This window comes from Xanthomonas sp. LMG 8993 (assembly GCF_009835065.2).
GTDB classification, from domain to species: Bacteria; Pseudomonadota; Gammaproteobacteria; order Xanthomonadales; family Xanthomonadaceae; genus Xanthomonas; species Xanthomonas arboricola.
On sequence record NZ_QVIF02000012.1, the window covers coordinates 113,939 to 168,911 of the forward strand.

Here is a 54,973-nt window from a genome sequence, read left to right on the forward strand (position 1 = left end):
TTCGATGATCTCAGGGTCCTCGCCAGACTGGCGCATCATCTCCAAGACGTTCCGGGACGTGCCGCAGGCAGGGTTGTGATAGATCGTCAGCATCGCAATGATCTCCTTGAGCTGGGCCGTGTCAGGCCGACGGGCATTAAGGCTGAGGAAGGCTCAAACGCAGGTTTCCGATGCGCAACGAGTCAGGGCCACACCACAGATCTCTGGGTTGCCCGAGCAGCAGTCCTCGGTGAGAAACGAGAGCAGCTGGCGCATGTCCTCGTAGCTCGCCGCATAAAGGACACGTCGCCCATCGCGCCAGGAGCGCAGCAGGCGAGCACGCTCCAGCGTCGCGAGGTGAAAGCTCATTCGTGTTGGGGGGATCGTAAGCCGCTCGGCAATCTCCCCTGACGGCATGCCGTCAGGGCCTGCGCGAACAAGCATTCGGAATGCGGCCAGTCGATCGGTGTGTGCGAGGGCAGAGAGGGCTGCGACAGCGGAATCGTCTTTCATCGCGCTACTCTACAAATATAGTTGCAAAGTGCAATGGTTGGTTCAGTTTGCGCCTGCACCGCGGAGGCTGGTGCCGCGCACCAACCGCCGTAGGACCAGTGCATCAGGGATTGGCCGGGGCCACCGGCTGTGGCAGGGGCTCCAGCCACAGCACTTGCGGATACGCTTGAGCACACGCGCATCGACTTCCAGCCTTGCTCGGCAGCAAGGTTGAAGCGCTGCCTACCTAGCGCGCCTGGGCATCCCACAACCCCATGAGCTGTGTGATCGCGGCATCCATCGCCTTGAAGCTCATGCCATCCCGGGCCAGCGTGGATAGCCCGAGCAGGAAACTGTCGAACACGCAGGTCAGTGCGGCGGCGTCCACGGCGGGCCCGAGTTCGCCGCCGGCGATGGCGCGGTCCACGCAGGCGCGGATGCCGGCGCGCGTGCGTGCGCGCGAGCGCGTCAGCGGTGTGCACAGTGCCGAGAGCTCCGGCGACGGCGCGCTCATCACTCCCAGCGTGACCATGCAGCCTTTCGGGTGGCCACGCTCGCACTGCATCTTGGCGGAGCAGCGCAGCGCAAGCTCCACCGCCTGCCTGGGGCCGAGCGCGGCGTCCCACAAGCAGTGGGTCACCTTGGCGTAGGTCGCCAGGTAGCGGTCCATGCATTCCTTGAAGAGCGCTTCCTTCGAGCCGAAGGCGGCATAGAAGCTGGGCGCGGTGATGCCGCCACCAATCGCGGCCTTGAGCTGGCTCAACGAGGTGGACTCGTAGCCCTGTTCCCAGAACAGGTGAAGCGCCTCTTCCACCGCGGCGTCACGGTCGAAGCTGCGTGGCCTTCCCATTTGCGCCATGGCGCCCTCCGATCTCTACATCAAGACTAATCGATACAGATATCGTTGACAACGCAGCCAACCTGTAGATATATATCGATCGATACATATGTGGGCACTCAGTGGTGCCGGCCGGCAGGTCTCAGGACGAAGACCTGCTTTTTTCGGTCTTTATGTGTATCGATCGATATATATGTAGCGGCCTAACCGGCATCCCCCTCCCCAACAAAGGACAGCGTGTGACCTCTTCAACTGCATCCACCGCCGGTGCGATCCCGCCGCCATTGCCAGTCGCCGCGCTGCTGGCGCTGGCCATGACCGGCTTCATCTGCATCGTGACCGAAACCCTTCCGGCAGGACTGCTGCCGCAGATGTCCGCAGGCCTCGGTATCAGCCCGGCACTGGCCGGGCAGACGGTGACCGCCTACGCGCTGGGGTCGGTGATTGCCGCAATTCCGCTGACCATTGCGACCCAGCAGTGGAGGCGGCGTAACGTCCTGTTGCTCACCATCGTCGGCTTCCTGCTGTTCAACTCGGTCACCGCACTGTCGACCAGTTACGCGCTGACCCTGGTGGCGCGCTTGTTTGCCGGCGCAGCGGCAGGCCTGGCGTGGAGCCTGCTTGCCGGTTACGCGCGGCGCATGGTGCAGCCGGACCAGCAGGGCAGGGCCATGGCGATTGCGATGGTGGGCACGCCGGTTGCGCTTTCCCTCGGCGTGCCGCTGGGCACCTGGATGGGCGGCATACTGGGCTGGCGCAGCGCGTTCGCCGCGATGTCCGGACTGACGCTCATTCTGATCGTGTGGGTGCTGCTGAAGGTGCCCGACTACCCCGGCCAGTCCGCAGCGCAGCGGGTGCCGCTACGCAAGGTGCTCGGCACGCCCGGCGTGCGCCCGGTGCTCGCCACCGTGATGGCGTGGATGCTGGCCCACAACATCCTGTACACCTATGTGGCGCCGTTCGCCGCACACGCGGGGCTGGCACATCGCGTGGACGTGTTGCTGTTGATCTTCGGCGTTGCGGCACTGGTCGGTATCGGCGTGGCGGCAAAGTTGGTGGAGCAGCACCTACGTGGCACGGTGTTGGTGTCGTTGGCGACGTTCCTTGCGATCTCAGTGGTGCTGGCATTGCTGCAAGACGTGCAGCCTGTGGTCTACGTCTGTGTGGCGGTGTGGGGCCTGACCTTTGGCGGCGCGGCGACCCTGCTGCAGACCGCGCTTGCCGACAGCGCAGGCGAAGGCGCCGATGTTGCGCTGTCGCTCAACGTGGTTGCCTGGAACAGCGTCATCGCCGGCGGTGGCGTGGTGGGCGGCGTGCTGCTGGACCGATGGGGCGCCCAGACCTTTCCGGTTGCCATGGCCTTGCTGCTGGCAATCGGGCTGCTGATTGCATGGCGTGCCCGGCAGCACGGCTTTGCGGCGGGCGCGCGCTCGCCGGTTGCCGGTCACTAGCGTTGCCCTACCTGATGTCTTCCCGGCTGCGTCCGCCTGGTACCCAGCGAGCGCAGCCGCAGGCAACTGCCGGCATTGCAGGTGTTTATACGTTTCATATACGATTCGTATATTCATGACACAGGAGCTTGCATGGGCATCGTCAATATCGATGACGAACTGCACGATCAGCTGCGTCGCGCGTGCACGGTGACCAGCCGGTCGATCAACGCGCAGGCCACTTTCTGGATCAAGGTCGGCATGCTGTGTGAGATGCATCCGGAATCCTCGTTCCAGGACATCGTGGCGCAGGAACTGCGCGCGGCAGGCGTGCGGCCGCAATCCCTGAAACCGGCGCGGACATGATCAAGCAGCCGGCGGAGATTGCGCTGCTGGCCAACGCCGGTGCGCTGCTGGCGCAGGTGTTCCATGCGCTGGATCAGCTGCCGCTGGCAGGCCGCAGCACGCTGGAACTCAACGACTTCGTCGAGCGGATGATTGTCGACGCGCTGGGCGCGCGGCCGGCCAGCAAGGGGCAGTACGACTTTCCCTTCGTGCTCAACGCCTCGATCGATGATGTGGTGTGCCATGGCGTGCCCGCGGCCGCGGACGTGCTGCGCAACGGGCAGATCGTCAATCTGGATATCACGCTGGAAAAGGACGGCTATATCGCCGACTCCAGCACGACGTATCTGGTGGGCGAGGTGGCGTATCCGGCGCGGCGGCTGGTGCAGGCCACCTATCAGGCGATGTGGAAGGGGATTGCGGCGGTGCGTCCGGGCGCGCGGCTGGGCGACATCGGTCATGCGATTGCGCGGCATGCGCGCGAGCAGGGCTATAGCGTGGTGAAGGAATATTGCGGGCATGGCATCGGCCGGCAGATGCATGAAGAGCCGCAGATCCTGCACTACGGGCATGCCGGCACGGGGATGCAGCTGCAGGAAGGCATGGTGTTCACCATTGAGCCGATGATCAATCAGGGCAGGGCGGCGATCCGCGCCGAGCCGGATCAATGGCCGGTGCATACGCGCGACGGCAAGTTGTCGGCGCAGTTCGAGCACACCGTGGCGGTGACGCGTACCGGTGTGCGTGTGCTGACCTTGCGCCCCGGGGAAACGCCGCTGTGTGCGCTGGGGTGAGCGCGCCGTCCCCCGGCGTGTGGCCTGCGCCCGCTGCCGCCGCTGTGTTCGTTGCTTGCACTGCCGCGGCCAGACTGCGGCAGGTCAGCCAGGTTGCTGCACACTAGGCCGCATCGCTGACGTCTCCCGTGCGCCGGCACCCTGATCCGGCGGAGCGCTGGTCTTCCATGCAGCCACTTCCTCATAACCCCACGCACGCCGTGCACCCGGCGGCAGCATCCTGGCGACGGCCGCTGGAGTGGTTGCGCCGGCAGTTGCGCGCCAACGATCTGTGGTTCATCGGGCTGGCAGCCGTGGTGGGGCTGATTGCGGCGGCACTGATGGTGGTGCAGGCCGGCATGGCGCATGCGCTGCAGGCCTGGCTGTACGCGCTTGCACCGGGCGAGCGGCTCAGTACCGCCGAATCGATCACCGCCACCCAGTTGCTGGTGTTGCCGTTGGGCGGCCTGCTGGTGGGCCTGGTGGCCTTGCTGGCGCGGCGGCGCAAGCGGCCGCTGGTGGATGCGGTGGAAGCCAATGCCCTGCACGGCGGGCGCATGTCGATGCGCGACAACCTGATCGTTGCGGTGCAGACGCTGCTGTCCAACGGTTTCGGCGCATCGGTGGGGCTGGAGGCGACCTACACGCAGATGGGCGCAGGCGCCGGTTCGCAGCTGGGCCGTGTCCTGCGGGTACGCCGGGCCGACATGCGCACGCTGGTCGGTGCCGGCGCGGCAGGCGCGATCGCCGGTGCGTTCGGGGCGCCGCTGGCCGGTGCGTTCTACGCGTTCGAGATCGTGATCGGCGCCTATACGCCGTCGGCGCTTGCGCCGGTGGCCGCAGCGGCGCTGGCCGGCGCGTTCATGGCCAATGCGCTCGGTGCCGCGCCGTATTCGTTGCCGGCGGCGGTCGCCTATCAATTGCAGCCGCGTGACTATGCGATCTACATCGCGTTGGGGCTGACCTGCGCGTTGATCGGCATCGCGGTGATGCGGCTGGTGGCCGGTATCGAACGCGCCGTGGGGCGGATCGAGCTGCCGCTCTGGGGGCGCCCGGTGGTGGGCGGGTTGCTGCTGATTCCGTTGGCGATGTATTCGCCGCAAGTGCTGTCGTCGGGACATGGCGCCCTGCATCTGGACCTGACCAGTAGCAGCACGCTGCAGGTATTGGCCGGTTTGCTGGTGCTCAAATGCGTCGCGTCGGGCATCTCGCTGGGTTTCGGCTTCCGTGGCGGCCTGTTCTTCGCTTCGCTGTTCATGGGCTCGCTGGTGGGCAGCCTGTTTGCGGTGTTCCTGAACCTGCTGGTCGGCGCCGCGGCGGTGGACATCACCAGCGCTTCGTTGGTGGGCATGGCTGCGTTGGCGGCAGCCATTGTCGGTGCGCCGATGACGATGGCCATGCTGATCCTGGAAGGCACGCACGACTTTGTGCTGGCGAGCGCGGTGATGGTGGCGGTGCTGGTGGCCAATACCGTGGTGCGCCAGGTGTTCGGCTATTCGTTCTCCACCTGGCGCCTGCATCTGCGTGGCGAGAACATCCGCAGCGCACGCGACGTGGGGTGGGTGCGCAATCTGTCGGCCGGCAAGATGATGCGCAAGGACGCCAACCACACTGCGCACGACACCACGGTGAGCGAGTTTCGCCGGCGGTTTCCATTGGGGTCCACGCAGCGCGTGGTGCTGGAAGACGCCGCCGGCCATTACGCCGGTGTGGTGCCGCTGGCAGTGCTGTATGCGGACAACGTGCAGGCCGATGCGCCGGTGAGCGACTACGCCAAGCACCGCGATGCGGCATTGCTGGCAGACACCGACATCGTGGCGGTCATGAAGGTCTTCGACGCTACGCAGGCCGACGAGCTGGCGGTGATCGATGCACAACGCAAGGTGCTGGGCGTGTTGTCGGAAGGCTTCGTGCGCAAGCGCTATGCCGAAGAACTGGAAAAGCGCGAACGCGAACTGATGGGCGAGCGTGTGCTCGGCGACGACTGAGCCACGCGCTGCCGGCAGCGGCTGAAGCGACGGGGCGCATGCTGGCCCGGTAGATCCACTGCGTGCAGAAGGTGTCTCACGCAACGCCCTGCGCCCGCGACGCATGCAGCTTGCCCTCGCCAGCGGCAGCATGCGATGCCAGCACGCAGCTTCCAGCGGCCTGTGCGTTGATGTTGCTCATGCATTGGCAGCGTTGCTCGGCTCGACGCGCGTGCGCAGCAGCGCGCCATCGGGTTGTGCAGACCGACCTCAGCGCGTTAGCATGCAGCCTCGTCCAGAGCGATTTCCTCCGACACATGACACCACCCTGACCTAAGGCATCACGCGCTCGCAGTTGCTGCGAAGGTCCAGGTGTTTGACGTTCATGTATTCGCGCCGTGTGTTTGCCGGTGCGCGGAGTCGTTTCAATGTCCAGAGTTTTCTCGTTGCGCCAGCAATGGCTCGGCAACGTGCGTGGCGATGTGCTCGCCGGCATCGTGGTCGCGCTTGCGCTGATTCCCGAAGCCATTGCCTTTTCGATCATTGCCGGCGTCGACCCCAAGGTCGGGCTGTACGCGGCGTTCTGTATTGCGGTGGTGACTTCGATCGCCGGTGGCCGGCCCGGCATGATTTCTGCCGCCACCGGCGCAATGGCGTTGTTGATGGTGGACCTGGTCAAGGACCACGGCCTGCAGTACCTGCTGGCGGCCACCGTGCTGGCCGGCGTGCTGCAGCTGATCGCCGCAGCATTGCGCCTGGGCGCATTGATGCGCTTTGTCTCGCGCTCGGTGATCACCGGCTTCGTCAATGCGTTGGCGATCCTGATCTTCCTGGCGCAGTTGCCGGAGCTGGTCGGCATGCCATGGCCGGTGCATGCGGTGTGTGCAGCGGGCCTGGCCATCATCTATCTGCTGCCGCGCTTCACCACGGCGATTCCCTCGCCGCTGGTCGCCATCGTGGTGCTGACGGCGGTGTGCGCGTACTGGCACATCGACATCCGCAACGTGGGCGATATGGGCCGTCTGCCCGACAGCCTGCCGGTGTTCCTGCTGCCGGACGTGCCGCTGACGTGGGACAGCGTGCGCATCCTGCTGCCGGTGTCGACGACGCTGGCCGTGGTGGGCCTGCTGGAGTCGTTGATGACCGCGCAGATTGTCGAAGACCTCACCGATACCCCGTCGCAGCGCAACCGCGAATGCGCAGGGCAGGGGCTGGCGAACCTGCTGGCCGGGTGCTTCGGTGGCATGGCCGGCTGCGCGATGATCGGGCAATCGGTGATCAATGTGCGCTCGGGCGGGCGCGGGCGCCTGTCGTGCCTGGTGGCCGGTGTCGTCCTGCTGCTGATGGTGGTGTATGGCGCGCCCTGGGTGCGCCAGATCCCGATGGCGGCGTTGGTGGCGGTGATGATCATGGTCAGCATCGGTACCTTCAGCTGGGGCTCGCTACGCGATCTACGCACGCACCCGGGGAGTTCGTCGGTGGTGATGCTGGGCACCGTCGTGGTCACGGTATGGACGCACGATCTGGCCCGCGGCGTGCTGGCCGGGGTGCTGCTGTCGGCGCTGTTCTTTGCGCGCAAGGTCGGGCGCATGTTGCAGGTGCAGGCCAGCGAGCGTGACGACGGAGTGCGCGTGTATGCGGTGCGCGGCCAGGTGTTCTTTGCATCGGCCGGGCAGTTCGTGGCCAGCTTCGATTTCCCGGGCACGCCGCCGAAGGTGTTGATCGATCTGAGCCACGCGCACTTCTGGGACATCAGCGCGGTGGCGGCGCTGGATCGGGTGGTGCTCAAGCTGCGCGCGCACGGCGCCGAGGTCGAGGTGATCGGCGTGAATCAGGCCAGCGACACGCTGATCGAAACCTTAGGAACCCATCGGCGCGATGGCGCGCGCCTGCAGCTGGGGCACTGAGCCCGGCTGCTCGTGCGCAGCCAGCGCGGCCGTCGGCGCCGCCGCGTGGCGTGCATGTTCGTCCAGCAACGCGGACAGGCGACGATGGCAGTCGCGGAAGGCCAGCGCGGAGGCGGGCATGTCGCAGGCATCGAAGGTTCCGGCCTCGGCCTTCCAGGCGGCGAGCAGGTCTTTCAGGTCGCAGATCAGGCTCGGCATGCGGGTGACTCCGTGGGCGTTCTCATCACTACGGCCACAGGTGCCGGCCGGATGCAGTCGCGCTCGTTCGTCCCACGCATGGCCGCGCGGTGGCGCTGCCATCGTGCAGGACACACGTGCGCGTCACATCGGCGGGAGGAGGGTGGCCGTGCGGTCTTTTACCGCTGGAGCAGACCATGAGCAACGACGAAAACGGCAACCGCGGCGTAGACGATCCGACCCCGCCCAATGGCATCAAGGCACCGGGCAGGGACAACACACCGATCCAGGAAGGGCCTGCACAGGACAGCGAGATCGATGACGACGATGGCATCGAAGACCCGGTCGAGGACGATGACGACCTGGGCGCGGAAGACGACGAAGACGAAGACGACGACCAGTAAGCGCGTGGCAGCGTTGCACGCGGCCGTGCAACGCTGAACCCGGCAGAGGGCACCGGTTGCGCGGCATGCGCTGGCTGTGGCCGGCCATGCTGCCTAGACTTGCGGATTGCCCATCCTGTGACATCCATGGACACCTCCCTGTCGCCATTGCCCAACATCGCGTTGGGCCAGTACCGCCACTTCAAGGGCGGCCGTTATGAAGTGCTCGGCGTCGTGCGTTGCAGCGAAACGCTGGCCCCGCTGGTGCTCTATCGCCCGTTGGACAGCGAGGTCGGTCTGTGGGTGCGGCCGTATGCGATGTTCGTCGAGCAGGTCGAGGTGGACGGCGTTGCGCGTCCGCGCTTTGCGCGGGTCGAGTAGGCGCGGCTTGGTCTGCACGACGTTACAGGGCCGTTTGCGAGTGCGTTGGCAATGACGGCTGCCGCCGCTGCGCCAGTCACCACGCCCGATGGCCGGTATCTGATCGTGCGTGGCCGGCTCTGGCGTACCGCCAACCCGCATCTGCGCGAAGACGTGCGTGCCGGGCTGGTCGGCGCCTTGATGGACGCGCGACGCGCGGTCAAGGCGGCCAAGCGCGATGAGGATGCCGGGGGGCTGGCTGCAGCGCGTGCGGCGGTCGATCGTGCCAAGACGGCGCTGGGAGAGCGCGGCCCGGTGTGGTGGAGCGATGGTGCCAAAGACTTCAATCGGCATCTGGTCAAGAACACGCCATACGCGGACTGGTTTGCGGCGCTTGCCGCGCCCGAGGCCTGAGGGCGCGTTGCAGCGGGCCAGGCGTGCCGCCGCCTGCAACGACAAGGCCCGGGAATCCCGGGCCTTGTCTGCTGGATCACACGCCCAGCGGTGTAGAGCGGCTGAGCAGGCTGCTGCGCTCAGCGCCAGGTGGGTACGGCTGGTGCCCGACATCGGCAAGGGCCATTCGGGCACTCCGATGCTGGACGCGCCATTCGCACCCACCTGACGACTGCTCGCAACATGGTGTCAGCTGCTCTTGATCGACGTGGCTGGAGAAGCGGACAGCCGGCCTCAGCCCAGGTCGCAATTGCTCGGCTGCGGCCAGGTGGTGGCGGGCAGCATGGCCTTGACGGCGGCCGGTGCGGTGATGCCGATGGTGCTGGCGCCGTAGAGGTCTTCCAGTTCGTCGATGCTGACGATGTAGCTGTCCAGCGAACCGAGGTTGGCGCTGTTGGGAATCAGCCAGCTGATCGCGCGGGTGCCGCCGCCCGGGTTGGCGGTGATGATCGTCTTCCAGAAGAAGTCCGGGGTGCGGATGCCGTGGCTGCTCAGGAAGTAATCGTTGGTCGTGTCGCTGTAGATCACACCGCCGTAGACCTGCACGCTGGCGATGTCGCGGTAACACTCGGCCACGTTTTCGGCGCGTACCCAGATGCCCTGGTTGAAGCTGGACACCTGCGGCACGATGTTGGACATCAGGTTGGCGCGACGGATGTAGGTCGCGTTGTAGTCCATGTGGTTGGAGGTCACCAGGTGCCCGCGATCGTAGCCGGTGCGCACGCTGGCGTAGGAGGCGGTGGAGGTCTGGCCGGCGCAGCCGCTGGGCAGTTCGGTGTCCAGATTGAAACTGGACGGGCGCGCGGCCGAGCCGGTATCGGCCTGCAGCACGTACTCATAGCGCAGCGCGGTGTGGTTGGTGCAGTCGTAGCGCAAGGTGTAGCCGCCCTTGTTGAGGGTGACGACCTGGGCGTTTGCGCTGGCACTGGCAGCGGTGAACAGCAGAACGGCGAAGAAAGTCCGGAAGCGCATGGGCAGTGAATCTCCTGGAAAATCAATCGGACGCACGACGCCTTCGCCGGCTGCCGGGGGGCAGATCGACGCTCAGCGGAACGCGCGCTGGAAGGGGGATAGTTGGCTCACATTTTTTAGCGAGCGCGACAGCTATCGCATGCAAATGTTGCTTGGTGGTGACGTAGGCGTGAGGAATGTGCAGTCGCGTCAGTTTTTCCGGCAAAAATGTGACCGGTCTCGCGCATTGGGCGGCATACGGGCTGACAGGCGATAAGCCCCTGGTTATGCCTGGAGCGTGCGGATGTGCTTCCGCGCCAGGGTTTTTGCGATGACGCATAGCTGGGCCATCAGCAGAGCGCGGTTGCTGCTGTCGGACAACCGCCCGCGTGGAGGTCGGGGTATGCCGGCACCCGTGGTCAGATGACAACCGTGGGAGTGCAGTCGCGAACACCGCAGGGCCGGTCATCGGCGCAGGATGCGCATGGCTCGGTTTTAAACGGTGCCTTGCCAGCGCCGCGTTCGCCACCGGCGGCACAAAAAACCCCCTTCTGCAGTCCATGCAGAAGAGGGCGTCAAAGACGTCGCGAGAGGATTGGCTCGGTCGACTATGCGACCTCTTTTTCCAGCTGCGGTGCGCTGGCAGGCTGCAGCTGGAACAGCGAGACCAGCTGGGTCAGGGTGCTGGACTGCTTTTCCATCGCCCGTGCCGCGGCCATGGCTTCTTCCACCAACGCCGCATTCTGCTGGGTGGTTTCGTCCATCTGGATCACCGTCTGGTTGACCTGTTCGATGCCGGCCGATTGCTCGCTGGATGCGGCGGTGATCTCACCCATGATGTCGGTGACCCGATTCACGCTGGCGACGATCTCGGTCATGGTGGTGCCGGCCTTGTGCACCAGCACCGAGCCTTCGGCCACCTTGCCCACCGAGGCGTCGATCAGCTCCTTGATCTCCTTGGCCGCAGCGGACGAACGCTGCGCAAGCGTGCGCACTTCCGAGGCCACCACCGCAAAGCCGCGGCCCTGTTCGCCGGCACGGGCGGCTTCCACCGCCGCGTTCAAGGCCAGGATATTGGTCTGGAACGCGATGCCATCGATGACGCTGATGATCTCGGCGATCTTTTTCGAGGAGGTTTCGATGCCCGACATGGTGCCGACGACCTGGCTGACCACCTCGCCGCCCTTGGAGGCTACACCGGCTGCATTGCGTGCCAGTTCGTTGGCCTGTCGCGCATGCTCGGCGTTCTGCTTGACGGTGGAGGTGAGTTCCTCCATCGATGCGGCGGTTTCTTCCAGGCTGGCCGCCTGCTGTTCGGTACGCCGCGACAGGTCCTGATTGCCGGCGGCAATTTCACCGGCCGCAGTATCGATCTCCGACGAGGAATGCTGGATGCGCCCGACGACGTCGGTCAGGCGGTCCACCGTGGTGTTGGCATCGTCGCGCATGCGCGCGAACACGCCGGCAAAGTCGCCGTGCATGCGCGTGGTCAGGTCGCCGCTCGCAATCGCCTGCAACACTTGCGACACCGCGCCCAGGCTCTGGTCCGAGCTGCTCATCAGGTGATTGAGGTCGACCACGATCTGGCGGAAATCATGCTCGAACGCGGTCTCGTCGCCACGTGCGCTGAAGTCGCCTGCCGCCGCCGCCGATGCCAGCCGCTTGATCTCGCCATTGATCGACAACAGGCTGGCCCGCACATCGTTGATCGATTGACTGATCACCGCCTTCTCGCCCGGCAACGGCTCCAGCTGCTGCGACAGGTCGCCGGCGGCATAGCGCTCGGTCAATGCGACGATCTGCATCGTCACCGCGATATGGCTGGACACCAGCGCATTGCTGGCCCGCACCATGCTGCCGAATTCGCCGGGGAATTCCTGCTCGGCGATACGGTGACTGACCATGCCGGCTTCATGCTTGTCGCCCATGTCGGTCTGCGCCTGGATCACGCGACGCAGCTGGCGCTGCATGCTGTCCATCGCCTGCAGCAGCTGGCCGACCTCGTCGTTGCGGTCGATCGAGATGCTGTTGTCCAGCTTGCCCGACGACACCGCATGCGCAATGCCCACCGCACGGTTCAGCGGCTGCGTGATGGCGCGTGCCACGATCCAGCCGAAGGCGATGCACAGCACCGCACCGACCAGGCCCAGCACCAGCCCGCCGATGCTTGCCGCCACCGAGCTGTCCACCGCTTCCTGCACGGTGCCGCGGAAGCGTGCATCGGCACGCTTCTGCATGGCGGTCAGGGTGGTGCGATAGGTTTCCAGTGCCGGTGCCATGGCGCTCATCTGCGCCGCATCGGGTTCGCGCTGTTCCACGAACGCGGCGGCCACGCCGTGCGCCAGGCTGTAGTACTGATCGAACTCCTTGCCCAGGCGTGCCAGCTCCGTCGCATTGGCAGGATCGGATTTCTGCAGTTTCACGTAGGAGGCGTGGATCTCGTCGGCCACCGGCTTGGTGGCCGCCAACATGTCGGCATCGCCGGCGGCAGCGGCGCCGTTGAGCCCGTTGATGAGCTTGTCCAGCGCAGCCACGTTGCGTGTCATGGCGTCGAGCATCGGGAAATGCACGTCGCGTACCGCTTCCAGGCGGTCGTTGTTGCGGTGAAAGACCAGCGTACTGAAGGCCACATAGCTCGATAGGCAAAGGATCGCCACCGCGGCCGGCATCAGGATTTTCCAGAACAACGGTAGCGACAGGATGCGTCTCATGACTTGAGTCTCGAGCAGGTGGCGGGTCACGGCTTCAGGACGACCTTGACGCTGGCGTCGACTGCGCTGGCACTGATGTAACCGATGGCGCCGGGCGTGGCGGCAACGGCCTTCTTGACCGCATCGTCGCCACTGACACGCTTGGGACGCTGCGCCTTGCCGGTGAACATCAGCTGCGACCAGTACGACTTCAGCTGTGCCGCGTCGCGTGAGGCCACTTTCTTGTAGAACTCATCGCGGGTGGCGACGCCTTCTTCCTGATCGATCGGCACCGCCGCGCCGCCACCGGGCAGGCTGTTGGATTTGGCCAGGAAGATCTGCGACACCTGCGCGGCGCTGAGGCTGTCCGGGCCGCCCTTGGCCGACATCACCACCACGACATCGGCATTGGCGCAGAACGCGCTCAGCGACAACGCGGCAAGCAGGGAGACTGCAAAACACTTGGAAATGGTCATGGGGGCTCTCTTAGAACACGAAGTCGACGGAGGCCGACAGCAGGTTGTAGCTGCCGCCCGGACGGAAGCCCGGCTGGATGTTGTTCAACGATCCGAACGAGCCCGCGTTGTTGTTGATGTGGCTGGCCTGCAGCTTGAACGCGACGCTTTCACGCGCGTCCCAACGCAGCGATGCGGTAAAGCTGTGACGGCCGCTTTCGGCCTGCGCCAGTGCGCGCGTCATCACGCCGACCGGATCCTGGCCGGCCGCGATGGTCGGGCCCTTGCGATCGACGTTGGCATAGGTGATCGACGGCGTCAGCGTGCCGAAGCGACCGCCGACACTGAGATAACCGGAGGTGGTCTTGCCGTTGAGCGAGGGCGAGTAATCGGCGCGGATCACTTCGCTGCGCAGGAACCAGCTGCCCGGATCATAGGCGTAACCCAGGCTGGCAAAGCTGCCGTCCACGCCATAGGTGGTCAGGCGATCGGCCAGTGCGGGATTGATGCGCTGATAGACCGAGAACAGGCGCTCCAGCGCCGGTGTATCGAAATCGGTGGTGCCCACGATGTAGGCGGCGCGGAACGTGGACGCACCCGATTCCAGGCCCAGCGCCAGGCCGCGCATGGCGTACACATCGGCCTTCTTCGAATTGATGCGGCCATAGAAACCCTGCACGCTGACCACACTCTCGCCGGCGTTGATGGTGTACACGCCTTCGACGCCGTCCATCGGCAGCAGGTAGTTGTAGACCTCGTACGGCGGACGCACCCACGGGGTGGCGTAACCGACGCGCTGGTACTCGGACAGCATGTACAGCGGCGCAGTGATGCGGCCCAGGCGCGCAGCGAACTGCGGGCCGAACTGATACTTCACATGCGCCAGCGTGACCTTGGGATCGTAATCGCCGCGTTCGGCGTACTCACTGGTCACCTGCAACACGCCGGTGAACTTGTCGGTGAAGTTGGCATTGACCTGGCCGGCGATACGCGAGTCCGGACGTGCCGAGGTGGAGTGGCTGGCACCGGCACCTTCCACGGTCTGGATGTCGGGCGTGAAGTCGGCCTGGTCCTCGGTCGAATGCACCACGCCCAGCGTGCCGAAGCCGCTGAAGGAAAACATCGAGTCCTGCTGCGCGTAGGCGCAGGTCGACGACGCCAGGGCGATGGCGCCACTGAGAAGCTTGACGGTCAATTTCATTGAGAATCTCGGCTGAGTGGGTGATGGACGCAGCGCCATGGGAGGCGCGCGGGCAGAACGGTAATGAGCGTCGCAACGCCCTGGATTGCGGTAGCGGCCGTCTGCATCATTGCTTTAGCGAGATTTTTACAACTTGGAAAAACCGGTTAAGAAACCAAAGCACCACAAGAAGTGGACGATAGTTCCGCCCTATCGAGACGCGTGATTTAGGTGTTTGAAACAGCTGGAATGAATATCTGCGGACATAATCGTCCGCATCGGGAGCCTGCCGATGAGTAGCGCAGCCGGTGAAGGGCGAGGTAAGCAAAAAACCGAATTTTTCCCGGGGGAAATCGACAAAGAGGCGTTTGCTCCGAAGTGCGCACGCAAAAAAACGCCACGCACTGGCGAGCCAGGCGTGGCGGTCTTTGAATTATTTCGCGTGGGCGCGCCAGTTACTGATCGCCAGTGCGATGCGGCCAACAAAGATTTGCTTCGGCTGCATGCAGACGCAACGAGATACAGCCGGCAAGTTACTGGAAACGTTTACTGCTGCCGTGTCGGGAGTTTCACCACGACCTTGATCTCGAACCGGAAGCCCGCCAGCCAGGTCACGCCCACTGCGGTGACGGTGGGGTAGGGCGCCGGGCCCCAGTAGCTCACCCATTTGTCCCACATGGCCTCGAACACCACGTCGGGGTCGAGCATGAACAGCGTGACGTCGACGACGTCCTGTGTGCTGCAGCCGGCTGCGGCGAGGATGGCATCGAGATTGGCGAAGGCACGGGCGATCTCTGCCTCCAGCTCCGGCTCCGGCGAGCCGTCGTCGCGGCTGCCGACCTGGCCGGCGACGAACAGCAAGCCATCGGCGCGGACTGCCGGCGAATAGCGGTGGCGCTCGTACAGCGCGTGCCGCCCCTGCGGAAAAACTGCCTCACGTGTTGCCATGGTGACCTCCATCGGGTGGCGAATCGGAACAGGCAGGCAGCGTAGGTGCTTGCCTGCGCGCGATAAATCGGCGATGGCGAGCAGCACTGTTTGTAGAATCCAAACAATCTTGGGGTCGGGAGTGGCGATGGACCGGTTCGACGCGATGCAGGCGTTTGCGCGGGTGGTGGAGACCGGCAGCTTCACCAAGGCGGCCGAGACCTTGCACATGAGCCGGGCCAGCGTGACCCAGCTGGTGCAGCAGCTGGAGGCACGCCTGCGCGTGAGGCTGCTCAACCGCACCACGCGGCAGGTGCATGTCACCGCCGATGGCGCGGCGTACTACGAACGCGTGCTGCGGCTGCTGGCGGACATGGACGATGCCGAGACCAGCCTGTCCGATGCGTCGGCGCTGCCGCGCGGCCGCCTGCGCGTGGATGTGCCCAGCCCGCTGGCGCGCCTGATCCTGATGCCGGCACTGCCGGCCTTTCATGCGCGTTATCCGGATATCCAGCTGGACATGTGCGTGAGCGATCGCCGCGTGGACCTGATCGGCGAGCACGTGGATTGCGTGGTGCGCGGCGGCACCATCACCGATCAGTCGCTGATCGCGCGCCGCGTGGGCGACCTGCAGGCGGGTGTGTACGCGGCGCCGGTGTATCTGCAGCGGCTGGGCATGCCGGCACATCCGCGCGAGCTGGAAAACAACCGGCATCGCTGTGTGGGCTTCATGCGCTGGCGCAGCAGCAAGACCGTGCCCTATGTCATGCAGCGCGGCAGCGAGGCGGTGCACCTGCAAGGGCGTTACGTGGTGGCGTCCGACGACGGCAATGCCTATCTGGCCGCCGGGCTGGCCGGCATGGGCGTGCTGTGGTTGCCGGTGTACATGGCCAGGGCGCACGTGGCCAGTGGCGAACTGGTGCCGCTGTTCGAGGACTGGCGGATGGAGCCGATGCCGCTGTCGATCGCGTTCCCGCCCAACCGGCATGTCAGCGCCAAGCTGCGTGTGTTCATCGAGTGGGTGAGTGCGTTGATGGCCGAGCATGCGCCAGTGGAAGCGCCGGCGCTGCGCTGAGCGCGCTGCGTGGCGTGGCTGATGTGGTCGTGGTCGTGCACGCAAGACACGGGGGCACGCACGCATGATGGAGTGCGCAGTGCGTGGTGAAGCGTCCTGTCTGCCGACATGCAAGCGACGTTGCTGCCGGTATCGATGCCGATGCCGATGCGGTTGCGGTTGCCGTTGCCGTTGCCGTCGCCACTGGCCTTGCGCAATGCGCGATACGAGAGAGGCTCAAGCCGCATTGCCGATCCCACAGCGTGCAATCGGCAATGCGCAGGGTCACTCCGCCAGCTGGCGCCGCACCGGATAACGCCAGCCGTTGATCGCCGCATACGGCGAGCGCGCATAGATCCATTGCAGCCGCGCATCGCCATCGGCGCGGAATGCGGCATCGTCTGCGAGCTTGCGTTCGAATGCGGCGCGCAGGGCGGCGTCGCTGCGCAGCACGCGCTCGCTGAAGTCCACCAGCTCGGCGCCGTACAAGCCGCTGTCGGGGCTGCCGGCATTGCGGAAACGCCCGCTGGCCAGCAACGAGTCGCTGCTCTGCGGCTCCAGCAACGCGGCTGCCAGCATGCGCATGGGTTGATCGGCAGGCACGCGGACGCTGCCGGCGACGAAGGTTTCTTCCACGGGCTCGGCGTGCGGCGTTTGCGTGCCGGCATCCTTCACGACGCGGATCTGCTGCACCTGGAGCTGGCGCGGCTGCTGCAGGCGTTCGTAAGTGATGCCGTGCGCCTTGAGCAGTTCCACCACATCGTCGTTGCCGGGCGGGATCCACCAGGCGAGCGGGTAGCGCACCGCCTGGGTCTGGCGATAGCCGATCACCGGCATGGTCCAGGTTTCATCGCGGCCCTCCCAGCGCAGTTCCTGCCGCCCGGACACCGGCGACAACGCGCGGGTGTAGCTCACGCCCTTGAACGGCACCTGGGCGATCGGCTGTTGCAGGCGTTCCCAGGCCACCATCAGTTCCTGCGGGCGGGCGGCGCGATCGGCGCGCTTGGCCGCATCGATGTTGCCTGCATCGCGGGCAACCACGCGCAGTGCTGCTTCCAGCAGCACATAGTCGCCCAGCACGCGCTGCCGGTACGACTTCAGGCGATGGTTCTCCACCAGCACGGTGGGGATGCCGGCAAAGTCGCCATACCCGGTGGAATAGCGCGGGCCTTCCGGCGCGTAACGCAGGCCCGAGCGCGGCTCGTTTTCGTCGATCAGGCTCGGGTAGATGGCCGGTGCGTGGCCCTGTTTGCGCAATGCGCTGTTCACCGCCGGCGTAAAGCGTTGCTGCAGCCAGTCGGCAGTGGCGCGCGAGCGTGCATAGGTGCCCCAGCCGGCGAAGGTGAAGGTGATGTCGTACTGGTGATCCAGCCCACCGCTGACATGCAGGTCGATGTAGAGCGCCGGATCCAGGCGATGCAGCAACGCGACCATCGCGCGCGTTTCCGGCGCTTCCAGGGTGAGGTAGTCGCGGTTGAGATTGATGCCGCGCGTGGTGGTGTTCCAGCCCATCTGTTGCGGGCCGCGCAATGCGGCGCCGATCAGCGGGCCGCGCTGCTCGTGACCGTCGGCATTGAAGATCGGCACGAACACCAGATCCACCTGGTCGAGCAGGTGGTCCTTGCCGCGTTGCGCGATATCGCGCAGCAACATCAGGCCGGCATCCTTGCCATCGATCTCGCCGGCGTGGATGCCGGCCTGCGCCAGCACCACCGGCTTGCCGGGCGCGCCCTTGTGCGCGCGGACCAGCAGCAGGTCACGGCCCTCGCTGCTCTTGCCGAACACCTCCAGCGACAGCAGCGGCGAGGCGGCGACCAGGCGTTCCAGCCACGCACGCGTTTCGTCATAGCTGGGAGTGCTGGCGAAATCGTTGCGCTCTGCCGGGGTGCTCCACGGATCGTCCGGTGTGACGATCAACGCCTCGCTGGCCCCATGCCAGGCGCGTACCGGCGGCAGCGGTGCGCTGGTGTCGATGGGCTGCGCGCTGGCCTGTGCGGCAGTCAACAGGGTTGCGGCGAGCAGGCCGGCAGCGGCACGTATGGTGCTGCGGCTGGCAGGTCCGGCGGCGTTGCCGGAAGCGGGTGCGGGAGGGGGCGAGGCGTGCGGGGCAGAGGGGCGCGTATCGGAAGTCATGTGGGGCGTACGGGATCTCGATTGCAGGGAGAACGTGGCAAGGCTTGCTGCTCCTGGGTGGCCGCACCGGCGGCGGCGTTCGACGGCGCGATGCCGCATCGGCGCGTTGCACCAGGCTGCGTGGGTCGGAGGGCTGGTCCCTGGGCGCGGGTCGCGCGGTGCAGGGAGTGCCTCCGGCACCGCAACGACCAGCAGGATATTTGCGTAATACAGTAACATTTGATGGGGCGCGTTCGCGTCGACGGTCGCGCAGCCGCAGCGGCCAGCCTGCTTCCTGTGGTGCCGTCGTCCGAGCGGGATCGCACCGCGCGTTCGCCTCTCCGGCGGGCGCTTGCGCGGCGTCGCCCGGTCCCCTGCAAGCGCTGAAAGCAATGTGATAACGTATCATTTCGTTAAGCCATTGCCTTGCCATGCTTTCCAGTTCTCAAGCCGCCCCTGCCATCTCGATCAGCAACCTGCACGTGGCCTACCGCGACCGCGCCGTGCTGCAGGGGCTGGATCTGCAGGTCGCCGCCGGCAGTGTCTACGCCTTGCTGGGCGGCAATGGCGCCGGCAAGTCCTCCACGCTTTCCAGCTTGCTCGGCTTCGTCAAACCCACCTCCGGCAGCCTGCGGGTCGATGGCATCGACCCGGTCGCCGACCCTGGCGGCGCACGTGCGCGGCTGGCCTATCTGCCGGAAAACGTCGCGCTCTACGAGCACCTGAGCGCGCTGGAAAATGCCGACTACCTGCTCGCGCTGGCCGGCCAGCGCCGCAGCCAGGCCGAGATCGGCCAGGCGCTGGCCGCTGCCGGCCTGCAGCGTGAGGCCTGGCGTCAGCGGCTGGCGGGGTTTTCCAAGGGCATGCGCCAGAAGGTGGCGATTGCGGTGGCCACGCTGCGCCAGGTGCCGGTGTTGCTGCTGGACGAGCCCACCTCGGGCCTGGACCCGCGCGCCATTGGTGACTTCAACCGCTTGGTGAGCAGCGTGCGCGAGCGCGGTGGCGCGGTGCTGATGGTGACGCATGACCTGCTCGGCGCAGTGGATGTCGCCGACCGGATCGGGTTCCTGGAACACGGGCGCATTGCCGAAGACACCGGTGCCGGCGACAGCGGCTTCGACGTGCGTAGCTTGCATGCGCGTTTTGCGCGTGCGCAGGATCGGGCTGCATGAGTCCTGTGCTGTTGGTCGCACGCGAGGAACTGCGTTTCATGGCGCGCAATCGTTCCGCTGCCATCGGTGTGGTGCTGCTGATGCTGCTCACGCTGGTGGCGGCATTGACCGCCGCGCATCATCAGCGCGAGGTGGCCGAGTTCCGCGCGCGCCAGCAACTGGCCGCGCAGCAGGCCTTCGAAGCGCAGCCGGACCGCCACCCGCATCGGGTGGTGCATTACGGCCACTTCATCTATCGCCCGTTGCCGGCGCTGGCCGCCTTCGATGCCGGCGTGGACGCGTTCACCGGCAACAGCATGTTCCTGGAAGGCCATCGCCAGAACACCGCCAACTTCGGCGATGTGCGTCAGAGCTCGCTGCTGGTGCGCTTCGGCCAGCTCACCCCGGCGTTCGTGTTGCAGGTGCTGGCGCCGCTGCTGCTGGTGTTTCTCGGCTATGGCGCGGTGGCGCGCGAGCAGGAGACCGGCACCTTGCGCGCGCTGTTGCTGCAGGGGGCCACGCGTGGGCAATTGTTCGGCGGCAAATATCTCGCGCTCGCGGTGGTGGCCGCTGCCTGCCTGTTGCCGGCCCTGGTCGGGTTGCTGCCGATCGCGTCGTTGCCGGGTCAGGCGCTGCGGGTCGCGCTGCTGGTGCTGGCGTATGCGGTGTATCTGCTGGTGTGGTGCGCGTTGGTGCTGTCGGTGTCGATGCTGTGCCGGCGCGGCCGCGATGCGTTGCTGGTGTCGCTGGCGGTGTGGGTGTGGCTGGCCCTGCTGGTGCCGCGCGTGGCGCCGGATGCGGCCAGTGCGGCGTACCGCCTGCCGACGCGGCTGGAGACCGATGTGGCGATCCAGCGCGACCTGCGCACGCTCGGCGACAGCCACAACCCGGATGACCCGCACTTTGCGCAGTTCAAGCAGCAGACGCTGGCGCGTTATGGCGTGCAGCGGGTGGAAGAGCTGCCGGTCAACTACAAGGGCCTGCTGGCGCTGGAAGGCGAGCGGCTCACCGCGAGCCTGTTCGAGCGCTATGCGGCGCGTGATTCGGCCATCCAACAGCAACAGAATCTACTGGTGCGCACGTTCGCCTTGTTGAGCCCCACGGTTGCGCTGCGCGAGCTGTCGATGACGCTGGCAGAAACCGACCTGCGTGCGCACGAGCGGTTTCTCGCCCAGGCCGAGCATTACCGCTACACGCTAGTGCAGCAGCTCAACCAGCTGCAGGCCGATGCGGTGAGCATGGCCGACGACACCGCGCAGGATGCCGGTGCCGACCAACGCAAGCGCATCTCCTCCGCGCATTGGCATGCGATCCCGGTGTTCGCATTCCAGCCGCCGGCCACCACCGAGGTATTGCGCGCCGCGGGCGCGGCGCTCGGCCTGGTCGGTGCCTGGCTGCTGGCGGCGCTGTGCATGCTGGTGGTGGCCGGCCGGCGTGTGGGAGTGGCGCGCTGATGCTGCTGTGGAAATACGAACTGTTGCTGTTGCTGCGCGCACGCGCTGCGCTGGCCGGCCTGCTGTTGCTGGCGGTGTTGACCGTGTGCAGCCTGCTCTCCGGCCAGCACCTCATCGCTGCGCAGCGCGCCAACATCGCGCGCATTGCAGCGCTGCAGCAGGAGGACATCGCAGCGGTGCAAGACTATGTGGCGCGCTCCAACGACGCCGGCAGCGCGGCCTACTACAGCTTCCATCCGACCTGGGATGTGCCCACGCCACTGGCATTTGCCGCGGTGGGCATGCGCGATGTCTCGCCGTACATCCTGCGTGTCCGCGCGCTGGGCCTGGAAGCGCAGATCCACGATGGCGACAGCTACAACCCGGAGCTGGCATTGGCCGGGCGCTTCGACTACGCCTTCGTGCTGGTGTTCCTGCTGCCGTTGTTCGTGATCGCGCTGCTGTTCGATCTGCGTTCGGGCGAACGCGAGGCCGGGCGTGCGCGCATGCTCGCCGCATTGCCGGGAGCGGGCACGGCGTTGCTGGTGTGGCGCGTGGCGGTGCGTGCCGCTGCGGTGCTGGTGTGCTTGGGTGTGCCGTTTGTGATTGCCGCAACGCTCAATGCGGTGCCGCTGCTGCAACAGCTCGCGGTGCTGGCATTGACCTGCGCCTATCTGCTGTTCTGGGTGCTGCTGGCGGTGCTGGTCGGGCGTCTGCAGTGGCGCCCCGCCGCGCATGCCACCGCCCTGGCGACCTGCTGGGTGGTGCTGGCGCTGGTCGCACCGGCGCTGGCGCATGTGGCGATCAATCAGGCAGTGCCGGTCAACCAAGGCAGCGAGATCGCGCGGTTGCAGCGCGAGGCGGTCAACCACGCCTGGGACATTCCGCGCCAGCACACCATGCGGGCCTTCTACGCGCAGAACCCGCAGTGGGCGGACTCGGCGCCGCTGACCGGCGCGTTCCACTACAAGTGGTATTTCGCCTTCCACGAAAACGGCGACCAACAGGTGGCCCCGCAGGTCGGGGCGTATCGCCAAGGTTTGCAGCGACGCGAGGCGCTGGCGCAGCGTGTTGCCAGCGTGTTGCCGCCGGTGGCGTTGCAGGCCGCGTTGACGCGCCTGGCAGGCACCGATCTGCGCGCGCAACTGGCGTACCAGGACCGCATCCGCGCCTACCACCAGGCACTGCGGACGTTCTATTACGGCTATCTGTTCCGCGACCGCCCGTTTACGCGCGAGGACTTCGGGCGCGCGCCACGTTTCGATGCAAGCGCCGATCCTGCGTCATAGCGGCAGCTGCGATTCACCCTCCGCCTTCGTTGTCCACGCTGCGTCGCTGGCTGACGACACCGACTGGCGACAGTCGCCTCTGCGCGTTTGATGGACCGCGCCAGCGCCGGTCGGGCGGATGCGAACGACCCGCGCACTGGCTGCGATCATGCCGGACACCTGCGCCAGGCGGGTTTCAGCCAACGGCCGTGTGCGTGCAGCGCCAGCGCGACTGACCGGTCGCGCTAGCTGCGCCGCGTGGACGGACGCTTGCTGCGCTTCTTGCCCGGCGCCACCGGCGCGGCATCCTCGCTGGTCAACGCGCCACCGCTGTGCAGCTGTTCCAGCCACGACAGCGCGTCGACATAGCCGAGGAAGTGCTGCAGATAGCCCGGTGAGCACTCGCGCATCAGGCTGATGCAGCGATGCACCAGCACGCTGGAATTGAGCGGGCCGGCGTCCTTGGGGGCGTCCTGCAGCGACTGCCGCACCTGGCTGGCGGTGCGCACCGTGGTCCAGGTGCGGCGAAAATCCTCCAGCGCCGGCAGCTCGGGGAACTGCGTGGCATCGGCGCTGGCGGTCTTTCTGCTGTCCACTTCCATCAACGCGGCGTGGCCTGCCATCCGCTCGGCTAACGCGCCAAGCGCGCTGCGTTGCGACGGCTGTGCGGCAGCGCTGGCGACGCGGCGGCGCGCGGCCTGCTTCACCGTCGCCGCATACGCATCGACCAGCTTGCCCAGCTTTTCTTCCAGCACCTCGCGCACTGGCTCGGCCTGTGTGCCGGCACGCGCGGCCAGCGTTTCCATCAGGTGGAAACGCACCGGATCCAGCTGGTCGGCACCCTGGCTGCGCCAGCGCTGCAGGCGCGCGTGCGCGGATGTCGCCTGCGTGCTCATCGCGTGCCTGTGGCCGCTGTCGGCTTGGCGGCAGAAGACGCACGCGAGGTGGACGGGCGCGCAATCGGTGCGATCTCCACACGGCGGTTCCTGGCGCGGCGCGTTTCATCGGCATTGGAATCCACCGGCTGTTGCGAGCCGAAGGCCGCGGCAAACACCGATGCGGCCGGCACGCCTTCGGCAATCAATGCACGCGTCACCGTGAGTGCGCGTTGGGCAGACAGTTCCCAGTTGTCGGCGTAGCGACGGTTGCCGCCCAGCACCGGGCGGTCGTCGGTGAAGCCGCTGACCATCAGGATCTCCTCGCGCGCCGCCAGGTATTCGGTCAGCGGCGCGGCCAGCGTCTTCAGCACCTCGCGGCCCTCCGGCTGCAACTGATCGGAATTGAAGGCGAACAGCACATTGCCGCGGATGCCGATGCGGCCGTCGACCAGGGTCACGCGGCCGGCGGCCAGCGGCGCCGCCAGTGCCTGCTCCAGCGTCTTGCGTCGCTGCGCTTCGGCCTGACGCTGTTTGACCTCTTCGTCCAGGCGGCTGGATAGCTGTAGCTGCACACCGATCAACCCGACCAGGATCAGCACGAACGCGCCCAGCAGCACCGACATCAGGTCGCCGAAGGCGGCCCAGATCGGTGTGCCCGATTCGCCGTCGATGTCGATCTCGTCGCTCATGCCGCGCTGGCCTCGCCGGCAGCGGCCTCACCGGCATCGCCGCGACCGCGATCGAGCTGGCGCAGTTCTTCGATGATCTGCTTCTGCGACAGCATGCTGAGGTCGACCACCTCGCGCGCCTGCGCCACGTAGTACGCCAGTTGGTCGTCGCTGCGGGCCAGCGAGGCATCCAGTGCGCTGGCGACATGCTGCAGGCGCTCGTTGAGTTCGCTGGTGGAGCCGCTGAACAGCTGTACCGCCACGCCGAAGGCTTCGCCCAGGCTGGCCACTTCCACCGCGCTGCCGCTGACATGTGCGGCTACCGCGCCGAGCTTGCCGGTCTCGCTACCGATCTGCTCGGTGAGCTGGGTGCCCACGCGTTGCAGCAGGTCGGCCGAGGTGGTGACCAGCGCATCGACCGCTGCGCGTTGTTCGGTGGAGGCGTGGTTGACCGCGTTGAGCAAGGTGTCCAGGGTGGCGAGCAGCTTGCTGCGTTCTTCCAGCATCGCGGTGTCGCGCACCATGCTCTCGGACAGGTTCTGGCGCAGCTCGGCCACCACATCGGCGGCCGCCTTGGGCGCTTCGGAGGCGATCTGCATCAGGCGCGCCACTTCGCTGATGGTGGCACTGGCCTGTGCCTGCGCCTGTGTGGACAGCTCGCTGGCGGTGCTGGCCAGGGTGTCGCAGATCGCCTGCTGTTGCTGGGTGACGCGCTCGCCGGTGCGCTCCCACTGCGTGCTCAGGTCTGCGCTCATCGCGCTGAAGCGCTCGCTCCACAGCGCCAGGCGCTGGGTGTCGCGGGCTTCCAGTGCGGCCTGCAGCTCGGTGTGCGATTGCTGCAGGGTGCCGACCAGGGCGGCGGCATGCGCGTCGAAGCTGGCGGTGGCGGCTGCCAGTGCGCGCTGGTGCTGGTCGGCCAAGGCGGCGCTGGCGTCCTGTTGCTGCGCCAGCGCGGCGTTCCAGGCGCTGGCGGTCTCGCTGCTGGACTGATCCATGCGCCTGGACACCGCATCGACCAGCGCGCTGGAGCGTGCATCGAAGGTGCTGGCGAACTGGGTCAGCGTGCCCTGCAACTCCTGCGTCAGCGCGTGGTTTGCGCGTTGCTGTTCGGCCACCGCTGCGGTCCAGGTGGCGGCGGCAGCGGCGGTGCTGCTTTCGAAGCCGCTGCTCAGGCCGTCGAGTTGCTGCTGCACGGCCTGCTGCACGCCGTCCTGCAGTGCGCTGCTCTGCTGGGCGAGCTGTGCGAGCGTGGCCTGCAATTGCGCGTTCAACGCCGCGCCTGCGTGCTGCTGCTCGGCGATCACCGCGGCCCAGTGCTCGGCCGTGGCGGCGTTGCTGCGTTCGAACCCGTCATTGAGCGCGGCCAACTGCTGCTGCACCGCGTGGGTCACGCCATCCTGCACCGCGATGCTGCGCTGATCGATCTGCGCCAACGTGGTCTGCAACTGCTCGGTCAACGCGTGCTGCGCCCGGTCCTGCGCGGCCAGCACGGCCTGCCAGTGCTCGGCGGCCGTCTGCGCACTGTGCTGGAAGCCGTCGTTGAGCGCGTGCAACTGCTGCTGCACGGCGGTGCCAACGCCGTCCTGCGCGGCAGTGGTCTGCTGTGTGATCTGCTCCAGCGTGGTCTGCAGCCGCGTGTCGAGCGCTTGCTGCGCGCGTTCCTGTGCGGCGAGCGCGCTGGTCCAGTGCGCGGCTGCGGCACTGGCGCTGTGCTGGAAGCCGCTGGTGATGCCGTCCAGTTGCTGCTGCACGGCGTGGGTGAGGCGCTCGTGCACGGCGGCGGTGTCGCGCGCGATGCTGGTCATGGTCGCTTCCATCGCCGGCTGTAAGGCCGCGCCCACCGCGCGTGCGCTTTCTGCCACGCCGCTCTGCAGCGATTGCTGCATCGCCGTGGCCAGGCGCGCATAGGCCGCCTCGCTCCGGGCGTGGAATTCGGCCTGCTGCGCGGCCAGGCGCTCATCGGCGGCAATGCTCTGCTGCTCGATGCTGTGCATCAGCGTCTGCAGGCGATCGATCAGCGTCGGCATCAGTGCGCTTTGCTGCTGCTGCAACTTGAACACTTCGCCACGCTGATGCGCGTCCGAATGCGGATGCAGCTCGGAGGCGATCTTCAGGTCCAGCCGCTGCACTGCCTGCAGCCGCTCGCGCCGGCACAGTGCCGACAACAGCCCCAGCATTGCGGAGGTTGCAACGCCGGCGATCGAGGTGCCGAACGCAAACGCCAGGCCTTCCACCGGCGCGGCCAGCGAGCCGCGGATGGCCTGCAGGTCGGTGGCGCTCTGCAATGCGAAGCCGGTGCCCTTGAGCGTGGCCATCATGCCAAGCAGGGTGCCGAGCATGCCCAGCAATACCAGCAGGCCGACCAGATACGGTGTCAGCACCGGTGCCGGCAACGCCACGCGCTCGCCCTTGATGCGCAGGCGCACCGCATTGCGCAGGCTCGGATGCAGGCGCTCCAGCCATTCGCCCAACGCCGATGGCGCGGTGGTCAATGCGGTGACGGCATCGTCCAGCGTCGCGCTGGCCTGGCGATAGCGGTACAGCTCCAGCGCGCCGGCCACATAACAGGCGCCGATCACTGCCGCGACGCAGGCGCCGAGCGGATTGGAGCCCAGATAACCGATGCCGACCCAGCAAACCGCCAACAGGCCGACGACAAACACACACAGGTGGACGAGAGTTCTGAACATGAGGTCCCAGTTAGCGGGTACGAAGCGCTGCGAGCAGGCCTTCGATCGGGTGAAAACGGACATCCAGTTCGGCGAGCAACACGCTCTGCATGTCTTTGCGAAACACATCCAGCCAGCCGTCGGAGCGCGCGCGTGGCGCGGCCTCGCCGTCGGGTGCCGGGTTCTGTGCCTGCGCGGCATCGCGCAGGCGCTCGAAATGCGCGCCGAGCAGGTTCGGCACATGATTCAGCAGGGTTTGCTCGCGTGGGCTCAAGGTGAGCTCCATCACCGCATCCACCTCGGCCAGCCGCGCCATCGGCGCCGATTCCAGCGCCAGCATGTCGCGCAGGCGGCCACGCAGGTCGCCGGTGGCGGTGCGCATCGCGCGCTGCATTGCCAGGTAGTGCTGGCGGAACGGGGCATAGTCGAGCGCGGGCGGCGCTGCCGCTGCGTCGATGTCGGCAGCGGCGCTGAGCGCATCGCGACGCGCGCGCGCGAGAACGGCATCCAGCTCGACCACGCTGCTGGTCGCCAGCCCGGTGCGCACGCGGGCGCAGGCCTCGGTGTCGAGTCTGCGCGTGTCGGGCAGCGCTTCGATCTCCGGCAGCTTGCCATCCAGCGCCTTGGACACGGCGACCGCGCGCGTCCAGTCGATCCATTGGCTGAGCCGGTCGGCGAGCGCATGGTTGGACTGGGCCACGTGGGCATCGGTGAGGCGAGCAAGCAGGCGAATGAACGCCGGGCCCGACAGGGGCGCCCGTGGAGAAGCTTTCGCCATTGTTCCGGTCAAAGACCGCGCATTTTACACGGGAAGCTGTGCGGTTCGGCGCTTTGCCCGGCAGCTGCGGGCTTGGCCGCGCAGGCCGGCCCTGGCGGCATTCAGCCGGCCTGGTGTGGGGGCATGCGTGCGATTGCAGCGTGCAGCGCTGCGATCCAGTAGGCGCAGCGCCCAAGGATCAAGTCCATCTGCAGCGGTATCTGGCCTACGCGCTCCGTGATCATGCACAGCGAGCGCGACCAACGCTGCGGGCCGGATGTGCCTGGCCCGCAACGCGATCTCTCAGCCTCGGGCGCGATGTACCAACGGAATCAGCACCACGCCCAGCAGCGCCACCGCAGCGGCCACATAGCCGATGCTGCCCAGCCCCCAGGCCGGAATCACCAGCCCGCCGATGATGGCGCCAATGCCGATGCCGGCATTGGCCGCCGACACATTGGTGGTGCCGGCCAGCGCCTGCGAGTGGGTCACCGAGTTCATCACCCGCACCTGGCTGATCGGAAACAGCGCAGTGTAGGCAATGCCCCAGACCGCCAGGGTCAGATAGAGCAGCACGCCGGTCTTGGCCACCGGCACGCACAAGGCCATGCCCAGCGCGAGCAGCAGCAGGAACACCGCCGTGGCACGCAGCGGCGAGCGATCCACCACCCGCCCGCCCAGCCAGTTGCCGATCAGGCCGATCGCGCCGAAGCCCATCAGCCACCAGCCCACATTCGCCGCCGGCACGCCCACGCTGCGTTCCAGCAGGTCGGCCAGATAGGTGTAGGCGGTGAACATGGCGGTGAAGACCACCACCGACAGGATCACATTGGCCAGGAAGAAGCGCTCGCCGAAGATGCCGGCCTGCTGACGCAGATTCACCCGTTCGCTGCGGGCCACCGTCGGCATCCAGAGCGCCAGCGCCGCGGCCATCGCCAGCGATAGGGCGGCCAGGATCCAGAACGCGCCACGCCAGCCGATGCTGTTGGCGGCCACCGTGCCCAGCGGAATGCCGAACAGCAGCGCCGCCGAAATGCCCAGATACACCCGCGACACGGCGCGCCCTGCGTGCTGCGGCCCGGCCAGTTGCCCGGCGGTTTCGCTGGCGGTTCCCCAGAACACCGGCAGCGCCAGCGCCGGTACGAAGCGGGCAAAGGCCAGCACCCAGATATTGGGCGCCAGCGCGGCCACCGCGTTGGAGACCGCAAACACCAGCAGGATCATGACAAACAGGCGCTTGCGATCCAGATGCGACAGCCACGCGGTCAGCGGCGGGCCGAACAGCATCACGGTGAAGGCGAACAACGTCACCAGCTGGCCGGCCGCGGAGATGGAAATTTCCATGTCGCGTGCAAGGCCGGGCAGCAGCCCGACGATCAGGTACTCGGTGGTGACGATCACGAACGCGGCAAACGCCAGGATGAAGATCGCCAAGCCGCTGCGAGCAGCGGCCGGTGCCGCGGTGGCGGAAATGGGGGAAGAGGTGGAGCCGACAGCAGACATGGCATGCGCCGCAGTGTGGGCTGGCCATCATAGGAAAGAATTAAGATCGTATATCGGGAGTATTTTCCGTACATTGCGGACTTCAGTTCTTGAATGTGTATCCATGCATCCCTCTGAACGCGTCAAAGGCATCGATATCTTCGTCAGCGCCGCCGATGCCGGCAGCTTTACGGCCGCCGCCGAGCGGCTCAGCCTGACCAGCTCGGCAGTGGGCAAGGCCATCGCACGCCTGGAGACGCGTCTGGGGGTGCGCCTGTTCGCACGCACCACCCGGCGGCTGGCGCTGACCGACGCAGGCGCGGCGTTCTACCGGGTCTGCGTCAAGGTGCTCGACGAGCTGGAGGAGGCCGAGCACGTGCTGCGCGCCGAAGGCCAGGCGCCCACCGGCCGGCTGCGGCTGGACCTGCCGGTGAGCTTCGGCCGGCACAAGGTGTTGCCGGTGTTGCTACCATTCTTCCAGCGTTATCCCGGCCTGCAGCCGGTCATTTCGTTCACCGATCGCTTCGTCGACATGGCCGAAGAAGGCATCGACATCGCGGTGCGCATCGGCGGGCCGGATCAGTGGCACAGCAGCCTGGGGCACCGCTATCTGGGCCATGAAAAACGCGTGTTCTGCGCCGCACCGCAGTATCTGGCCCAGCGCGGCACGCCCGACAGCATTGCCGCCTTGCTGGCGCACGATGCGGTGCTCTACGGCAAGGCCGATGGCAGCAGTAGCCCGTGGTTGCTGCGGCATGGCGCAGGGCCGGTGGAACAGCGTGCGATGGACGCGCGGGTAGTGTTCGGCAATGCCGAGGCGCAGGTGGACGCGGTGGTGGCCGGGCTGGGTATCGCACAGCTGCCGACCTGGCTGATCGATCAGCACCTGCAGCGCGGCAGCCTGGTCGCGGTACTGCCGCAGTGCGATACCGAAGGCCTGCCGCTGCATCTGGTGTGGATGCGCGCGCGCCAGTTGCTGCCCAAGCTGAGCCGGTTGCTGGAATGCCTGCAGCAGGGCTTGCAGGATGCGGCGTGAGTGCGGCGCCTGGCGTGGGGTCGTGCATGATCGCGGCAGCGGTCGCGCATGGTGCACATCGACGTGCCGCAATGCAGCGCCAGGTTCGGGTCAGCGCACATGCCAGCACACGCAGCAGCGGGTCCGATCAAGCGCAATCACGCCGGTCTGCGCCTGCTCTCTAACCAATTCAGCTCCAACTGCGCTGTCTCACGGCCGACCCTGTTTTGTAAGGTGAACGCGTGTAGGCTGCCGGTCCGGGGACGACTCCCCAACGAGGTGACCACAATGGACCGCTGCGACATGCAGGTGTCCGATCTCATGGTCCTGGAGTTACAAGGGTTCCACGCTGCCTATGGCAGTGGACCGGACTTCTGGGACGCGTATCAACGCATCATGACCCTTGCCGCGCAAGCCGGCGGCGATCTGATCACACTGGCCAACGAGATGGCTTCGCTGGCACAGGGACTGGGCGCGACCAAGCACGCGCAACTGCTGTAATCCGCGCTTGCCTGTTGGCGACGCGGGTCTGCGTGCCGGAAGGCGGTCATTTCGAAGCCGACGATGCCGGCGCTGTGGGTTCAGCCGGCCGCGGTGTGTGCACGCAGCGCGGCATCGATCAGCCAACTCCAACTCCAGCCGCGACAGCCACACCGCAGGTGTGCTGCCACAGCGATGCGCTTACTCGGCGTCGGTTGTTGCGGTTGTCACGGTCTCTGCGTCGGACGCGTCGGCTGCCTTGGCAGCGGGTTTTTTGACTGCCTTGGCAGAAGCGGCCTCGGGCTCGCCGCGCTTCTTGTCGCGACGCAGCGGGGTATCGCCCAGACGTTCGATCGCGCCACCGGATTGCTGGAACGCCTCCAGGTCGGCAGCCAGCCGTTGCTCGGACAAGCGCGGCTTGCCTGGCTGATTGCTCACGGTCATCGACTGACGGCGGGAGTTGTTCATGGCGAAATCCTCATGCGTTGTACAGCGTCAAGGGAATGCCCCGCCGGCGTTGGTCGTCGTAGGTGGCACGCACGTCGCGGCAATACGGCCCGGACATGACGAAACGCCGGCAGATCGCCGGCCGCGTCTCGTAGATCGAACAACACATGCGCGCCGCATCGATGGCCACGCACCAGCCTTCCTCGTCACGCGCCATCACGTGCCAACCTTGCGGTGTCACGCTGGTCAAGTGGTTGGGGATGCGGTCGGAGGGATCGACCATGACGGTGAGCCGGCAACAGACGGCGTCGCAACGTTCGCAGAGATTCTTGATGGAGAAGGCCAGATAGAGTGAGGGCGACACCGGAGTCCGGCCGCCCTTGCACCATACACCCTGGGCGCGCCGGGGTGTGAACCGGTCCCCGCCGTGGCGGCAATAGGCTGTTTTCTCGCGGCGCGAAAACGCAATGATCACATTGCCGGCAGTGCCCTGCCTTGCGCGTCTGCCGGTGGACGCAAGCACGGCATGCTGCGCGCTCGATCGTGCTGTGGTCCGCGTGCGTACGATTGCGACGTTGCGACAGCCTGCCATGCATCCGACGTTGCCTAAACGGTTGCCTTTGTCGCGCCGATGCGAAGACCTCTTTCACCTGCGCCGTCGTCAGGCCACCGTAGCGTTGGGTGGTCTGCATCAACGCGACAGGAGATCCCATGAATACTGCCCATCAACACGCAACTGCGCCCGATCTTGCCGGCGATCACGAAGACCAACGCAGCGAGAAGGAAAAACAGGACGCCTTGCAGGACGATGCGCTGGAAGAAACCTTTCCGGCCAGCGATCCGGTGTCGCCGTTCGTGCCGGCCAAACCGCTGGACTGACCCGGCCACACTAGCCGGGAACGCAAACGGCGCGGTCATCGACCGCGCCGTTTGCATTTGCAGCGTTGCTGGCCGGCTGTTACGGCGTCAACACCACCTTGCGGCAATCGTCCTGCTTCTTGTCAAACAGCTCATAGCCACGCGCCGCATCGGCCAGCGGCATGCGATGGGAGATGATCGCGCTGGGCTTGAGTTCGCCATTGCCAATGCATTCCAGCAAATGCGGCATATGCTTCTGCACATGGGTCTGGCCCATCTTGAAGCTCAGCCCCTTGTCGAAGGCATCGCCGAACATGAAGGCATGGATGAAGCCGGCATACACGCCCGGCACGCTGACCACACCGCAGCGGCGCGTTGCCGCGATGCATTGGCGGATTGCAACACCGCTGCTGCCTTCCAGCTTCAAGTTGGTCAACGCGGTTTCGATCGCGCTGCCTTCGGCCTCGAAGCCCACCGCTTCGATGCTGGCATCCACGCCGCGGCCATCGGTTTGCGAGACGATGACATCGGCCGGGTCGTCGACCTCGTCGAAGTTGATCGGAATGATGCCGTAGGCCTTGGACGCGAAGTCCAGCCGGTAGGCATGCCGGTCGACCATGAAGATGCGCTCGGCGCCCAGCATGCGGCAGCATGCCGCTGCCATCAGGCCCACCGGGCCGGCACCGAAGATCGCCACCGTCGAACCCTGCTTGACCCCGGCATCGATAACGGCCTGATAGCCGGTCGGCAGGATGTCTGACAGGAACAGCACCTGCTCGTCGTGCAGTGCATCGGGCACTACCAGCGGCCCGACATTGGCCTTGGGCACGCGCACGTATTCGGCCTGCCCACCGGATAGACCGCCATACAGATGACTGAAGCCGAACAGCGCCGCCGGCGGCCGCATGTCCTTGTGGTTGAGCGCCGCGCCCTTGCCGGTATTGGTGGTCTCGCAGGCGGAAAACTCCTGCAGCATGCAGTGGAAGCAACGCCCGCAGGCCACCACGAAGGGGATCACCACGCGGTCGCCGCGTTTGACGGCGGTGACGTCGGGGCCCACGTCTTCGACAATGCCCATGAACTCATGGCCGAGGATATCGCCGTGCCGCAGATCCGGAATCTTGCCGCGGTATAGATGCAGATCCGAACCGCAGATGGCGGTGGCGGTCACGCGCAGGATGAGATCGTCGCGTTCGACCAGGACCGGGTCCGGCACGGTTTCGACCCGGACATCGCGTGAGCCGTGGTAATTGAGGGCGAGCATGGGGGTTCTCCGGAAAGGCCGTCGGTGTGCGGCAACACAGCCAGTGTCGGCAGCGCGCCGTTAAGTCCGTCAGCACGGCACGTGCGCACGGTGTGGACGCGTTCGATTGGCGACGCGGCGTTGATGCGTGTGTCACGCCTGGATAACCCGCGCGCTCGCACTCTCGAATGCCACTCTGGATCGTTCGCAGCTCATGCATGCAGCGACCATGCGACCCCGACAATCAACGATCGTGCCTTGCGCGATCAACCAGGAGACTACGATGGGAATTTTCAAGATGGTGACCGCCGGTGCAGTGGGCTACGTGGCTTACAAGGCATGGCAGCGTCGTCAGAGCGAGTCCGGTGAGGCAGCCAGCCCGAAGAACAACGATCGCGACATTCAACCGCAGTCGCTGAGCGCGCCGGCCAATGCGGGCAGCACGCCGCCGCATGGCGACCCGTTGCGTGATGCCGCTGCAATCTCCGGCGATCGCAAGCAGGCGCTTGGTGCGCTGGTGGTCTTCAACGAGCAGGAGCGCACGCTGGCGCAATTGGCAGTCGTCAAGGGACTCGGTGGCGAGACCTTGCAGTTTGCGCGCAAGATGGACGAGGCCCACAGTGCGGCACTGACCGATCTCAGCCGTTTTGCACCGGATCGCAGCGGCACGCTGGCGCAGGCTGCAACCACCCGCGCTGATGGCACCCGCAAGCGTCTGGAAGGCTTGAACGGCAAGGAGTTCGAAACGCAGTACCTGCAGGCCAGCGTGACCAGCCATGAGCAGGCGTTGACGTTGCTGGATGCGCAGCTGGCCAGCGAGCCGGGTTCGAGCGATCTGGGCAAGGAACTGCAGCGCGCACGCGAGACCATCGCCCAGCATCTGGAGCATGCCAAGTCGCTGCGTGCCAAGTCGAACCAGCCGCACTGATCAGGCGGAGATGTTGATCGGGCACCGCGTGATGCGCGGTGCGATGCAGACAACAGGCAGTTCGGCTGCCTGTTGTCGTTGTGGGCATGGGTGGCACGCGTCGATCAGGTTCGCGACATTCGACATGCGGTACGCAACACGCAACACGCAACACGCAACACGCAACATGCTTAGCGAGTGCTGGGCGATCTCATCTCCAAGCAGTCGTCATTGCTGATCAGGCGCAGCCTGCTCGAATCCCGCCGCCTGGCGTTGCCACAGGCCATCGAACACACCACCGTGACCACGCAGCTGTGCCGGGTTGCCATCTTCGACCACGCGGCCTTCCTGCAAAACCACGATACGATCGAAGCCGATCACCGTGGACAGACGATGCGCCACCGCCAGCACCGTGCGGTCGCGCATCAGGTGATCCAGCGCGGCCTGGATTTCCGCTTCCGATTCGGTATCCAGTGCCGAGGTGGCTTCGTCCAGGATCAGGATCGGCGGGTCCTTCAGGAACGCGCGGGCGATGCCCAGACGCTGGCGCTGACCACCGGAGAGCATGACCCCGCGTTCGCCGACCTGGGTGTCGTAGCCCTGCGGCAGTTGCCGGATGAAGCCATCGCAGAATGCGTGCCGCGCCGCGTCCTGCACCTCCGCATCGCTGGCCTCCGGGCGGCCGTAGCGGATGTTATCGGCAATGCTGCGATTGAACAGCGCAGTTTCCTGCGGGACCACCGCAATCTTTTCGCGCATGCTGTCCTGGCTGACGCTGCGGATGTCCTGGCCATCGATCAGCACGCGTCCGGATTGCACATCGTCCAGACGCTGGATCAGCGCGATCAAGGTGGACGTGCCGGCACCGGAGGGCCCGACGATGCCGACCTTCTGGCCGGCAGGGATGTGCAGGTTCAATCCATCCAGCACCGCCGCCCGATCCGGATAGGCAAAGCGCACCTGTTCGAACCGCACATCGCCCTGGGCCAGGGCCGGGGCCAGCGGCGCGTCCGCATCGACGATGGCATGCGGTTGCAGGATGATCTGCAGCGTGTCGGCGATGGCGCCCAGCTGCTGGGTGGTGTCAACCAGCGTCAGCGCCAGGTCGCGCGAGCCGTGCAGGATGCGGAAGGTCAGCGCGCTGACCAGCACCACGTCGCCCGCGCTCACCATGCCGGCGCGCCACATGCTGATCGCCCAGATCAGCATGCCGCCGGCCATCACCGACAGGCAGATGTCGTGGATCACGCGGGCTTTTCCACGTACATCCAGCTGCGGCGGTGGGCGACCGCCTCGTCGCCGATCTGCTCGGCAAGCCGCGCGCTTTCACGGTCGCGCGCCGTAAACGCCTTGATCGTCCACACAGTGGACACTGCATCCACCAGCTCGCCGCCCACGCGCGCGGCCTGCCGCCTCGCTAAGCAAGCGAGGCGGGCTTTGCGCGCAGCTGCAGCGCTGGACGGCGTTACAGCGTGACCGCGCCACCGGCAATGGTGAGCAATGTGCCCGAGGTGTAGCTGGCGGTATCGGCTGCCAGCATCACGTATGCCGATGCCAGCTCCACCGGTTGCCCGGGGCGGCCCATTGGCGTCTGGCCGCCGAAGTTTTCCACCGACTCCTCGTCCATGCCGGCCGGAATGAACGGCGTCCAGATCGGGCCCGGCAGCACCGCGTTGACGCGGATGTGCTTGTCGGCCAGTACGCCCGCCAGGCCAATCGTCAGGTTGGCCAGCGCGCCCTTGGTGGCGGCATACGGCAGGATGTTCGGCGTCGGCTTCTTGGACTGCACCGAGGCGGTATTGATGATGGAGCCGCCGTCTTTCATCAGCGGTACCGACAACTGCACCAGGTGGAACACGGCATGCACGTTGGTGTCGAAGGTCTTGCGCCATTCGTCCAGCGTGATGTCTTCGAAGTTCTCAAAATATTTCTGATAGCCGGCGTTGTTGACCAGGATATCCAGGCCGCCGAACGTGCTGTTGACCTGTTGGATCAACGTAGCCGCCTGGGCCGGGTCGCTGATGTCGCAGCCCACCAGCAAGGCCTTGACGCCGGCCTTTTCGATCAATGCGCCGATTCTGGCGGCGTCTTCCTGCTCGTCGGGAAGATAGGCGATCGCCACGTCGGCACCCTCGCGTGCATAGGCGATCGCCACGGCCGCACCGATGCCGCTGTCGCCGCCGGTGATCAGGGCACGCTTGCCGGTGAGCTGCCCATGGCCGACATAACTGTCTTCGCCGTGATCCGGGCGCGGGTCCATCTTCTCGGTACGCCCGGGAAAGTTCTGCTGCTGCGGCTTGAATGGCGGGTGCGGGTAATTGGGTACGGGCATTTCAGTCTCCTGGCGGTGTGACGCATCACGATGAGCGGCAGTGTGCGTGCGCAGACGTAAACGGGCGGGATAGGCGATGTCGGCGGCGTGTGTGTTGTCGATGGCGCCGCTTGTGCATGCGGCGATTGCTTCACGCCATCGCGCAGCTTTGTTCACTGCTGTGCAATGCACGCCGGCCTAGCGTGGGCTCACGACCACAAACGCAGGAGAACGACGATGGGCAGCGAACCGAAAAAGCCATGGGGCCCGGACGACGACCAGCAAAAGCCGTTTACGCCGCAGGAACAGCGCAACGAGGATGTGGAGTGGAAGGTGCACGACATGCCCGACGAAGACCGCGATGTGAACAAGGCCGACCCCGAGCACGATTACGAGCGACCGGACGGCTCCGAGAAGCGCTGAGCCGCGCTGGACGCTGCAGTTCCGGCGTTCGCGATGTAGGCGCACGCAACTCTGCCGTCGTGTCACAGCGCCGGCCTTGGCCGCCCCATACACGTTTTCTCCACGGCCGGTGCGTAGGCTATTGGCACCACAGCGCATCCGACGGCTCGCGGCCGGGCGTGCACAAGGCATCCACCGGCAATGATCCACGTCGGCGCGAGCCGACAGTCCAGCAGGCGCGTCGTAGCGCAAGCCAAGCGAGCTGATCCGTCAGCTCAGTCCAACGGCACCCGTGTCCGGGCTGCCCTCCATCTCCCGCAAACCTTGCGCTCCTTGGCGTTTCGCCCAAGACGACGCGCTGACCGACCCCGACCATGACGCTTGGCACTGGCGTAATCCAGCGCCGCCATGCGTACTTCGGTCGACCATTTACGGCGAGCTCGACTTGGGGGGAAGCGGGCGCCATACGGCCGGATGGCCGTGACACGGATGTGCCATCTCGTGGTGACGTACAGGCGCGTTTTTCGCGCAGCCGTCACAATTCTCAACTGAACATGTATTAGTCATTGCGGACAGAAGCGCCCATGGACCGTCTTTCCTGCGCCATCATCGACGACGACGTGGAGTTCTGCGATCAGGTGGTTGAGTTAGCCACCGATAGCGGCTTCCGTGCCAAGGGCATCCACACCCTTGGCGAAGCCAGCCGTTGGCTGGACAGCAACTTCCCCGACCTGTTGGTGGTGGACGTTGGTCTGCCCGACGGTAGCGGTTTCGATCTCATCGAACGGCTCGACCCGGATCACACGCCGCAGATTGTGGTGGTTTCGGGCGATTACGCCTACGAAACCCAGGGCCGCGCGCAGCAGTTCGGCGTCAGTGAGTTCCTCACCAAGCCGTTTGCGCCCGAGCGGCTGGAGCGCGTGCTCGGCGGCCTGCGCGACGCGCAGCAGGGCAATCTGGGCATCATCGGCAACAGCGACAGCATCGTGCTGCTGCGCAAGGACATCCTGCGCGTGGCGCCGACCGATCTGAATGTGCTGGTGACCGGCGAGACCGGCACAGGCAAGGATCTGGTCGCGCGCGCGATCCACCGGGTCTCCGGCCGGCGTGGTCGCTTCGTGCCGGTCAACTGCGGTGCCATTCCCGAGGAGCTGCTCGCCAGCCAGTTGTTCGGCCACGAGCGCGGCAGCTTCACCGGTGCCGATCGTCGGCACGCCGGCTTCCTGGAGCAGGCCGCCGATGGCACGCTGTTCCTGGATGAGATCGGCGAGATGCCGACCCGCCTGCAGGTCTACCTGCTGCGCGCGATCGAGTCGCGCAGCTTCATGCGCGTGGGAGGCAGCGAGGAGATCCCGCTGGACGCGCGCGTGGTCGCGGCAACCCACCAGCATGTGCAACGCGAGCACGGCGTGCTGCGCGAGGATCTGTTCTACCGGCTCAACGAGTACCCGATCCAGGTGCCGCCGCTGCGCGAGCGTCGTGGCGATGCGCGGCTGCTGGGCCTGCGCGTGATCGATGAGCTCAACGTCAAGTACGGCACCCGCAAGCTGCCGACCAAGTCGTTGCTACGCTATCTGGCCTACCACACCTGGCCGGGCAACGTGCGCGAGCTGCGCTCGTTCATCCGCTATCTGTACCTGCGCGCGGACGGCGATCTGCTGAGCGCGCCGGATGTGGTGCAGACCGTGCCGCAGGCCGACGAAGACGGCTTGCTGATTCCGGCGGGATGGACCATGCGCCAGGCCGAGGACGCCATGATCGAGGCAGCGCTGGCGCGCACGCGTTTCAACAAGAAGGCAGCGGCGCGCGAGTTGGGGATCAGTGTGCGCACTTTGCACAACCGGCTCAGCGACAAGGACGCGTAGTGGGCGATGCATCCCAGGGGCGGCGGCGCGAGCTGCTGCATCAGTTGCGCAACCGCCTCAACGTGATGGGCTTTGCGTTGTATGCGTTACGCAACGAGACCTCCAAGCCCATGGAAACCCTGCGCACTACCCATCAGTCGGCGGTGGAGTTGCTCAATCAACTGGGCGAAGAAGAGCGCGCCCTGCGCCAGGACGATGCGATGTCCACCGACAGCACCGATCAGTAATGCTCGGCAGGCTGGGTCTGGTTGCTGAGCAGGGCGGTGATGGTGCGCGGGTTGTAGGGCTTCATGCAGTACGACAGGTGCGCAAACCGCGGCGGTAGCGTGTAGCGGTCGTAGCCGGAGCAGAACGAGAACGGCACGCCGCGCTCCAACAGCGCATCGGCGACCGGAAACACCGGTTGGCCACGCACGTTGACGTCGAGCAAAGCGCCGTCGATGGTCTGGCCGGAGGCCACCAGCGACAATGCCTCCGGCACATTGCCCACCGGCCCGAGTACATAGACGCCGGCTTCCACCAACAGATCGTTGAGCGATTCGGCCAGCAGATAATCGTCCTCGACCACGAGGATGCGACGGCCGTTGAGTGGATTGTCCTGCATGGCGAGCTCCTGGAGCGGTGGCGCTATCTGGCGACGCGCAAGCCATAGTGCGCGTCGCGTCGGTTAACGCCGCGCGTAAGCAGGCGCTTCCAGAACCGGTCGTGCAAGGCAGCTGTACCGCTCAGACGCCGCGTAGCAGTAGAGGCGGGTTTGCGCCATCATTGACGATTGCGCCTCACACCCGACGCGATCGATGCGATGACTGACGACGACACTTCCTGCGACGACACCGCAGCGACCCCTGTGCACGACGCCGTGGCGCCACCGCCGTTATTCGTTCTCGGTGTCGGCGCCGATGGCCTGGATGCCACCCGCCTGGCCGAGCTGCTCGACGCGGTCGCCGGGGCGCCCAATCTGGTCATCATGCTGTTGTTGCGCGATCGCCACCTGCTGGACGAGCCGCGCCTGCGTGAGTTGCTCGGCCCGCAATCCAGCCTGCTGCTGGCGCCGGAGGATGGCGATGCGCTGCATCCCGGGCGCATTTACCTACCGCCCAGCCAGACCCTGGTGACCCTGGAAGAAGGCCGGCTGCGGCTGCGCCCGTTGGAGGAAGCCAGCGATCACGGCTTGATCGACAGTTTCTTCGTTTCGATGGCGCACGACCAGGACGGCAACGTGATCGGCCTGATCATGGGCCGCTTCGATGGCGACGGCACCCTGGGCACCGCCGCGATCAAGGAATGTGGCGGTCTGGCGCTGGCGGTGGACGACCCGTCGTTACATGGCATGGATCTGCGCAGTTCCGGCAACCCGGCCGCCATCAGCGACGACATCCTGCCGCTGCCGCGCGTGGCCGCACGCATCGCCGCGCATATGCAACGCCACCATCGCTTCGGTCATCCGGCACCGGTGGGCGTGCGCAACGGCAGCGAGAACGATCAGCTCAGCCAGGTCGCCAGCATCCTGCGCAATGCCACCGGCCATGATTTCCACGGGTACAAGCGCGCCACGTTCCTGCGCCGCGTGCAGCGACGCATGCAGGTGGTGCAGGTGGACACGCTGGAGCAGTATCTGGAGCAGCTGCGCAGCCGCTTCGACGAACCGCTGCTGCTGTTCAACGATCTGCTGATCGGCGTCACCCAGTTCTTCCGCGACCGCCGCGAGTTCGAGTTTCTGGAGCAGCAGGTGATTCCGCGCCTGTTCCAGGGCAAGCAGCCGGGCGATCACCTGCGGGTGTGGGTGCTGGGTTGCTCCACCGGCGAAGAGGCCTATTCGTTGGCGATGCTGTTGCGCGAGCATGCGCAGACGCTGGACGTGGCGCCGCGCATCCAGATCTTCGCCAGCGACATCGACGGGCGGGCGTTGGCCATCGCACGGGTGGGGCGTTATTCGTCCAGCATCGTCGCCGACGTGGGGCCGGAGCGCCTGCAGCGCTGGTTCGTCAAGGAGGGCGATACCTATGTGGTGAGCAAGCAGCTGCGCGAGCTGTGCGTGTTCTCGCAGCACAGCATCGTCAAGGACCCGCCGTTCTCGCGGCTGGATCTGGTGTCGTGCCGCAATCTGCTGATCTACCTGGACGCCGAGCTGCAAAACCGGGTGATCCCGGTGTTTCACTTCGCCCTCAAGCCCGGCGGCTATCTGTTCCTGGGCAACGCCGAAAACGTCTCGCGGCATGCCAAGTTGTTCGCACCGGTGGAGCGCAGCTTCCGCGTGTTCCAGAAGATCGATGCCGACAGCCGCATGCATGCGACCTTCCCGTCATCTTCGCTCGGACTGGACGGCCATGCACCGGCGGCCAACCGCCAGCAGCACAGTGTCAGCAATGCACTGGTGCGCGCCGGCGAGCGCATCGCCGATCGCTATGCCCCGGCCTATGCGGTGCTGGACGAGCATTTCGACGTGCTGCATTTCTCTTCCCAGGCCGGGCGTTTCATTCGTCCCGGCGGCGGCGCACCCAGCCTCAACCTGCTCAACCTGGTTCACCGCGACCTGCGGCTGGAGTTGCGCAGCGCGCTCAGCCGTGCCGAAGCGGACATGACGCCGGTGCAGGCCAGGGGCATCCAGATGCACGAGGACGCGGCGACCCTGGCGGTGGACCTGTTCGTGGAGCCGACCTCCGATTCGGACGTGCCGCGCGGCTATGTGGTCTTGTTCCAGGAAGTGGAAGCGCGTGAACTGGCCGAGCTGGCGCCGCCGAAAGATACCGTGTCCGACAATGCGCACGTGCAGGCGCTGGAGAACGAGCTGCGCATGACCCGCGAGCGCCTGCAGTCGATGATCGAGGAGCTGGAAAGCACCAACGAGGAGCTCAAGTCCTCCAACGAGGAGTACCAGTCGCTCAACGAAGAACTGCAGAGCGCCAACGAAGAGCTGGAAACCTCCAAGGAAGAGCTGCAGTCGGTCAACGAGGAGGTCACCACGGTCAACGGCGAGCTGGCCCACCGCGTGCAGGAACTCGCGCATGCCAACAGCGACCTGAAGAACCTGCTGGAAAGCACCCAGATCGCCACCGTGTTCCTGGACAACGAGCTGCGCGTCACCAACTTCACTCCCGCGGTCACCGACATCCTGCCGCTGGTGGAAAGTGACATCCACCGGCCGATCAGCAACATCAAGCTGCACGTGGCCTACGATGAACTGCAGGACGATGTGCGCCGGGTGATCCGCACGCTGGCGGTGCTGGACCGCGAGGTGGAAAACCCCGCCACGCGCGCGCGCTACATGGTGCGCGTACTGCCGTACCGCACCGTCAACAATTTCATCGGCGGTGCGGTGTTGACCTTCATGGACGTCACCCCGCTGACACGCGCCGAGCGCGCGTTGCGCAGCAGCGAGCAGCGCCTGCGCACCTTGATGGAAGGCATTCCGCAACTGGTGTGGCGCTCGCTCGATGGCGGCCGCTGGACCTGGTCCAGCCCGCAATGGTCCAGCTACACCGGCCAGCGCGATGGCGAGAGCCTGGAACTGGGCTGGCTGCAGGTGGTGCATCCGGACGAGCGCGAGCTGACCCTGAATGCCTGGCATGACAGTGCGCGTACCGGCGGGCTGGATGTGGAACACCGCCTGTTCAACGCAGCCGAAGACGGCTACCGCTGGTTCCATACGCGCAGCGCGCCGGTGCTGGACGAGCGCGGCCAGGTGCTGGAATGGCTGGGAACCTCGACCGAATCGGACAATTTGCGCCGCCTGCAGGACGAACAGCGCGTGCTGGTCAGCGAATTGCAGCACCGCACCCGCAACCTGATCACCGTGGTGCAGTCGGTTGCCAAGCAGACCGTCCAGACCAGCCACAGCATGCCGGAATTCGCCGGCAGGTTCGACGACCGGCTCTCTGCGTTGTCGCGTGTGCAAGGACTGTTGTCGCAGTCGGACAACGAGCCCACCACCATCGGTGCGCTGCTGCGCATGGAGCTGGATGCGCTCGGCGCCGAGCCCGACCAACAGCGCATCGTGGTGGAAGGCCCGGATGTGGCGCTTCGCAAGTCCACGGTGCAGACGCTGGCGCTGGCGCTGCACGAACTGGCAACCAATGCGCTCAAGTACGGGGCGCTGGCGGTGGAGACCGGCACGCTGTCGGTGCGCTGGGACGTGGTGTCCACCAACGACGCCTCTGCGCGTCTGGTGCTGTCGTGGATCGAGGAAGGTGCCAGCCAGCAGCGGCGCGACGACCGCGACCAGGCGGGCGGATTCGGCCGCCGTCTGATCGAAAAGGCGCTGCCGTACAGCCATGGCGCACAGACGCGTTACGAGCTCAGCGATACACGCCTGGAATGCGAGATCCAGTTGCCGTTGACCTCGCTGCACGAGCGCTAGAGACCTGCACGCGCGCGTGCAGTCCGTGCGCACTTCGGCAGGCGCGGCCATGCCGATGTGCAAAATGCTGCGCATCCCGACGCGCCCCTCACGGAAATTCCTGCGCGTGCGTGCACATGTTGCGACGGATTCGCACCTCGCAACGATGCCGATGCCACGGCCGTCATGCAGGACCATTGCGGTGCATCAGTGCGCGGCATCCCTAAAACTTGGCGCGTATTGTGCGTAGCTCCTGCTGTCATCCAGATGCACAGTGGAGTAAACATGATTACGCGCATTCTTCAGTTGTCGGGCCGCGTTGCGAGCAATGCCTGGGTCGAGATCGGTGTCGGTGCCGATGCCGACATTCTGGTTGCCGACCGTGGCGGCAAGCGCGAGGAGCGTGCAACCTTCGGTCGACGTGCTCCGGGACAGCAGCGCTCGATCAATACCCAGGAGCCGGAGTGGCTGGGGCGCGTGGACCTCGCCATCTGGGAAACCCAGCGCTGCCTGATCCCGCTGTGTGGCTTTGTCTGCGCCGCATCGGCTGATGGCGCCACGTCGGCGACCTGGCTGAGTCAGGACGGTGGCGCGCTGTACGCCGCGGGCCTGCGCAATGTCATGGACATTGGCGGTCGCCTGCAAATGGGGTTCTCGTTGCTGGTCGCTTCCTCGACCAGCCTGCCGACACAACGCCCGTTATGCGTCGAAGGCGATGCCACGCAATGGCTACAGGTCAGTGGCGAGGAGGCCATGCGTCATCTGCTGCCATGGCGGTTGGAACGCTGCACCACCGCAGCAGGCGTGCGTCCGGAGTGGGCCAGCGAAGCGCATGCCCAGCAGGCCGCGCCGGTGTGAGAGGCGCGGGCACGCAGTGATACCAAGAGGCCCGTCGGGCCTCTTTTCTTTTCAGTCCTCCGGTAACCCTTACGCATTCGTCGACGTCTTGTATCGACCCACCCGTGTTGCATGGGCGTCGCAAATCACACGCCGACGTTGTCGCGATAACCACCGCAAGACGACCAACTGCATGCAGCCCGCTGTCCACAGTAGGTTACGCATTAAAAAGCCCGGGTCGCGAACGACCCGGGCCAGTCTCGGCAACTGCTAGCGCTGAAGATCAGCGTTGGATGTCGCCGGTGGTGGAGCCGGCGCCCGGGCCTGCGCCCAGGTCTGCACCGGTCACCCGATCCAGCTCCGGATTGGACAGAAGGCGCAGCGACATCGCATCCAGTGCCTCGGTCTGGGTCGCATCCAGCGCAACCGTGGCCGAACCATCGCCACCGTCGACTGCGGACTGCAGCTCACGGTCTGCCACCACGTCCCACTGCTCGCCGGCATTCCACGGGCCGACCGTATCGCCTTCGCCCTGCGACATGTTGTAGTAGATGTCGGTAAAGCGCGGGTCGCCCGGCAGCTTGCCCGGCGGGAAGTTCGGCTCGATGGAGTACAACGCCTTCTCGAACGACTTCTGATGCGCCACTTCGCGCGTCATCAGGAAGCGCAGCGCATCCACGATGCCCGGATCATCGGTGACGGTGATCAGGCGCTCATAGACCAGTTTGGCGCGTGCTTCGGCAGCGATGTTCGAACGCATGTCCGAAGTCGGGCAACCGATCGAATCGACATAGGCCGAGGTCCACGGCACGCCACTGGAGTTGACCAGGGCCGGGCCACCGCCATACAGGATCTGCTGGGTGTGGCTGGTGCTGTTCTGGGTCATGGAGCGCATCTCCATGGCCTCTTCCATGCCCTCGGACAACACGGCCTTGGGGCCCTTGTTGAGCATGGCGATGATCGAGCCGATGATTTCCAGGTGGCTCAGTTCTTCGGTAGCGATATCGAACAACAGATCCTTGCGGCCCGGATCGTCTTCGCCCAATGCCTGGGTGAAGTACCGCATCGCTGCAGCAAGCTCGCCTTGCGGTCCGCCGAACTGCTCGAGCATCAACGTGGCCAGATCCGGATTGGGTTCGGCCACGCGAACGGTGTACATCAGACGCTTGTTATGCATAAACATGGATCGTATTTCCTGGCTGGCGCCCGGCGACGACTGCAACGCGGCATGCGCGCAGAAACCTGAGGCTGGCTACGGGTGGGGGTTGCCCGCAGGATGCGGACAAACGCAGGCGGCAGCGCCGCCCGCGCGATGCATCAGGCCGCTTTGCTGGCCTTGGATGCCTTTTGATTGCCGCCTTGCTCGGCGAGCAGGGTCAGCTTTTCATCGGTGGCCTTTTCTTCTTCCAGCGTCGACAGCAGCAGGCTGACCGCATCGGTGTAGCCCAGCTGCTTTGCAATCGCAGCGATGGTGCCGTACGAGGCGATCTCGTAATGCTCCACCTTCTGTGCGCCGCCGATCAGTGCCGCATCGCGTACCGGACCTTCTTCGATCTCGTCGATCACCTCGCGGCTTTCCTCGACCAGGCCTTCCATCGCGGCACACTTGATGCGCTTGAGCTTGATGCCGAGCAGTTCGACGATCTGGTCGATGCGTTCGATCTGGCCCTGGGTTTCTTCCAGGTGCAGCTTGAACGCTTCCACCAGCTTGGGTTCGGTGGCCGCACGTGCCAGGCGCGGCAGCGATTTGGTCAACTGCTTTTCTGCGCTGTAGATGTCCGACAGCTCGTGGACGAAAAGCTCTTCAATTGTCTTGATCGCCATGGGCGGCTCCTTTGGATGGATAGGTAGATAAACGATGCGGTGCAGCGTGTGTGCGTCTTGCCTGCGCTTGCGTGCGGACCCGCTGCATCGTCACTGCGGCATCGCAGTGCCTGGCGTGACGCCAAGCCTGCAATGCAGCGTTGTTGTCGTGCTTGCTCAAGCTGTCTCGCATGGTCGCTACGCTAATCGTCGGCGTGTTAGCGCGATCGGTAGATGCGGTGATGCCGAGGCGATAACGACCTGTGCCGTGAGCGGCGCGGTGATGATGCGCATGCAATCGATTCGCCAGCGCCGAGCCGGGCAGTTGCACTGCAATCGACCGAGGTTGATGCCGGCTCCTCGAGATGCATGCGCACAACGCGCATGACCGCGGCCGTGCATGCGGCATCGGTGCGCCTGTGCCGATGTCGATGCCATTGCGCGGATGTTGATGCGCACGCGCAGCGATTGCACCGGCACCGTGCGGCATGCACTGCCGGGAATGCACGCTGTTGCAGACCGATGCGCTACAACCGATGGCTCGTTCTTGCCCCTGGAGCTGCCATGACGCCGTTGGACAAACCGTTACGCCGCGAGCTGCAGATCGGCGAGCAGGCCTATACCCTGGTCATCGACCCGCAGGGCTTGAAGCTGGTCGAAAAAGGCCGACGCAAAGGCGTGGCCTTGCGGTGGGACGAGCTGGTCAGCGGCGATGCCGCACTGGCCCGCGCGCTGCAGGCCTCGCTCGGCGAGTCCTGAGCGCAACGCGCGGGAAAACCGATTCAGCGCGCAGGAAACAACCGTGCCAGCTCGCGGACCGCTGCTGCGGACGCGGCGTGATCCGGCGTGGCATCGGGGTTGTTGAAATCGTGGGCACCTTGCGACTGCACCAGCAAGCCATCGCGGCGTGGCACCACATTGAGATTGTGGCCGCGCCAGACCAAGCCGTAGGTCACTTCCGGTTGCGGAATCAGGCGCGCGGTCTGCCCACGTACCGGGATGACGCTGTCGTCGCCAAGCAATGCACGCGCGCCATAGCCGGTGGCATTGACCAGGATCTTCTCGCGCAGCTGGCCGAACTGGCGCGGATGCTCGAAGTTGCGCGTGTACAGCTCGCCGCCGGCCCGCAGAAAGTCGTCCATCAGCAGGCGCGCGTAGGCGCTGAGGTTGAAGGTCAGCTGGCTGTAGCGGCGCACGAACGGCACCGGAAACGGATGACTGCCGGGCGCAACCGGTTGCGAGCGTGGGCCGAGATCGTCGAGCAGGTCGCGCTCCAGTGGCGGGTAGTCCGGCTCGTGCGCTTCGGCCGACGCGCTCGGTTGATCGAACGGCACATCCGACAACGCATAGCCATCGCGCCATTCGATCGGCTCGCCCGGCAGGCCCAGCAGGGTCTGGTAGCGGCGAAACGAAATGCGCGCCATCTCTTCCCAGCGGGTCCTGAAATCGGCGCTGGCGTGCTCGCTGGTGCACACGCGCGAGTCCGGCGACCACACGCCGGTGGCGTAGAACGAGCGCACGTCCGGCAGGCGCTCGCGCGCATAGATGCGCACGCGCAGGCCCGCACGTTGCGCCACCAGCGCGGTGGTCAGCCCGATCGCGCCGCAGCCGATCACCGCCAGCTCGCGCGCATCCGCATCGGCGGCCTGCACCAGCCGCAGCGCATGCTCGGCCGCGCCCCACGACAGCGACCACCCGCTGCCGCCATGTCCATAGTTGTGCACCACCGTCTTGCGGCCGATGCGTTCGGCCTCGATCCGCGGCCCCTGCGCACGGAACGGGCGGGTGCAGCCGTTGATCGCAATGATGCGATCGACCGCCGCGCGGATCGGCGCCAGCGGCGGCGCTGCGGCGAACTGGTCGGGCGAGGCGCCCGGCGACGTGGCGGGTAGCGGCGAGGACGGCGCAGCGGCCGCCTTGCCGGTCGTGGCCCAACTCCCGGTGGAAGCGGCCGCGAGCGCGAGGCCGGCGCTGTGCAGGAAATGACGACGGTGCATGCGGCTCCTGAGCGATGTAGAGAAGGTGATTGGGATAACGGCGCCCGCGCGGTCGGCCACGCGTAGCGCGCGCGGTGCAGTACCGGTAAACGCCAGGCCCTGCGCTGCGCGCCAGCGACCGGCACCCGCAGCATCGTCGGTCGCGCACGCCGAGCATACCGCGCGCATCTGTGCCTGCCACCGTCGACCAGGCCGGTTTCGCACCGCGATCCGGGCAGTTGAAGCCGCGCCAGCGGCCATTCGTCGCCCGGGGGCGTTCGCCCGATCGCTTGCCGGCTATGCTCGCCGCGTCCCAACCCAACGAGCTCCCACCCGTGTCTGCCAGCGTCTTCCTGATCGTGCGTATCGTGTTCGCCTGGGCCGCCGCGTTGCTGGTGGCTGCGATCATGTGGGCGCAGTTGTTCGGCTCCACCGGCGCCTTCTTCGGGCTGATCTGCGTGGTGCTGCTGACGCTTGCCCTGATGAGTGCGATCACGCATGTGCGCCGGGTGCGCCTGATCGCCGGGCGGCTGGATCACGACACCTTGTCGACCCGCCAGCGCCGCCAGATCGAGGTGCCGCTGGACGTGCAGGCCAGCTTTGCCGTGGTCGAAGAGGCCGTGCGCGCGTTGCCGCGCGTGCAGGACATCGAACGCGCGCCCGGCAGCCTGCTGATCCGCGCCAAGGTGCGCCGCATCGACCCTTACGAAGGACGCCAGCCCTCGCGCTGGAACCTGTTCGCGCGTTTTGCGATCAAGCGCAATCAGGTACTGGTGACGATCACGCCGGGGCAGGGCACCAGCAGCGTCACGGTGTTGTGCGAACCCGACGCCGGTGCCTGGGTGGATCTGTTCGCGGTGGACGAAGGCAGCAATTACGAGAATGCCGAGGCGATCAATCGCGCGGTGGTGCGCCGGGTCGGCGAGCAACGTCGCGACGAGCAGGCCGCGGCCGAGCAATCGGTGATGGAAAAGGAACTGGCGGTGGCCCGCCTGAACCTGCTGCATGCCCAGGTCGAGCCGCACTTTCTCTACAACACGCTGGCCAGCGCACAGGTGCTGGCACGCACCGACCCACCGCGCGCGGAGATCATGATCGGGCACCTGATCCAGTACCTGCGCAGCTCGCTGCCCAGCGCCGACGGGGCCATCTCCACCCTGGGCGAGGAACTCGAACGCACCCAGGCCTATCTGGAAATCCTGCGCATCCGCATGGGCACGCGGCTGGCCCTGCAGGTGGAGGTGCCGTACGAGCTGCGCGCGCTGCAACTGCCCTCGATGATGCTGCAGACCCTGGTGGAGAACGCGATCAAGCACGGGCTGGAACCCAAGCCCGGCGGCGGCACGATATGGATCCTGGCGCGTCGCGTCGACGACCACGCCACGCTGACCGTGGCCGACGATGGCCAGGGCTTCGGCACCCACACCCAGGGCACCGGCATCGGCCTGAAGAACCTGCGCGAGCGGCTACAGTTGATCTACGCCGGCAAGGCGAGCTTTGCCATCGTGTCCAATTTCCCCAGCGGCGTGGCCGCCACCATCAGCCTGCCGCTGCCGGCGCCGATGACCGCCACACGCATGCCGCCGCCGTTGCCAGGCACGCACAGCTCCACCGCGCAGGTGCAGGCATGAGCGCGCTGCGTGCGGTGATCGCCGAAGACGAAGCGTTGCTGCGGCAGTCCCTGCTCGCGCTGCTGGCCGAGGTGTGCCCGCAGCTGCAGGTGGTGGGCGAATGCGAAGACGGCGCCGGCGCGCTGGAGACCATCGCCGCGCAGCAGCCGGATGTGGTTTTCCTGGATATCCGCATGCCCGGGCTCACCGGCATCGAGGTGGCGCGTGCGCTGCGCGAGGTCAGCCCGCGTACCCAGGTGGTGTTCGTCACTGCCTACGACCAGTACGCCATCGATGCGTTCGAACACGGCGCGGTGGACTACCTGCTCAAGCCGATCAGCCGCGAGCGCCTGCAGGCCACCTGGCAGCGCGTGCAGCAACGCGCTGCCGCCGGCCAGCCGGACGGCCAGCTGCTGGAGGCCTTGTTGCAGCGCCTGTCCGCGCGCCCTGCTGCCGCCAGCGCCGCGCCGCCGTTGGCCTGGCTCACCGCCAGCAGCGGCCGCGAGACGCGCCTGATCGCGCTGGACGAGGTGGCGTATTTCCAGGCCGACCAGAAATACACCACGGTGATGACCGCCGCCGGCGAGGCGATCCTGCGCACGCCGCTGCGCGAGTTGCTCGACGTGCTGGATCCGCAGGTGTTCAAGCAGATCCACCGCTCCACCATCGTCAACATGAAGGCGGTCGCCTCGGTGGTGCGCGAGGACACCGGCAAGGGCCGGCTGGCGCTGCGCGGGCGCAGCGAAACGCTCACCGTCAGCCAGCCCTTCATGAGCCTGTTCCGCGGCATGTAATTCCCCCGATCGCATCGACTGAAAGGATTGCTGATATGCGCCTGATCGCCTCCCTCGTGTATTGCCTGCTTGCCTTGGCCGGTTGCCACGACCGCAACGGCACCACCTCCATCACCCGCGCTACCAGCAATGGCCAGGACGTGATCTTCAGCAAGACCCTGGCCACCGCCACCGACCTCAATGTGCACTGCCTGGCCAGCAGCAGCGGTCGCTGCCATTACCTGGTGTACGAGGAACACTGCGCCGCGCCTGCCGCAAGCAACACGACGGGTACACCGGCCTGCGCACGCAGGACGCTGGACAGCTTTGCGCTGACACCCGGGCAGGTGCGCGAACTGCGTGGCATTCCGCGTCAGGCGCACACCTGTGTGGATACCAGCGCGCCCAGCGCCGACTGCCATGGCTGAGCGGGCGTTGCCGGCCTGGCTTGGCCGAAAGCCCTTTCGGCTATGTCGCAAGCCATGCAACCGGACGCAAGCCTGAATACGCACTGACGATCAGCGGCCGCTTCTGCGATGATTGCCGGCTTGTTGCCGGTTCACGGCGTCCTCACTGCCAGGCTTCTCATGTCCGAACAATCGCTACGCCGCGACGTTGGCCCCTTCGCCCTCATGCTCACCGGCCTGGGCTCGATCATCGGTTCCGGCTGGCTGTTCGGTGCCTGGCGCGCTGCCGGCCTGGCCGGCCCCGGTGCGATCTGGGCCTGGATTCTGGGTGCGGCGATCATCACCACCATCGCGCTGTCCTACGCGGAACTGGGCGCGATGTTCCCCGAGTCCGGCGGCATGGTGCGCTACAGCCATTACTCGCACGGCTCGCTGGTGGGCTTCATCGCCGGCTGGGCCAACTGGATCGCGATCGTGTCGGTGATCCCGGTCGAGGCCGAGGCCTCGGTGCAGTACATGGCGTCCTGGCCATGGGCCTGGGCGCAGGGCCTGTATGTGCAGGCACCCGGCGGGGCGGGGGAGTTGTCGGTGCCCGGCCTGCTGATCTCGGCGGTGCTGGTGCTGGTGTATTTCTTCCTCAATTTCTGGAGCGTCAAGCTGTTCGCGCGCTCCAATACCCTGATCACCGTGTTCAAGCTGGTGGTGCCGGCGGCGACCGGCGTGGCCCTGATCGCCAGCGGCTTCCACAGCGAGAACTTCAGCGTCGGCATCCACGGCGACGCGCACGTGATCGACCTGGCCGCGGTGCTCACCGCGGTGGCTACCGCCGGCATCGTCTTCAGCTTCAACGGCTTCCAGAGCCCGGTGAACCTGGCCGGTGAAGCGCGCAACCCGGGCCGCAGCATTCCGTTCGCGGTGCTGGGCTCGATCGCGCTGGCCACGGTGGTCTACGTGATCCTGCAGGTGGCCTATATCGGCGCGGTGCCGCCGGACCTGCTGGCCAAGGCCGGCTGGCACGGCATCGATTTCCGCTCGCCGTTCGCCGAGCTGGCTATCATCGTCAACCTGCATTGGCTGGCGATGCTGCTGTACATCGATGCGTTCGTCAGCCCCAGCGGCACCGGCATCACCTATACCGCCACCACCGCGCGCATGGTCTACGGCATGGAAAAGAACGGCACCATGCCGTCGGTGCTGGGCAAGCTGCACCCGGTCTGGGGCGTGCCGCGCATGGCGATGTTCTTCAACCTGGCGGTGTCGTTCGTGTTCCTGTTCTTCTTCCGCGGCTGGGGCACGCTGGCGGCGGTGATCTCGGTGGCGACCATCATTTCCTACCTCACCGGCCCGATCAGCGCGATGGCGCTGCGTCGTCATGCCCCGGAGCTGCATCGCCCGCTGCGCATCGCCGCGCTGCCGGTGCTGGCCGGCGTGGCCTTCGTGATGGCGACCGAGCTGCTGTACTGGGCGCGCTGGCCGCTGACCGGCGAGATCATCCTGCTGATGGTCGTGGCGCTGCCGGTGTACTGCTACTACCAGGCCAAGCAGGGCTGGCCGGATCTTGGGCGCAACCTCAAGGGCGCGGCCTGGATGATCTGCTACCTGCCGACGATCGCGCTGCTGTCCTGGGCCGGCAGCAGCGACTTCGGCGGCCATGGCTATCTCAGCTACGGCACCGATCTTGCGGTAGTGGCTGCAGTCGGCGCGGTGTTCTACATCTGGGGCGTGCGCAGCGGCTGGCGCACCCCGTCGGTGGAGAAGGCCGTCGCGCAGGCGTGAGCGCCTGATCGCTGATTGCTGCTGAAACAAGGCGTCTGTCTCCGGACGCCGCAGACAGAAACGGCCGGTGCACTGCACCGGCCGTTTTTTTGTTGGTCGTCGCGCACGCGATGGAGTGCAGCGACTGGCGCCGCCTGGCAGCGCACGCCGTGTTGCGATCGGACGTCGGGCAGATCAATCAGAACGTTTCGTCAGGCGCGCGGCATTGCCGATGCCTTGCGGCAACCACCGCATCCATCGCCACACCGCTACGCCAGCGTCCCCGCCGCCGCGCTGTGGGGAGCGGTATTGGTCACCAGCCGCGGCGCACCATCGAAGCGGTCCAGATCGCGCAACAGTTCGGTGTAGCGACGCAGCCGCCCCATCTCGCGCATGTTGACGATGTCCTCGTGGCGCAGCTCGCGCTTGGAACTGACCTCCTGCTTGTAGCGCAGCACTTCCGGGTAGCGGCGGGTCATGTCCAGCGCATCGGCCACGCATTCGACCGAATCGGCATCCGGGGTGACCCGCGCACGGCTGTTGAAGGCGCGCAGCCAGCGTTCGAAACCGGCGCTGTGGTCGAACAGATCGGCGATGTACCACATGACGAACAGGATCGACGCCCACGAAGTAAAGATGATCACCACGCGGCTGAAGGTGAGGTGGTAGTCGTTCTGCCAGAGCTGGTGGGTGATCACGCCCAGCAGCACCAGCGAGATCGCCTGCCAGCCGATGATCGAGGCGATCACCCACTGCTTCTTGGCCACCTTGAGCAGATTGAGCTCCTGGTCGAGCTGTTCGTCGGTCTTTTCGCGCCAGTGCGCGACCTGCTCGTCGAAGGAGAGCCGGTGGAGTGCGTTGTCCTGCAATAGCAGGCCCAAACCCTGGAACAAAGCGATCATGACAAGCTCCTGACGGATGGCTGGTACGAACGACTTGCTGCACCCGGCAACGCGCCGGTGCCCTGGAGCGACCGGGCAGCGGCTGGCAGTGATGCTGGCCGGTACACGGACGGCCCTAGTTCTAGCACTTTCGCCGTGCTTGGCAATGCCTGCTGCGCGCCGAAGGCCAGCCAATCCTGCGTACCGGCGCACAAATCGCGGTATTCAGGGGCTTTGCAGCGTTTGCCGCGCGATTGCAGCTGCGGTGCGCCGCGATTCTTGCTGCACTGCACACTCGCGCCTGCGTGATTGCCTCCGTGGCGGTTGCGACCGGCGCGACCCAGCCCGGCGTACAGATCGCGTGAGCGCCGCGCAAGCACGCATGCCGCGCAAGGTCCAGCGACAGGCAGGCAAGCACCCGTCGAGACGATCGGCGCGCATCGTTACAAGCAGCGCACACAGCGCCGCCTTTCACCAATCCCAAATCCCAGATCCCCAATCCCAGCCCCTCAGCACCACGACGCGGTCTTGCAACCGGCTAGGTATCCTTGCGCGCATGTCAGCCGTCCTGCGTACCCTCACTGCTCCCGCCGCCAGGCAGATCCATCGCTGGGTGCTGGGCGCGTTTCCGCGTGGCCAGAGCACCATCGACTACGACCAGCCACTCGGGGATCCCGGCATCTTCGGGCCCGACAGCGTCACCTGGCGCGTGCATTCCGAATTTCCCGGCATGTTGTCCGGCGGACTGTGCGCATTGATGCTGCAACTGCTGCATCCACGCGCGCTGGCCGGGGTCTACGACCATTCCAACTTCCGCGCCGATCTGATCGGGCGGCTGCGGCGTACCACCAATTTCGTCGCCGGCACCACCTATGCACCGCGTGCCGAGGCCGAGCAACTGATCGCCCGCGTGCGCAGCATCCATTCGCATATCCACGGCCACACTGCCGACGGCGTGCCGTACGACGCCAACGACCCACAGTTGCTGACCTGGGTGCACGTCACCGAAGCCTACGGTTTTCTGCAGGGCTGCCGACGTTATTGCCGCGACGTGCCGGCGCACATCGCCGATCGTTACTACGACGAAGCGCGCCGCGTCGCCGAAGCGCTGGGCGCCGCCGATGTGCCCGCCAGCGAAGCGCAGGTTGATGCGTATTTCGCCACCGTGCGCGGGCAGTTGCGCATGGACACGCGCTCGCGCGAGGTGCTCGACATCCTCACCAGCATCCAGTTGCCGGTGCCGGCGGCCGGTCTGTCGCGCGGGGTGTTTCTCGGTGCCGGTACCGCCCTGTTGCCGGGCTGGGCCAGCGACATGCTCGGCCGCACCACCACGCAGCGCGCACAGGCACATGCGTCGGCGCGGCTGTTGCGCAGCCTGTCGCCCTTGTTCCGCACCGCGCTACGCGACGGGCTGTCCGCACGCGCCTGCCGCCGCATGCAGCTGCCGCAGACGATGTTGCTGGAGTGGCCCGGCGAGCAGTGAGTGCGTGTGCTTGCCTGGTGTGCAGGGCGGTGGTGTGACGCGGGGCTGGCTACCAGATCCGCACCCGCTGCTCGGGCGGCAGGTACAACTGCTCGCCCTGCTGCACATTGAACGCCGGATACCAGGCATCGAGATTGCGCACGGTCTGCGCGCGGAAGCGTCCGGGTGCGTGCACGTCGGTGAGCACGGCATTGCGTAGCGCCGCGTCGCGGTACTTGCCGCGCCAGGCCTGGGCAAAGCCCAGGAAGAAGCGCTGGTCCGGGCTGAAACCGTCGATGGTCTGCGGCTGCTTGCCCTGCAGCGACAGCTGATAGGCGTCGTAGGCAGTGGCCAGGCCGGCGACGTCGGCGATGTTCTCGCCCAGCGTCAGCTTGCCGTTGACGCTCAGGTCGTCGAACGGCTTGTACGCACTGAACTGCGCGGCGAGCGCATTGCCGGCGGCCTCGAATTTTTTCAGGTCCTGCGGCGTCCACCAGTTGTGCAGTTCGCCATGTTCGTCGAACTGCGCGCCCATGTTGTCGAAGCTGTGGCTGATCTCGTGGCCGATCACCGCGCCGATGGCGCCGTAGTTCACCGCATCGTCTGCGGCCGGATCGAAGAACGGTGGTTGCAGGATCGCGGCCGGAAACAGCAGGCGGTTTTCCAGTGGCACGTTCAGCGCGTTGACCTCCTGCGGCAGCATGTACCACTCGCGGTGATCCACGGCCTTGCCCAGCTTGGCCAGATTGCGCCGGTACTCGAACAGCTCGGCGCGCTGCACATTGCCCAGCGCGTCGTCGCGGCGCACATCCAGCGCGCTGTAGTC

Annotated in this window: 51 protein-coding genes, 1 other RNA gene and 2 pseudogenes (2 of these 54 cut by a window edge); 28 read left to right on the forward strand and 26 right to left on the reverse strand. The window is 66.1% G+C overall.

All coding sequences use genetic code 11. The annotated features are described in order from the left end of the window. From arsC to DYQ94_RS18765, 3 genes are all read right to left on the reverse strand, one after another. Positions 1 to 93 carry the 5' end (the start) of an arsenate reductase (glutaredoxin) gene (gene arsC / locus DYQ94_RS18755; protein WP_080931373.1) on the reverse strand. It extends 318 nt beyond the left edge of the window, so 93 of the gene's 411 nt are visible here — the first part of the coding sequence; it begins with the start codon at positions 91 to 93; its stop codon lies off the left edge, out of view. 60 nt (positions 94 to 153) lie between these two features. After that, on the reverse strand, positions 154 to 492 hold the full coding sequence (locus DYQ94_RS18760) for an ArsR/SmtB family transcription factor (RefSeq protein ID WP_102580468.1): 339 nt from the start codon (positions 490 to 492) through the stop codon (positions 154 to 156). A gap of 226 nt (positions 493 to 718) precedes the next feature. Then, on the reverse strand, positions 719 to 1,321 hold the full coding sequence (locus DYQ94_RS18765) for a TetR/AcrR family transcriptional regulator (protein ID WP_505414914.1): 603 nt from the start codon (positions 1,319 to 1,321) through the stop codon (positions 719 to 721). A 302-nt stretch (positions 1,322 to 1,623) separates the two neighbouring features. Between DYQ94_RS18765 and DYQ94_RS18770 the strand changes: the two genes are divergently transcribed. The 5 genes from DYQ94_RS18770 (at position 1,624) to DYQ94_RS18790 (ending at position 7,731) form a co-directional block, all read left to right on the forward strand. After that, positions 1,624 to 2,760 (forward strand): MFS transporter, encoded by a 1,137-nt coding sequence (locus DYQ94_RS18770; protein ID WP_202397616.1) that lies wholly within the window; start codon positions 1,624 to 1,626, stop codon positions 2,758 to 2,760. Between the two features lie 132 nt (positions 2,761 to 2,892). After that, positions 2,893 to 3,105 carry a ParD-like family protein gene (locus tag DYQ94_RS18775; protein WP_024938505.1) on the forward strand — a complete coding sequence of 71 codons (213 nt, stop codon included), beginning with the start codon at positions 2,893 to 2,895 and terminating at the stop codon, positions 3,103 to 3,105. Continuing rightward, on the forward strand, positions 3,102 to 3,878 hold the full coding sequence (gene map, locus DYQ94_RS18780) for a type I methionyl aminopeptidase (RefSeq protein WP_126966571.1): 777 nt from the start codon (positions 3,102 to 3,104) through the stop codon (positions 3,876 to 3,878). The genes DYQ94_RS18775 and map overlap by 4 nt, the downstream gene beginning before the upstream one ends. Positions 3,879 to 4,045: 167 nt before the next feature. Continuing rightward, on the forward strand, positions 4,046 to 5,845 hold the full coding sequence (locus DYQ94_RS18785) for a chloride channel protein (RefSeq protein ID WP_126966572.1): 1,800 nt from the start codon (positions 4,046 to 4,048) through the stop codon (positions 5,843 to 5,845). Between the two features lie 407 nt (positions 5,846 to 6,252). Next, entirely contained in the window at positions 6,253 to 7,731 is a 1,479-nt protein-coding gene (locus DYQ94_RS18790; RefSeq protein WP_047129435.1) for a SulP family inorganic anion transporter, read from the forward strand. Here DYQ94_RS18790 and DYQ94_RS18795 read toward each other — a convergent pair. After that, positions 7,684 to 7,929, reverse strand: coding sequence for a hypothetical protein (locus DYQ94_RS18795; RefSeq protein ID WP_126966573.1), 246 nt, complete (start codon positions 7,927 to 7,929; stop codon positions 7,684 to 7,686). The two genes, DYQ94_RS18790 and DYQ94_RS18795, sit on opposite strands and share 48 nt — an antisense overlap. Before the next feature lie 176 nt (positions 7,930 to 8,105). On the opposite strand from DYQ94_RS18795, the gene DYQ94_RS18800 reads away from it, so the two are divergent. From DYQ94_RS18800 to DYQ94_RS18815, 4 genes are all read left to right on the forward strand, one after another. Next, the gene (locus DYQ94_RS18800) at positions 8,106 to 8,312 is read left to right on the forward strand and encodes a hypothetical protein (protein ID WP_047127422.1); all 207 of its coding nucleotides are present in this window, start codon (positions 8,106 to 8,108) and stop codon (positions 8,310 to 8,312) included. A gap of 126 nt (positions 8,313 to 8,438) precedes the next feature. Further along, complete coding sequence (locus DYQ94_RS18805) at positions 8,439 to 8,672, forward strand: DUF1653 domain-containing protein (RefSeq protein WP_024938499.1); 234 nt, start codon at positions 8,439 to 8,441, stop codon at positions 8,670 to 8,672. Positions 8,673 to 8,723: 51 nt separating this feature from the next. Then, positions 8,724 to 9,065 (forward strand): hypothetical protein, encoded by a 342-nt coding sequence (locus DYQ94_RS18810; protein ID WP_102251169.1) that lies wholly within the window; start codon positions 8,724 to 8,726, stop codon positions 9,063 to 9,065. A gap of 157 nt (positions 9,066 to 9,222) precedes the next feature. Beyond that, positions 9,223 to 9,299, forward strand: a non-coding RNA gene (locus tag DYQ94_RS18815) — sX9 sRNA. Positions 9,300 to 9,338: 39 nt separating this feature from the next. Here DYQ94_RS18815 and DYQ94_RS18820 read toward each other — a convergent pair. The 5 genes from DYQ94_RS18820 to DYQ94_RS18840 all read right to left on the reverse strand — a co-directional run bounded on the left by DYQ94_RS18820 (position 9,339) and on the right by DYQ94_RS18840 (position 15,328). Continuing rightward, on the reverse strand, positions 9,339 to 10,076 hold the full coding sequence (locus DYQ94_RS18820) for a DNA/RNA non-specific endonuclease (RefSeq protein WP_039518674.1): 738 nt from the start codon (positions 10,074 to 10,076) through the stop codon (positions 9,339 to 9,341). A 587-nt stretch (positions 10,077 to 10,663) separates the two neighbouring features. After that, positions 10,664 to 12,796, reverse strand: coding sequence for a methyl-accepting chemotaxis protein (locus DYQ94_RS18825; RefSeq protein ID WP_126966574.1), 2,133 nt, complete (start codon positions 12,794 to 12,796; stop codon positions 10,664 to 10,666). Beyond that, entirely contained in the window at positions 12,793 to 13,221 is a 429-nt protein-coding gene (locus tag DYQ94_RS18830) for a type 2 periplasmic-binding domain-containing protein (RefSeq protein ID WP_024938495.1), read from the reverse strand. The genes DYQ94_RS18825 and DYQ94_RS18830 overlap by 4 nt, the downstream gene beginning before the upstream one ends. Before the next feature lie 10 nt (positions 13,222 to 13,231). Then, positions 13,232 to 14,401, reverse strand: coding sequence for a hypothetical protein (locus DYQ94_RS18835; RefSeq protein WP_126966575.1), 1,170 nt, complete (start codon positions 14,399 to 14,401; stop codon positions 13,232 to 13,234). Positions 14,402 to 14,926: 525 nt separating this feature from the next. Continuing rightward, complete coding sequence (locus DYQ94_RS18840; protein ID WP_126966576.1) at positions 14,927 to 15,328, reverse strand: Rid family hydrolase; 402 nt, start codon at positions 15,326 to 15,328, stop codon at positions 14,927 to 14,929. A gap of 127 nt (positions 15,329 to 15,455) precedes the next feature. Between DYQ94_RS18840 and DYQ94_RS18845 the strand changes: the two genes are divergently transcribed. Next, the gene (locus DYQ94_RS18845; protein WP_160955245.1) at positions 15,456 to 16,382 is read left to right on the forward strand and encodes a LysR family transcriptional regulator; all 927 of its coding nucleotides are present in this window, start codon (positions 15,456 to 15,458) and stop codon (positions 16,380 to 16,382) included. A gap of 264 nt (positions 16,383 to 16,646) precedes the next feature. Here the strand turns inward: DYQ94_RS18845 and DYQ94_RS18850 are convergent, their stop codons facing one another. Continuing rightward, positions 16,647 to 18,494 carry a M14 family metallopeptidase gene (locus tag DYQ94_RS18850; protein ID WP_425519010.1) on the reverse strand — a complete coding sequence of 616 codons (1,848 nt, stop codon included), beginning with the start codon at positions 18,492 to 18,494 and terminating at the stop codon, positions 16,647 to 16,649. A gap of 410 nt (positions 18,495 to 18,904) precedes the next feature. On the opposite strand from DYQ94_RS18850, the gene DYQ94_RS18855 reads away from it, so the two are divergent. From DYQ94_RS18855 to DYQ94_RS18865, 3 genes are read left to right on the forward strand one after another with little or no spacing between them, the layout of a single operon-like run. Further along, complete coding sequence (locus tag DYQ94_RS18855; RefSeq protein WP_126966578.1) at positions 18,905 to 19,645, forward strand: ABC transporter ATP-binding protein; 741 nt, start codon at positions 18,905 to 18,907, stop codon at positions 19,643 to 19,645. Then, positions 19,642 to 21,078 carry an ABC transporter permease gene (locus tag DYQ94_RS18860; protein WP_126966579.1) on the forward strand — a complete coding sequence of 479 codons (1,437 nt, stop codon included), beginning with the start codon at positions 19,642 to 19,644 and terminating at the stop codon, positions 21,076 to 21,078. The genes DYQ94_RS18855 and DYQ94_RS18860 overlap by 4 nt, the downstream gene beginning before the upstream one ends. Beyond that, positions 21,078 to 22,346 (forward strand): DUF3526 domain-containing protein, encoded by a 1,269-nt coding sequence (locus DYQ94_RS18865; RefSeq protein WP_160955161.1) that lies wholly within the window; start codon positions 21,078 to 21,080, stop codon positions 22,344 to 22,346. The genes DYQ94_RS18860 and DYQ94_RS18865 overlap by 1 nt, the downstream gene beginning before the upstream one ends. A 224-nt stretch (positions 22,347 to 22,570) precedes the next feature. Here the strand turns inward: DYQ94_RS18865 and DYQ94_RS18870 are convergent, their stop codons facing one another. The 5 genes from DYQ94_RS18870 to DYQ94_RS18890 all read right to left on the reverse strand — a co-directional run bounded on the left by DYQ94_RS18870 (position 22,571) and on the right by DYQ94_RS18890 (position 28,800). Beyond that, positions 22,571 to 23,221, reverse strand: coding sequence for a DUF2894 domain-containing protein (locus DYQ94_RS18870; protein WP_054592644.1), 651 nt, complete (start codon positions 23,219 to 23,221; stop codon positions 22,571 to 22,573). Further along, positions 23,218 to 23,892: an OmpA family protein gene (locus DYQ94_RS18875; RefSeq protein WP_126966581.1), complete on the reverse strand. Its 675-nt coding sequence runs from the start codon at positions 23,890 to 23,892 to the stop codon at positions 23,218 to 23,220. Before DYQ94_RS18875 ends, DYQ94_RS18870 begins: the two co-directional genes overlap by 4 nt. After that, positions 23,889 to 26,561 carry a DUF802 domain-containing protein gene (locus DYQ94_RS18880; protein WP_126966582.1) on the reverse strand — a complete coding sequence of 891 codons (2,673 nt, stop codon included), beginning with the start codon at positions 26,559 to 26,561 and terminating at the stop codon, positions 23,889 to 23,891. Before DYQ94_RS18880 ends, DYQ94_RS18875 begins: the two co-directional genes overlap by 4 nt. 10 nt (positions 26,562 to 26,571) lie before the next feature. Further along, complete coding sequence (locus tag DYQ94_RS18885; RefSeq protein WP_160955160.1) at positions 26,572 to 27,318, reverse strand: DUF3348 domain-containing protein; 747 nt, start codon at positions 27,316 to 27,318, stop codon at positions 26,572 to 26,574. A 282-nt stretch (positions 27,319 to 27,600) separates the two neighbouring features. After that, positions 27,601 to 28,800: an MFS transporter gene (locus tag DYQ94_RS18890; RefSeq protein ID WP_202397580.1), complete on the reverse strand. Its 1,200-nt coding sequence runs from the start codon at positions 28,798 to 28,800 to the stop codon at positions 27,601 to 27,603. A gap of 103 nt (positions 28,801 to 28,903) precedes the next feature. On the opposite strand from DYQ94_RS18890, the gene DYQ94_RS18895 reads away from it, so the two are divergent. Both DYQ94_RS18895 and DYQ94_RS18900 read left to right on the forward strand, forming a co-directional pair. Then, positions 28,904 to 29,815: a LysR family transcriptional regulator gene (locus DYQ94_RS18895; RefSeq protein WP_024938482.1), complete on the forward strand. Its 912-nt coding sequence runs from the start codon at positions 28,904 to 28,906 to the stop codon at positions 29,813 to 29,815. Between the two features lie 267 nt (positions 29,816 to 30,082). Further along, positions 30,083 to 30,295, forward strand: a complete 213-nt coding sequence (locus tag DYQ94_RS18900) for a hypothetical protein (protein WP_016900938.1) — start codon at positions 30,083 to 30,085, stop codon at positions 30,293 to 30,295. Positions 30,296 to 30,475: 180 nt separating this feature from the next. Here DYQ94_RS18900 and DYQ94_RS18905 read toward each other — a convergent pair whose 3' ends face one another. Beyond that, the gene (locus DYQ94_RS18905) at positions 30,476 to 30,742 is read right to left on the reverse strand and encodes a hypothetical protein (RefSeq protein WP_126966584.1); all 267 of its coding nucleotides are present in this window, start codon (positions 30,740 to 30,742) and stop codon (positions 30,476 to 30,478) included. 10 nt (positions 30,743 to 30,752) lie between these two features. Then, positions 30,753 to 31,085, reverse strand: a complete 333-nt coding sequence (locus tag DYQ94_RS18910; RefSeq protein WP_226427509.1) for a YkgJ family cysteine cluster protein — start codon at positions 31,083 to 31,085, stop codon at positions 30,753 to 30,755. Between the two features lie 347 nt (positions 31,086 to 31,432). Between DYQ94_RS18910 and DYQ94_RS18915 the strand changes: the two genes are divergently transcribed. Then, positions 31,433 to 31,600 carry a hypothetical protein gene (locus DYQ94_RS18915; protein ID WP_164738933.1) on the forward strand — a complete coding sequence of 56 codons (168 nt, stop codon included), beginning with the start codon at positions 31,433 to 31,435 and terminating at the stop codon, positions 31,598 to 31,600. A 79-nt stretch (positions 31,601 to 31,679) separates the two neighbouring features. Here the strand turns inward: DYQ94_RS18915 and DYQ94_RS18920 are convergent, their stop codons facing one another. Beyond that, a complete protein-coding gene (locus DYQ94_RS18920; RefSeq protein ID WP_126966585.1) occupies positions 31,680 to 32,843 on the reverse strand; it encodes a zinc-dependent alcohol dehydrogenase in 1,164 nt (387 codons plus the stop codon). Between the two features lie 262 nt (positions 32,844 to 33,105). Between DYQ94_RS18920 and DYQ94_RS18925 the strand changes: the two genes are divergently transcribed. Continuing rightward, on the forward strand, positions 33,106 to 33,750 hold the full coding sequence (locus tag DYQ94_RS18925; RefSeq protein WP_126966586.1) for a DUF4142 domain-containing protein: 645 nt from the start codon (positions 33,106 to 33,108) through the stop codon (positions 33,748 to 33,750). A gap of 207 nt (positions 33,751 to 33,957) precedes the next feature. On the opposite strand, the pseudogene DYQ94_RS18930 reads toward DYQ94_RS18925, so the two are convergent. Together DYQ94_RS18930 and DYQ94_RS18935 are read right to left on the reverse strand one after the other, a co-directional pair. Next, positions 33,958 to 35,138: pseudogene (locus tag DYQ94_RS18930) on the reverse strand (ABC transporter ATP-binding protein); the annotation flags it as partial. Between the two features lie 56 nt (positions 35,139 to 35,194). Then, on the reverse strand, positions 35,195 to 36,061 hold the full coding sequence (locus DYQ94_RS18935) for an SDR family oxidoreductase (RefSeq protein WP_126966587.1): 867 nt from the start codon (positions 36,059 to 36,061) through the stop codon (positions 35,195 to 35,197). 216 nt (positions 36,062 to 36,277) lie between these two features. Here DYQ94_RS18935 and DYQ94_RS18940 point away from each other — a divergent pair, with 216 nt between their 5' ends. From DYQ94_RS18940 to DYQ94_RS18950, 3 genes are all read left to right on the forward strand, one after another. Beyond that, the gene (locus tag DYQ94_RS18940; protein WP_016900925.1) at positions 36,278 to 36,463 is read left to right on the forward strand and encodes a hypothetical protein; all 186 of its coding nucleotides are present in this window, start codon (positions 36,278 to 36,280) and stop codon (positions 36,461 to 36,463) included. A 563-nt stretch (positions 36,464 to 37,026) separates the two neighbouring features. Next, complete coding sequence (locus DYQ94_RS18945; RefSeq protein ID WP_046344551.1) at positions 37,027 to 38,307, forward strand: sigma-54-dependent transcriptional regulator; 1,281 nt, start codon at positions 37,027 to 37,029, stop codon at positions 38,305 to 38,307. Then, positions 38,307 to 38,534 (forward strand): hypothetical protein, encoded by a 228-nt coding sequence (locus DYQ94_RS18950; RefSeq protein WP_065032933.1) that lies wholly within the window; start codon positions 38,307 to 38,309, stop codon positions 38,532 to 38,534. Before DYQ94_RS18945 ends, DYQ94_RS18950 begins: the two co-directional genes overlap by 1 nt. Here DYQ94_RS18950 and DYQ94_RS18955 read toward each other — a convergent pair. Continuing rightward, positions 38,528 to 38,911 (reverse strand): response regulator, encoded by a 384-nt coding sequence (locus DYQ94_RS18955; RefSeq protein ID WP_024938475.1) that lies wholly within the window; start codon positions 38,909 to 38,911, stop codon positions 38,528 to 38,530. The two genes, DYQ94_RS18950 and DYQ94_RS18955, sit on opposite strands and share 7 nt — an antisense overlap. 198 nt (positions 38,912 to 39,109) lie before the next feature. Here DYQ94_RS18955 and DYQ94_RS18960 point away from each other — a divergent pair, with 198 nt between their 5' ends. Both DYQ94_RS18960 and DYQ94_RS18965 read left to right on the forward strand, forming a co-directional pair. Beyond that, positions 39,110 to 42,664: a CheR family methyltransferase gene (locus DYQ94_RS18960; RefSeq protein ID WP_160955159.1), complete on the forward strand. Its 3,555-nt coding sequence runs from the start codon at positions 39,110 to 39,112 to the stop codon at positions 42,662 to 42,664. A gap of 264 nt (positions 42,665 to 42,928) precedes the next feature. Continuing rightward, positions 42,929 to 43,501: a hypothetical protein gene (locus tag DYQ94_RS18965; RefSeq protein WP_016900920.1), complete on the forward strand. Its 573-nt coding sequence runs from the start codon at positions 42,929 to 42,931 to the stop codon at positions 43,499 to 43,501. Positions 43,502 to 43,763: 262 nt separating this feature from the next. Here the strand turns inward: DYQ94_RS18965 and DYQ94_RS18970 are convergent, their stop codons facing one another. Beyond that, positions 43,764 to 44,663, reverse strand: coding sequence for a manganese catalase family protein (locus DYQ94_RS18970; RefSeq protein ID WP_065032931.1), 900 nt, complete (start codon positions 44,661 to 44,663; stop codon positions 43,764 to 43,766). A 134-nt stretch (positions 44,664 to 44,797) separates the two neighbouring features. Next, positions 44,798 to 45,304, reverse strand: coding sequence for a YciE/YciF ferroxidase family protein (locus DYQ94_RS18975; RefSeq protein WP_016900918.1), 507 nt, complete (start codon positions 45,302 to 45,304; stop codon positions 44,798 to 44,800). Between the two features lie 543 nt (positions 45,305 to 45,847). Here DYQ94_RS18975 and DYQ94_RS18980 point away from each other — a divergent pair. After that, positions 45,848 to 46,042: a hypothetical protein gene (locus DYQ94_RS18980; RefSeq protein ID WP_039513305.1), complete on the forward strand. Its 195-nt coding sequence runs from the start codon at positions 45,848 to 45,850 to the stop codon at positions 46,040 to 46,042. A 23-nt stretch (positions 46,043 to 46,065) separates the two neighbouring features. On the opposite strand, the gene DYQ94_RS18985 is transcribed toward DYQ94_RS18980, so the two are convergent. Continuing rightward, positions 46,066 to 47,280, reverse strand: a complete 1,215-nt coding sequence (locus DYQ94_RS18985; protein WP_126966588.1) for an FAD-dependent oxidoreductase — start codon at positions 47,278 to 47,280, stop codon at positions 46,066 to 46,068. 314 nt (positions 47,281 to 47,594) lie between these two features. Here DYQ94_RS18985 and DYQ94_RS18990 point away from each other — a divergent pair, with 314 nt between their 5' ends. The 4 genes from DYQ94_RS18990 to DYQ94_RS19005 all read left to right on the forward strand — a co-directional run bounded on the left by DYQ94_RS18990 (position 47,595) and on the right by DYQ94_RS19005 (position 51,825). Beyond that, the gene (locus tag DYQ94_RS18990; protein ID WP_160955158.1) at positions 47,595 to 48,890 is read left to right on the forward strand and encodes a sensor histidine kinase; all 1,296 of its coding nucleotides are present in this window, start codon (positions 47,595 to 47,597) and stop codon (positions 48,888 to 48,890) included. Then, on the forward strand, positions 48,887 to 49,663 hold the full coding sequence (locus DYQ94_RS18995) for a LytR/AlgR family response regulator transcription factor (protein ID WP_102251152.1): 777 nt from the start codon (positions 48,887 to 48,889) through the stop codon (positions 49,661 to 49,663). Before DYQ94_RS18990 ends, DYQ94_RS18995 begins: the two co-directional genes overlap by 4 nt. Before the next feature lie 35 nt (positions 49,664 to 49,698). Beyond that, a complete protein-coding gene (locus DYQ94_RS19000; protein WP_065032928.1) occupies positions 49,699 to 50,070 on the forward strand; it encodes a hypothetical protein in 372 nt (123 codons plus the stop codon). 159 nt (positions 50,071 to 50,229) lie between these two features. Then, positions 50,230 to 51,825, forward strand: a complete 1,596-nt coding sequence (locus DYQ94_RS19005; protein WP_024940772.1) for an APC family permease — start codon at positions 50,230 to 50,232, stop codon at positions 51,823 to 51,825. A gap of 248 nt (positions 51,826 to 52,073) precedes the next feature. Here the strand turns inward: DYQ94_RS19005 and DYQ94_RS19010 are convergent. After that, positions 52,074 to 52,795, reverse strand: a pseudogene (locus DYQ94_RS19010) (hypothetical protein). Positions 52,796 to 53,241: 446 nt separating this feature from the next. Here DYQ94_RS19010 and DYQ94_RS19015 point away from each other — a divergent pair. Continuing rightward, complete coding sequence (locus DYQ94_RS19015) at positions 53,242 to 54,168, forward strand: oxygenase MpaB family protein (protein WP_160955157.1); 927 nt, start codon at positions 53,242 to 53,244, stop codon at positions 54,166 to 54,168. A gap of 49 nt (positions 54,169 to 54,217) precedes the next feature. Here the strand turns inward: DYQ94_RS19015 and DYQ94_RS19020 are convergent, their stop codons facing one another. Further along, positions 54,218 to 54,973: the final stretch of a M13 family metallopeptidase gene (locus DYQ94_RS19020; protein WP_160955164.1), read on the reverse strand. Its footprint extends 1,314 nt past the window's final position; 756 of the gene's 2,070 nt are visible here — the last part of the coding sequence; its start codon lies off the right edge, out of view; it ends in the stop codon at positions 54,218 to 54,220.

What these genes read in the sequence shown, in the direction of transcription:
- DYQ94_RS18985 (WP_126966588.1), bottom strand. Translation starts at nt 47,280, where the DNA reads ATGCACCGTCGTCATTTCCTGCACAGCGCCGGCCTCGCGCTCGCGGCC.
- DYQ94_RS18895 (WP_024938482.1), top strand. Translation starts at nt 28,904, where the DNA reads ATGCATCCCTCTGAACGCGTCAAAGGCATCGATATCTTCGTCAGCGCC.
- DYQ94_RS18965 (WP_016900920.1), top strand. Translation starts at nt 42,929, where the DNA reads ATGATTACGCGCATTCTTCAGTTGTCGGGCCGCGTTGCGAGCAATGCC.
- DYQ94_RS18885 (WP_160955160.1), bottom strand. Translation starts at nt 27,318, where the DNA reads ATGGCGAAAGCTTCTCCACGGGCGCCCCTGTCGGGCCCGGCGTTCATT.
- DYQ94_RS18845 (WP_160955245.1), top strand. Translation starts at nt 15,456, where the DNA reads ATGGACCGGTTCGACGCGATGCAGGCGTTTGCGCGGGTGGTGGAGACC.
- DYQ94_RS18995 (WP_102251152.1), top strand. Translation starts at nt 48,887, where the DNA reads ATGAGCGCGCTGCGTGCGGTGATCGCCGAAGACGAAGCGTTGCTGCGG.
- DYQ94_RS18955 (WP_024938475.1), bottom strand. Translation starts at nt 38,911, where the DNA reads ATGCAGGACAATCCACTCAACGGCCGTCGCATCCTCGTGGTCGAGGAC.
- DYQ94_RS18870 (WP_054592644.1), bottom strand. Translation starts at nt 23,221, where the DNA reads ATGAGCACGCAGGCGACATCCGCGCACGCGCGCCTGCAGCGCTGGCGC.
- DYQ94_RS18860 (WP_126966579.1), top strand. Translation starts at nt 19,642, where the DNA reads ATGAGTCCTGTGCTGTTGGTCGCACGCGAGGAACTGCGTTTCATGGCG.
- DYQ94_RS18855 (WP_126966578.1), top strand. Translation starts at nt 18,905, where the DNA reads ATGCTTTCCAGTTCTCAAGCCGCCCCTGCCATCTCGATCAGCAACCTG.
- DYQ94_RS18935 (WP_126966587.1), bottom strand. Translation starts at nt 36,061, where the DNA reads ATGCCCGTACCCAATTACCCGCACCCGCCATTCAAGCCGCAGCAGCAG.
- DYQ94_RS18900 (WP_016900938.1), top strand. Translation starts at nt 30,083, where the DNA reads ATGGACCGCTGCGACATGCAGGTGTCCGATCTCATGGTCCTGGAGTTA.
- DYQ94_RS18960 (WP_160955159.1), top strand. Translation starts at nt 39,110, where the DNA reads ATGACTGACGACGACACTTCCTGCGACGACACCGCAGCGACCCCTGTG.
- DYQ94_RS18765 (WP_505414914.1), bottom strand. Translation starts at nt 1,321, where the DNA reads ATGGGAAGGCCACGCAGCTTCGACCGTGACGCCGCGGTGGAAGAGGCG.
- DYQ94_RS18840 (WP_126966576.1), bottom strand. Translation starts at nt 15,328, where the DNA reads ATGGCAACACGTGAGGCAGTTTTTCCGCAGGGGCGGCACGCGCTGTAC.
- DYQ94_RS18790 (WP_047129435.1), top strand. Translation starts at nt 6,253, where the DNA reads ATGTCCAGAGTTTTCTCGTTGCGCCAGCAATGGCTCGGCAACGTGCGT.
- DYQ94_RS18920 (WP_126966585.1), bottom strand. Translation starts at nt 32,843, where the DNA reads ATGCTCGCCCTCAATTACCACGGCTCACGCGATGTCCGGGTCGAAACC.
- DYQ94_RS18805 (WP_024938499.1), top strand. Translation starts at nt 8,439, where the DNA reads ATGGACACCTCCCTGTCGCCATTGCCCAACATCGCGTTGGGCCAGTAC.
- DYQ94_RS18785 (WP_126966572.1), top strand. Translation starts at nt 4,046, where the DNA reads ATGCAGCCACTTCCTCATAACCCCACGCACGCCGTGCACCCGGCGGCA.
- DYQ94_RS18775 (WP_024938505.1), top strand. Translation starts at nt 2,893, where the DNA reads ATGGGCATCGTCAATATCGATGACGAACTGCACGATCAGCTGCGTCGC.
- DYQ94_RS18975 (WP_016900918.1), bottom strand. Translation starts at nt 45,304, where the DNA reads ATGGCGATCAAGACAATTGAAGAGCTTTTCGTCCACGAGCTGTCGGAC.
- DYQ94_RS18865 (WP_160955161.1), top strand. Translation starts at nt 21,078, where the DNA reads ATGCTGCTGTGGAAATACGAACTGTTGCTGTTGCTGCGCGCACGCGCT.
- map (WP_126966571.1), top strand. Translation starts at nt 3,102, where the DNA reads ATGATCAAGCAGCCGGCGGAGATTGCGCTGCTGGCCAACGCCGGTGCG.
- DYQ94_RS18810 (WP_102251169.1), top strand. Translation starts at nt 8,724, where the DNA reads ATGACGGCTGCCGCCGCTGCGCCAGTCACCACGCCCGATGGCCGGTAT.
- DYQ94_RS18945 (WP_046344551.1), top strand. Translation starts at nt 37,027, where the DNA reads ATGGACCGTCTTTCCTGCGCCATCATCGACGACGACGTGGAGTTCTGC.
- DYQ94_RS19000 (WP_065032928.1), top strand. Translation starts at nt 49,699, where the DNA reads ATGCGCCTGATCGCCTCCCTCGTGTATTGCCTGCTTGCCTTGGCCGGT.
- DYQ94_RS19005 (WP_024940772.1), top strand. Translation starts at nt 50,230, where the DNA reads ATGTCCGAACAATCGCTACGCCGCGACGTTGGCCCCTTCGCCCTCATG.
- DYQ94_RS18795 (WP_126966573.1), bottom strand. Translation starts at nt 7,929, where the DNA reads ATGCCGAGCCTGATCTGCGACCTGAAAGACCTGCTCGCCGCCTGGAAG.
- DYQ94_RS18875 (WP_126966581.1), bottom strand. Translation starts at nt 23,892, where the DNA reads ATGAGCGACGAGATCGACATCGACGGCGAATCGGGCACACCGATCTGG.
- DYQ94_RS19015 (WP_160955157.1), top strand. Translation starts at nt 53,242, where the DNA reads ATGTCAGCCGTCCTGCGTACCCTCACTGCTCCCGCCGCCAGGCAGATC.
- DYQ94_RS18940 (WP_016900925.1), top strand. Translation starts at nt 36,278, where the DNA reads ATGGGCAGCGAACCGAAAAAGCCATGGGGCCCGGACGACGACCAGCAA.
- DYQ94_RS18835 (WP_126966575.1), bottom strand. Translation starts at nt 14,401, where the DNA reads ATGAAATTGACCGTCAAGCTTCTCAGTGGCGCCATCGCCCTGGCGTCG.
- DYQ94_RS18980 (WP_039513305.1), top strand. Translation starts at nt 45,848, where the DNA reads ATGACGCCGTTGGACAAACCGTTACGCCGCGAGCTGCAGATCGGCGAG.
- DYQ94_RS18820 (WP_039518674.1), bottom strand. Translation starts at nt 10,076, where the DNA reads ATGCGCTTCCGGACTTTCTTCGCCGTTCTGCTGTTCACCGCTGCCAGT.
- DYQ94_RS18770 (WP_202397616.1), top strand. Translation starts at nt 1,624, where the DNA reads ATGACCGGCTTCATCTGCATCGTGACCGAAACCCTTCCGGCAGGACTG.
- DYQ94_RS18890 (WP_202397580.1), bottom strand. Translation starts at nt 28,800, where the DNA reads ATGTCTGCTGTCGGCTCCACCTCTTCCCCCATTTCCGCCACCGCGGCA.
- DYQ94_RS18850 (WP_425519010.1), bottom strand. Translation starts at nt 18,494, where the DNA reads ATGACTTCCGATACGCGCCCCTCTGCCCCGCACGCCTCGCCCCCTCCC.
- DYQ94_RS18880 (WP_126966582.1), bottom strand. Translation starts at nt 26,561, where the DNA reads ATGTTCAGAACTCTCGTCCACCTGTGTGTGTTTGTCGTCGGCCTGTTG.
- DYQ94_RS18760 (WP_102580468.1), bottom strand. Translation starts at nt 492, where the DNA reads ATGAAAGACGATTCCGCTGTCGCAGCCCTCTCTGCCCTCGCACACACC.
- DYQ94_RS18970 (WP_065032931.1), bottom strand. Translation starts at nt 44,663, where the DNA reads ATGTTTATGCATAACAAGCGTCTGATGTACACCGTTCGCGTGGCCGAA.
- DYQ94_RS18800 (WP_047127422.1), top strand. Translation starts at nt 8,106, where the DNA reads ATGAGCAACGACGAAAACGGCAACCGCGGCGTAGACGATCCGACCCCG.
- DYQ94_RS18925 (WP_126966586.1), top strand. Translation starts at nt 33,106, where the DNA reads ATGGGAATTTTCAAGATGGTGACCGCCGGTGCAGTGGGCTACGTGGCT.
- DYQ94_RS18915 (WP_164738933.1), top strand. Translation starts at nt 31,433, where the DNA reads ATGAATACTGCCCATCAACACGCAACTGCGCCCGATCTTGCCGGCGAT.
- DYQ94_RS18830 (WP_024938495.1), bottom strand. Translation starts at nt 13,221, where the DNA reads ATGACCATTTCCAAGTGTTTTGCAGTCTCCCTGCTTGCCGCGTTGTCG.
- DYQ94_RS18905 (WP_126966584.1), bottom strand. Translation starts at nt 30,742, where the DNA reads ATGAACAACTCCCGCCGTCAGTCGATGACCGTGAGCAATCAGCCAGGC.